The organism is Dehalococcoidales bacterium (genome assembly GCA_028717385.1).
Lineage (GTDB): Bacteria > Chloroflexota > Dehalococcoidia > Dehalococcoidales > CSSed11-197 > CSSed11-197.
The window spans coordinates 1-45,468 of sequence record JAQUNW010000008.1; the positions used below are offsets into that span (position 1 = coordinate 1).

Here is a 45,468-nt window from a genome sequence, read left to right on the forward strand (position 1 = left end):
GGAGGGCAGCATAGGTATCGAACTCCTGACCATCATAAGGGCATTTGAACTTGGCAGTAGCGGTAGTAACCGTAACCGTCTTGGTTACTTCTTCTGCGTCTCCCTTGCAGGCTGCCAGAATGAACGAAGAACCGACAGCGGTTCCGCCGACTACGATTCCGGCGTTCTTCAAAAACTGCCTTCTGGAGATTTGTTTGGTCTCCTCTTTTTCGGACATATTTGTCTTAATCGACCTCCTAATAAATTAACCTTTTGGTCTGGAAAAAGAAGCTTTCTTTAAAAGAATCTGTTTTGTTTTTAGCGCCACCTCCTTTAATAATCTGTTTGAAAAACCCTTTGCTATAATATTACAGTAGTGCGGGGTTTACTGTGGTATCATACGTTACCGTTGACAGAGCGAGATCCCGGTTTATTGAAACGGCTACCGTTAACCTCTTCCCAGAGTTCAATCATCTGGCAGATAAATCCATCATAGCACTGTCCGGGAGCGCGATTTTTATCCAGCTTGCTCTTGGTACTGAGTTTAATGCCGAGGGTAGCCCTGTTAGGCATGCGTTTAGCCTTCTCGTTTGATTCTGTATTCATGCGGAATAATCCCAATAGTTATAACGTTGTATAAAATGGTTTCGTTAACTATATAACATTTTTGCTTGTGTATGCAAACTCAATATTCCGGTGGTAAATCGGTTGCTCCGCCAGGTGGATAAATTACTCTCAACCAGCAATCTTCAATGATAAGGTATGTCCACTGCATTCCCGATAAAGTTCCAGTGGCCTCTACTACGTACCCCTCTCCTTCTCTGATGTTATTGAGCTGAGAATGGTATTTTACCCGGAATTTAACATTTCCCATTTGGACAAATTTATCAGTGTCTGGTGGTTCACCCAGGAAGCTCATTTTGTGAACTTCTACATATGGGAAAAACAGTTTTTTGCCCCGGTACTTCTCCATGGTTCCGTTGGGATCCGCAACATATTCGTTGTAGAGTTCCAAAGGATCAACCTCGATGGGTACTTCGGCAATTGAAGAAGCTGGTGGAGGGGTTAGCACATTGTGGTTGCACCCCGAAGCTGATACGGAAATGAATAAAAGAGTTATGATAACAGCGAGTGTCGATGTAATTTGGAAAGTTTGTTGGTAAGTGTTCCTTTTAATGCGGCCCGGCATTTTATTCATTTTTTCCTCCTATTGGTTCTGTCACAGGACGAACTGGAGGCATCAACCATGGGTAACCCAATAACAGATATAATTAGTCCACAATATCTAAGGTTATCTAAATTATAATGTTATAATACAATGTAGTCAACGTATTAAATTGGAATCAGAAGTATTATTGCGATAAAATAAACCTATGTCATTTCAAGATAGCCTTGCCTGGCTCACAGAATTTAGAGAACGCTTTGATGAAGACGTGAGGCGGTTAACGGCTAAAGAACCATTATGGCAAAAATGCCGGAACTGCCCCGATGGGCATTGTTGCGGCCATGATATTTATCCGGTCACCGTGAGTCGTATCAATCCGTTTCGGCTTGAAGAATGGTGGCTGATGCTCGAATATGTAAAAAATTACTTTTCGGAAAAAGATAAAAAACAGCTGGTGCGTAATATTCTTTCGAAGCGTCCAGATTGCATTTTCCGCTTCGGTAACCGTTGCAGCGTACATCCGGCTCGTGCCTGGGCGTGCCGCGTCCATCCCTATACTATTTCGTTTCATGCTAATCCAGATTTTTTTCCAATTGGTCAACTTGCGCTTCCTTCATGTCCTGCGCTTGCTTCTTCTTTTGGCATAAAGAAAGAAGAAGTGGTAATTCAAACTCCCAACGTGCTGGCGAGAGAGCCAGAAAGCCGGTTGGTTCAAGTGAAGCTTAAAAAGAGAAGGCCGGTGTGGTTGCTTGATGCTACTGATTATGTGGTTGAATTTGAAAGACATGCACCCGGAGCAGAAAGACCAGGTGAATATTGGGAAGCCTTACTTGCACTTGCTGGAGAAGCCGGGAGTAAAGGCGGCGTAGCATTGCAGCTATATCTGGAGAACACTCAGGGTGTGATACGCTTGCCAAATGGCAATGTAAGATTCTGATTGTTTACCTGACTCTTGTTAAAAAGTGGTTGAATTTAATAGTTATATTAATTGGAAAGAATTGTTTGGTAGTAAAGTTCTGCCGCCCTGTATGAACTCCTTACCAGTGGGGCTGAAGCAATTCCAGAAAAGCCCATTTCTAATGCAGGTTTAGTATAGCTGGAGAACTCTTCAGGCGCTATGTAGTTTATTACCGGATGGTGCTGGCTTGATGGGGACAGGTATTGCCCGAGTGTAATTAGATTGCATTCTGATTCTCGCATTTTTTGCATTGTTGCAAGCACTTCTTCCCTTGTTTCTCCCAGCCCGAGCATTAATCCGGATTTTGTGATAATCTCAGGATTGATAGATTTAATATTGCGAAGTAGTTCAAGTGAGCGTTGGTAATTGGCAAGAGGTCTCACTGTTGAATATAACCTGGGCACTGTTTCAATATTATGATTAACCACAGCTGGTTTGGCATTTACCACTGTTTCCAGAGCGGAAGTGAGACCTTGAAAATCCGGGATGAGTACTTCAATTTTGACATCTGGGGAAGCAAATCGTACTGCTTGGATGGTTTGCGCAAAATGAGATGCTCCGCCATCGGCAAGATCATCGCGTGTGACCGATGTAATCACCACATATTCAAGGCCGAGCCTGTTTACCGCTGCGGCAATTCTTTCCGGCTCATCAGTAGACAATGGAGCCGGCTTTTCCTTTTTGATGGCACAAAACGTGCAGTTCCGGGTGCAAATATCCCCCATTATCATAAAAGTCGCAGTTTTTTTGGCAAAGCATTGGCACATGTTGGGGCAAAGTGCGCTCTGGCACACAGTATTCAGCTTCAATTCTGCCAACACTGACGAAACATCAGCCATTTCATCGATTCTGGGGATTCTTTGTTTGAACCAGTCTGGGAGTCTTTTACCCAAGTATACCTCCCCTGATTTGCGTGTTCGTCAACTTCTCTAGCTTAATACAAAGAATACGCGAGAGATTATCCAAAAAAAGTGGTTTAACGTCGTTCGTATCAATGTTCCTGTTAAGAAGATGGGCTATTGATGTAGCTTCTTTACCTGGTAAACCGCACAGGTTTATAACTTTAAAATCGTCCAGAGGCGGGTTGATGTTAAAAGCAATGCCATGCATGCTGATACCCCTCATGAAATGAAGGCCGATAGCTGCCAGCTGTTTTCCTCCCACCCACACACCGGGATGTTCTTTCCAGGTTTCAGCGGCGATATCAAAATAATTTGCCGTTTCAATGACTGCTTTTTCAAGATCTTGCATAAAGCGGCGAAGCTCTCCTCCTCGGACGCGCATATCCATGATTGGATAAACGACAAGCTGCCCCGGGCAATGATAGCTTACATCACCGCCTCGGTTTGTAAGGCAGACTTCAATTCCCAACCGGGATAGCTCCTCTTCCCCCACGAGGACATTTTGTATTTTACCGAATTTCCCCAATGTTATTGTAGGCGGGTGTTCAAGAACGAGAAGCACATCTTCAATTTCTTTTTTATACCTTAAATCGGCGAGCCTTACTTGAAGATCGTAAGCTTGCTTATATTCTATCAAGCCTAGATTCCATAACCAGCATTTATTCATCTATTTTATAATAGCATTTCAGTTTAAACGTTTGGATTCGTGTTATAAATGGCATAATCAATGCCGCTTATCAGATTATCGAGCTCTTCGGGTTTGGAGAGCTCGATTACGTATATCCAGCCTCGCAGGTAAGGTTCGACCTGCATGATAAGAGAATTAATGTATAAGTCTTCATTCACCTGTACTATAGTACCGCTTACCGGGCTATACATATCGACATTCAATTTTTGCCCTTCGAAGTTACCTAGCCAGCCGTCATAGGCCAGAACGTCCCCTTTTTTCCGAAGGGTCATTTCCCCTCTCTCAACAGCACCAAGCAGTAAGTGCATTTTATCAGTAAGGCCTATCACAGCTAAATCATCTTGAAGTGGCTTTACCCACACATGTTCATAGGAATAGAGCCGGTCAGTAGCAACTTTACTGGTGCAGCCTACTGTATCTTCCAAAGGAGGATTTGTTGTTGGTGGTACGTATACAAATTCACCATTGTTTGTTGTAGTAGTAGGCGGCTTAGTAGTTGGTTTTGAAGTTGTGGGAGAGGTTGATGGTGGCGGAGTTGAGGTTGGTTGTTTGGTTGTTGGTTTTTCCGAATCACAGCCGGTTGAGACAACGATGGATGTCAGTGCCAGGCTGCCGGTAAGAACGCCGGTGCTTTTTAAAAAGGTTCGTCTGGAAATTGAACCAGGATTTTTCCCCCTGGCATTATTTTTTAAATCATCATTTGGGTTTTTCATTGCTTTCCTCCATTCGGTTGTCACGATTTTATATCTGTGTAAGATAAAATATACCAACTCCAATAAATACAATAGCCATGATAATACGCATGATTTTTTCTGCTTTGCCCAGGTTGTTGATCCACCTGGAAACTGCGGTCACTCCAGCTGCGATTAGCACTCCGAAGAAGACCACCGGTAAGCCGGTTCCAATAGCAAACAGTGGCGGCAAGAAAACTCCCCCGGTTGTAGTAAGAGCGATCGGTATAAGAACAGCGAAAAAAAGCAGGGCGCTGTAAGGGCAAAAAGCGAGCGCAAATATAATACCCATTAGCAGTGCGCCAAGCAGTCCCCAGTTGGAGACCTTGTTGCCCAGCGTTGCAATTCTACCGCTCCCTCCGAACGAGAAACGATCAATGACCAACATCAGGATTCCTGCCAGAATAAGCAAAGGACCGAGTACATATGTTCCCACATCCTCCAAGAAGTTGCGTATAGCTGGCGTTTCCAGGCCAATGGTAATTATTAACAAGCCGATAAGAGTGTAGCCGATCATGCGGCCTAAAGAGTATAAAAGGCTGGCCATTATAGCGAATTTGCGATCGGTGATGCGGCGGCTAATATAGGCAACAGATGCTATGTTGGTTGCCATGGTGCAGGGGCCGACAGAAGCCATCAGCCCGAGAAGTATAGCTGCCAGGAAGGTCACTTCTGTATTGAGGAAAAGAGTATGAAAAAAATCAGATAGCCACGCCATCAACTTTCTCCACTGAGAGCTTTATCGATATTTTTCTTTAGCTCGCCAATGAATTTATTCTTGAGCTCCTGGTTGGTTCCGGTTGTATCGGTGTACAGCCATATTTTACCTACTTGCCAGGTAGTACTTTCACCATCTTTAATTGTGGTTATAAAAAAGGCGAACTTGGAAGCGTTAAACTCTTCCATGAGTGGACTGGTGGCAGGATCTCTCGTATCATAACTTTTGTAGGTAATTAATCCGCTTTCTATTTCTTCACCGTAATCTTCATGCATAACCGTATTTACCCATTCCACCGCCAGGTTCAGGCAAAAACAGTTGTCTGATTCGTAGAAAAAGTTTACTTCCACCCCGTCTGTCTCTTCGGTCGTCAGCGGTGGAGTTGTTGTTTGTTCTGAGGGGTTATTGCACCCCGTGAGGCTGAAAACGGTAAGTAAAAAAGCTACGGCCAGCGCCGATACAATTTTGTTTTTGCCCATAATACGCCTCCTTTCAGGCACAAAATTTACGAAGACTTTTATCCAGCTTGTGCTTTAGTTATCATAGCCGCGATTTCTTGTTTGGAGGGTACCTTACCGGCACAAACTACCTCTTCGTTTATTACCAGTCCGGGAGTAGTGAGTATGGGATATTCCAGTATTTTACCCATGTCTTTGACGTACTCTACACTAGCTGGTATACCCATCTCGCTAATCACTTCTTTTACCAACTTCTCTAACTTATGGCACTTGGCGCAGCCAGGTCCTAAAACCTTAATAACCATAGTTTTCTCTCCTAATATTTTTTGCACTTGTTTGTTAAGTAATTGCCCCAAAAATCAATCCCGAAATGGTTGCAAAACCTATCACTAGCCCAACATAGGCCATGGTCTTTTTAGTGCCCATAATAGATCTCAGGGCCAACATGCTTGGCAGAGACAGAGCTGGGCCGGCAAGTAACAGCGCAAGCGATGGACCTTTACCCATGCCGAGATCCATCAGGGATTTGATAATAGGTACCTCTGTCAGTGTGGAAAAATACATGAATGCTCCAAATAAAGAAGCAAAGAAATTGGCGCCCAGACTGTTTCCACCAACAAAACGACCGACTAAAGATTCCGGAAGAATTACAGTTAAAATACCAGCTATAAAAATCCCCGCCAGTAACCAGGGTGTTATCAACCGCACAAAGCGCCAGGTTTCTTTCATCCATACACCAAATTCTTCCCGGGTAAACCATTTCCAGATTATTATCGCCAGGATTGCCAGGCTGATCCCCAACATTATCCAATTGGAGGAAGCGGCAAATAGAAGAACCCCTACCAGTACCAGGAATAGAATTACCTGCTGCCACCATTTTTTTTCGTTCGGATCATCACAGAGACTGGCAAATGCCCCGTCATTTATTTTGTGTTTTCCTTCATCGCGGAACAAAAATGCCATTACAAGGCCAATTACCACTGAAAAGAGTATTGCGCCGATTGCTCTGCCCAACCCCAGATCGAAACCCAGGAGCCTTGCTGAATAGGTAATCGCCAGTACGTTAATAGCGGGGCCGGAGTAAAGGAAGGCAATAGCGGGTCCAATTCCAGCGCCTCTCTTGTATATTCCGCCAAACAGGGGAAGAACCGTACAGGAACATACTGCCAGAATTGTTCCAGAAACAGATGCGACGCCATATGAAAGAAAGCGATTGGCGCCAGGGCCGAAATATTTGAGTACCGATTTCTGGGAAACAAAAACCGATATCGCGCCAGCTATAAAAAAGGCGGGAACAAGGCAGGTTATTACATGAGCTGAGAGATATTCCAGCAGTGCATTCCATCCCCCTGCAACCAAATCGGTAATCAGTTCCATTTACCTAATGCTCCTTTGTGAACGGGTACCCTGGATCCGTGGTGAAATCTGCCATGTTGATTCTAATCATTTTTTCAACGGGGATTCGCAGCTACATATTATATAAATGCGTATATGCGCTTATATGAATTATAACTCTCGGTTTAATACCGTGTCAATACGGTGATCCGTATCGCACTTTATACTTATGGAGTGTAATACTCTATCTGCTATAATCAGGTACAAGATGAATGGATCAATTGCCCTTTATGTTCACATCCCTTTTTGCATACAAAAGTGTTCTTATTGCTCTTTCGTCTCTTATGCTGGTCGTCAAAATGATATTGAGCAGTATTGTCAGGTGTTAATCAAAGAAATTCGCAGGCGTGTTGGTAAACGGTTGGTGAAGTGCGTTTATTTTGGGGGCGGTACTCCAAGCTTGATACCCATCAGGTGTATTGAGAATCTGATGGAAAAAATACTCAGCATTTCTCAATCACTCGATATTGAAGTAAGCCTAGAAGCGAACCCCGGAACTATTGGAGTTCAACATCTCAAAGAACTAAGACGTATCGGAGTAAACCGGCTGAGCATTGGCGCGCAAAGCCTCGATAATCGAGACCTGGAATTAATGGGGCGTCTGCATAATTCGGCTGCTGTGATAGAAGCAATGAAAAGTGCTCGTAGTGCCAGATTTGATAATATTAATCTTGATTTAATTTATGGAATCCCCGGGCAGTCAATATCATCATGGAAGCAGACTCTTGAAGGGGCTATTGACCTCGAACCGGAACATTTATCTCTTTATGGCTTAAGCCTTGAGTCTGGCACTGAAATGATGAATTTGATAGAGTGTGGAGCACTGCCTCAGATTAATCCGGATGATAGCGCTGATCAGTACGAGTTTGCGGAAGAAATACTGGCTGGAAAAGGGTATCACCATTACGAGATTTCAAACTGGGCAAAAGCAGGGTATGAGTGTATTCATAATCTGGTTTACTGGAAACATGAGGAATATATTGGCGTGGGCGCCGGAGCCTGTTCGTATCTGGGTGGTCATCGTTTCAGTAATACTCCCAGCCTGGATAAATATTTAACATCGTTTACTGAAGAGGGTGGTGAAGTAACCGAAAGCGATGAACCCATCAATCCCGAATTGGCAGCTGCCGAAGCGGCAATCCTGTCCCTAAGGCTCGACGAAGGTATTAATATCGAAAAATATAACCAGGATTACAATACAAACCTTATATCTGTGTATAATAAGCAGATAGATGAGCTTGAGAGCTACGGATTACTAGAAAACGACGGGGTTAACATAAAGTTAACCCCGAAAGGCAGATTATTGGGCAATGAGGTTTTCTGGAGATTTCTTCCAGAAGCAATAGAATAGATTGACATACGCTTGATAGTGATGGAGCAAAAATGAACCAGGACTCAATTAGAAATTTCTGTATAATCGCACATATTGACCATGGCAAATCAACCTTGGCTGACAGGCTTATTGAGATCGCAGGGGGGATGGGGCGGGCTAAAATCACCGAGCAGGTTATGGATAGTATGGAGCTTGAGCGCGAACGGGGAATTACCATCAAGGCCAAGGCGGTCAGGCTGAATTACAAAAACCGTGCCGGTCATCAATTCCTGCTGAATCTTATCGATACCCCGGGCCACGTTGACTTTTCTTATGAAGTTTCGCGTACTCTGGTTGCTTGTGAAGGGGCAGTGTTGGTTATAGATGCAACCCAGGGAATACAGGCTCAGACCTTAGCTAATATCTATATTGCCATGGAGCACAACCTGGTTGTGATTCCGGTGATAAACAAAATTGATCTTCCTGGTAGCGAGCCTGAGCGTGTTATGGAAGAAATTGAAAGCGTTTTGGGGTACAAGCCTAGCGAAACCTTTTTAATCAGCGCAAAAACCGGTCAAGGGGTATCTGAACTGGTGGAGGCAATTGTAGAACGGATTCCTCCTCCAGCAGGGGATTTGAACCTTCCTCTCAGAGCTCTCATTTTCGATTCCCGCTACGATGATTATAAGGGAGTAATTGCCTATGTGCGGGTCGTTGACGGCAGGCTGCAAAAAGGCAGCAAGGTTCGGCTGATTGGAGAAGGCACCCAAATGGAAGTACTGGAGCTGGGTTACTTTTCTCCTGGACCCACTCCGGCCGACTCTTTGCAGGCGGGTGAAGTTGGTTATATAGCTACCGGTTTGAAAAGCGTTGCAGAATGCCGGGTTGGTGATACGGTAACCGTTACTCCAGGCGGAGCCCGGGAACCGCTTATAGGTTATGAGTTACCCAAGCCAATGGTGTATGCCGGTGTATATCCCACCCAGGCTGATGACTATGCAGACCTCAGAGAGGCAATTGAGAAGCTGCATTTAAATGATGCCTCACTGACCTTCGAGCCAGAATCAAGCCCCATTTTAGGGCAGGGTTTTCGTTGTGGATTCCTGGGTCTGTTACATCTTGACATTGTTGTTGAGCGGTTAGAAAGAGAATTTTATCTTTCCCTGGTGGTAACTGTTCCGGGAGTAAAGTTTCTGGTCACTATGACGAGCGGTGAAATATTAGATATAACCAGTCCGGTAGATTTCCCTGATCCATCCGAAATTGCAAAAATCGAAGAGCCCTGGGTAAAGATTTCTGTGGTTACCCCTTCCAATTTTATTGGAGCATTAATGGAAGTCATGCAGGAATACGAAGGAGTTTACAAGCATACTGAATATCTTGGCCAGTTTACCGCTTTGGGCGAGACTGGGCAAAGAGTGCGGCTTGAGTATGAGATGCCGCTGAGAAGCATGCTTACTACTTTTTATGATCAGCTTAAAAGCCGCAGCCGTGGATATGCATCTCTAGACCATGAATTATTAGGTTACAGGGAGGCACGTCTGGTAAAACTGGATGTTTTGGTTAATGATATGAAGGTGGATGCTTTCAGTCGGATAATTCCGCCAGAAAAAGCTCATGAAATTGGAAAGGCTGTAGTAGCCAAGCTGAAAGAGGTGATTCCGCGCCAGCTTTTTAAAGTTCCTCTTCAAGCTGCTATCGGCGGCCGTATTGTGGCCAGAGAGGATATTTCTGCCCGGCGCAAAGATGTTCTTGCCAAGTGTTATGGTGGTGATATTACCCGTAAAAGAAAACTTCTGGAAAAACAGAAGGAAGGCAAGAAAAAGATGAAAATGATAGGGCAGGTTGAAGTACCAAAAGAGGCTTTCCTGAGTATTATGAAGTTGGGGTAAACTCTCGTCTTTTCTTCTTTACCCCTGCTCAGTTTCAGGTTTTGTGCCGATTACATTATTTCTACAAGTGTCAAATCAAAGGTAAGGTCTTTGCCAGCCAGCGGGTGGTTAGCATCGATGGTGATAGTGCTGCCGTCAATTTTTATTATGGTGACTACTACACCTGCCCCATCAGGTTGGCTGGCACTTAGCTGCTGGCCGACTCTGGGCTCTAGTTCCGGAGGCAACACTGACCGGTCAACAATAGCGACAGCATTTTCATCACGCTCCCCGTAAGCCTCGGTAAAGGGAATGGTGACCGTTTTATTCTCTCCGACTTTCATTCCATTTATAGCTGCATCAAAGCCAGCTATAACAGACCCCTCTCCCAGGGTGAACTCCAGGGGCTCTCGATTGACGGACGAATCAAATACCCTGCCATCGCTGAACATGCCTGTGTAGTGTACTCTTACGGTGTTACCATTCTGTGCGGTTAGCATTCCTTCTCCTTAAAAACATATACCTAGCTTAAGAGCCAGTTATAGATGCGTATTTTTAAACCTGTTTCTGGATTCTTCAATGATCTTGATAGCAGCGTCCTGATCTTCCCAGCCATAAATACCGGTCTTCTTGGCTTCAAGCTCCTTGTAAACTGTAAAAAAATGTTCGATCTCCTTTAGCATATGCGGGGGAACATCCCCCAGGCTTTTGATATGGTTCCACATAGGATCATTTACCGGTACGCAAAGAATCTTTTCATCCGGACCTTTTTCGTCTCTCATTTTGAAAAGACCAACTGGATATGCATCTATTACACATCCGGGGAAAGTTGGTTCCCACACCATCACCAATGCATCCAGGGCATCGCCATCACCAGCCAAAGTGTCCAGGATAAATCCATAATCACTGGGGTAGTGAACTGCTGAAAAAAGCATACGGTTTAATTTTATAGCCTTGAGGTCAGGGTCATATTCATATTTATTTCGACTTCCCTTGGGGATTTCAATCATTACAGTTACCAGCATTTATCGTCTACTTCCTTCTCTCTTCTTTATCTGCTAACAAGCCTGGATTCCAGGCAAAATAAAATACTAAGGAGCAAATATCGTCACAGTTTAATTCTTCAGGGAAACAAAACACAAACAGCTTTAAGTCTTTGGTGCAAGTTTACCCGGTTATTATATTACTTGGGGAGTTGGCGTACAAATTACCGCCTGATTGGGGAGCGATGTAATATTTACCAGGTACGCTCAGATTCAGGCAGCTTGTCAAAAATCAACTCGTTTCCTAAAATATAAACAAGCTGTTTAAGGGAGGTTTAAAATAATGGCAGAAGAACTTGGCAGGATAATCAAACCTGAAGCAGAGCAATTCAAAGATGGCAGGCGCCTTTTCCTTGTTCCTCTAATTTTCACGCCTTTTTCGCCTCCCGGGGAACTGCAGGCGATTGTTGAACGGTATTGGCAGGAAGCACTAAGCCAGATAAAAGGGTTGGAGTCACGCATTGGCCGTGTAAAGCGCGTATATCATGAGATGGTTGCGCTCGATGAGGAAAGCGGACTTTCGACTTTGGAATCGTTAAATACAGGCAGCCATAATCTGGTAAAAAGCATAATTGAGCGCGGAGGTAGCCTTACTTCTATCGAAGATAGCGATCTACTAAATGAATTTATGGATTGGGGGCGTTGTCTGTCAACCGGGCTCTATAGCCATAAAGTTCTCACAACTGTATTGCAATCCTATCAGGAAACCCAGGAATGTCGAAACAAAGAGATGGCATCACGGCTCGATAAAAGCCTTGGCGTCGATGAAATAGGCCTTTTAATTGTCACGGAAAACCATCGTATACAGTTTCCTCCAGATATAGAAGTCTTTTACGTAGCTCCACCTGCATTAGATGAATATAAACGGTGGCTCAGGCGGCAGGAAGAATCCCCTAAGAAGGAAAAACCAGCTAGCCAGGAAAAGCCGGAGAAAGGCGAATCCGCGAAGGCAGAAAAAAGCCCAGAGGCTGAGCCGAAAACTGGCGAGAATAAAAGCGAAACTTCGAAACCGGCCAAGAGAACACGAAAGAAGAAGTCTTCCTAAACTATGGATCGCCCCCATCTGCTGTAACGTCCTTGATGAGCGCTCCATATTCTCTCTGTCTTCCTTGAGGAGGGCAGTAGCCCTGCGAAGGATCTTCCCCGTAATAGTGCCCGTTGTTACATACGCAGATCTCCCGCGGACAGTCTTCCTGGTCACATGGCAGCGTTTGCGTATGTACGGGCGCAACCCGTGTGAGATTCTTCGCTTTGACCAGAATTGCACTGTATAAAGCCCTGGCTCCGAAGGCAGATAAATCCTTCCTAGGCGGAGGCGATTTTTGATACCAGTAAGGGAAGATCGGACATCGAGCTTATCCGATAACCTTCAGGTAGATCTTCATCAACGAGTTGGTCGCGATCGACCAATATTCCGGTCATGCCCGCTCTATTAGCCCCAACGACATCAATCTGGTACTGATCGCCCACGTAGATTGCCTGATCAAGGTTGACATCGACCGTCTGACACGCCAACTGGAAAATTTCAGGGGATGGTTTATAAAGACCTGTTTGGTGTGAGGTGAGAATTATTTCAAGGTAGGGTGAAAAACCCATTTCTTTGCACATCGGATTGATATCACGGTCTATATTGGAGATAATCCCCAGTTTATATTTCCAAAGTTTTAAATTTTCGAGTACGGGAAGCACATCATTAAAAGGCGCCATTTTGTATTTTACTTGGCCAAGATCTTGCAACACCTTATTGACAAGATCTGGTTCAGGTTCAATGCCAGCCTGATTCAGGACTGCCACTTCATAATCGTACCAGAATTGTTTTTGCTCTTCAGGAGCTCGATTTTTAACAAGGGATTGAGAATTTTCACGGTAAAAATACTCGTCCCCAGCTTTAATGGCTGGAGAGATTGCTTTTTTTGTTAAATTAATTCCATGTTTTTTCAATAAATTGATATGTGTTTCTTCCCGCGGGGGATCGTAGGTGACCAGGGTATTATACAGGTCAAAGAAAATAGCCTTTATCAATGTGTTTTGCCTCCATGAACGATTTTCTGGGAAAAAACCTTATCAACTTTGGCTGATTGTATATTAAAAAAGAAAGTGTGTAAAGCTAATAAACAGAATTTAGAAATGTGCTCGGGAGAGAAGGAGTGAATATTTGTATGCAGAAAAGGACGAGTCTGTTAAATTGACTATCTCAACTGCCTGCTTTATCATCTTAACATTATGAGCATAGATAATATATCACTATTTCCACAAAGTACGACTGTTAGCCCTGATGGCCATCTTGTAATTGGAAGATGTGATGCAGTCTCTCTTGCATCACGTTACGGAACACCTTTGTATGTTTTGGATGAAGACCATATTCGCAGCAAATGCAGGGAATTCAAAACTGCATTTACCAGGTTGTACCAAAATACGAATGTTGCTTATGCTTCAAAAGCTTGCCTCAATAAAGCTATAACAAAGATTATGGCTCAAGAAGGAATGGAATTGGATGTGGTTAGCGGGGGAGAGCTGGCAATCGCACTATCCGCTCGTTTTCCGGCTGAGAAGATTTATTTTCATGGCAATAACAAGTCTGAAGAAGAACTCATATACGCCCTTGAGAATAAAATCGGTCATATCGTGGCTGACAATGTTACTGAATTGGAAATTATTGACCGGCTCGCACGACAGATTGGCCACTATCCAGATGTATTTATCAGGATTACTCCAGGAGTACAAGCGCATACGCATCACCACATTACTACCGGTCATTCGGGAAGCAAGTTTGGGGTTTATCTCGATGATGCTCCAGAAACTATTCGGCTGGCTGGGAAACTGAATGGAATTAATCTGGTGGGATTGCATTGCCATCTTGGTTCGCAGCTTCATGAGACTATACCCTATACCGATGCGCTTGAAGTATTGCTAAAATTGGGTAAAAAGATGCACGATGAACAAGGATTTAACCTTAAGGAGCTTAGTTTGGGAGGCGGCTTCGGAGTAAGTTATACTCTGGAAGATAATGCACTGCCAGTAGAAAATTACGCAGTTGCCATTACCGGTTTAATGGTTTCCATGTGCGAAAGATTGGAGATACCTCTCCCCAGACTTATTATTGAACCTGGCAGATCTATCGTTGGACCAGCCGGAGTAACTCTTTACCGTGTCGGCATGCAAAAACAAGCTAAGGGATATGAAAAATATATAGCAATTGATGGCGGAATGGCGGATAACATTCGTCCAGCTCTCTATGATGCTAAATATGTGGTAGCAGCTGCGGGTAAAATGCTAGATACCTGCACGGAGAAGGTGACCATAGCTGGAAAGTATTGTGAATCTGGGGACATATTGGCCAAAGATGTGATGCTGCCTTCGGTTAAGGCTGGGGATATTCTGGCAGTTCCGGTAACCGGTGCATATTGTATTCCCATGGCTTCAAACTATAACGGCGCGCTTAAACCAGCTGTAGTTATGGTTGGCAGCGGAAGAAGCCGCCTGGTGCGCCGGAGGGAAGAGTACGCAGATTTGATACGTCTGGATCAGGATGAAGGAGTATAGCCAGTGTGGAACGTTTTTGGACAGGATGCTGCCCTAACCCATCTTGCCACCGCGGTTAAAAAAGGTACTCTTCATCATGCTTACTTGTTTACTGGTCCTGATAAATCCGGCAAAAAATTAATGGCAATGGATTTGGCAAGAGCCGTCAATTGTGAATCAGAAAACCCCCCATGTGGGTGCTGTGATTCATGTAATCGTATCACTGTCTTGATCCATGCCGATGTCTGGCTGATTGATTTAGAAAACCGGGGTGATGAGCCAGATAACAGAAAAGAAATTAAAACCGAAGAAATAGAGGATCTACAGCATTCGGCTAATCTTCCACCCTTCGAAGGAAAAGCACGAGTTTTTATTATTGACGGCGCGGAAGCTTTATCATCTTATGCAGCTAATCGTCTTTTAAAAATCCTGGAAGAACCACCACCCAGAGTAATATTTATCTTGCTTTCAAAAGCGCTGGAAAGCGTTTTACCTACTATAGTGTCAAGATGTCAGCACCTTGCCTTTAGAAACGTTGCATACGGTGAATTGGAGGCATATCTTACAGAAAGATTCGGAGTGGACGCCTTAAAAGCAAAGCTTGTTGCTCGGCTAAGCGGCGGTCGCCCCGGATGGGCAATATTAGCTTTGAACGACGAAAAATTCCTATCCGACTTTTTAGAAAACAGAAACAAGCTGCTGGAGTTGTATAAGGCCAGCCGGACTGAACGGTTTGACTATGCTGAAAAAATTGCTTCTCAGTTTGCCGGCAACCGTTTGTCTGTAATGGATGAGCTAAAGTACTGGCAAGTTTTGGCTCGGGATGTTTTGTTTATGCAATTTGGCCTTGAGGGCAATATAATAAATTGTGACGCGCTGGAGCAGTTGCGGGTGCTGGCCGGTAGATATAAACCATCCGACGTTCGAAATATAATAGGTGCCATCAGCCAAACCAGAGAGCAGTTGCAACGTAATATTAACCCCAGGCTGGCACTGGAGACTATGGTGCTGGCTTTGGAATGCCCCGAGAGGGTTCCGGCAAAAATATAAAAAACTTGGGAGAACATCAAATGCCTTTAGTTATAGGAGTACGTTTTCGGCCTGTTGGCAAGATATATCACTTTGATCCAGCTGGTCTTGAGCTTAAGGACGGTGACCAGGTAGTCGTAGAAACTGCCAGAGGACAAGAACTAGGCAGAGTGATAGGCGCGCTCAAGGAAATATCAGAAGAAGAAGTCCCTGAAGGGCTGAAACCTGTTTTGAGGCTAGCTGATGATTCCGATATAGAGCAGGCACGTAATATGGAAAAGAGAGAATCAGAGGCTATAAGCGAATGCGAGCAGCTGGTGAGGCAGCTGAACCTGCCGATGAAACTTTTACGTGCTGAATATAGCCTTGATGGAAGCCTGGTAACAATATTCTTTGGGGCTGAAGGTCGGGTAGATTTCAGAGAGCTTGTACGTGATTTGAGCCGAAAGTTGAAGGCTCGTGTAGAATTGAGGCAGGTAGGCCCGCGGGATGAAACTCGTTTGCTGGGCGGATTTGGGCGTTGTGGCAGGTCACTCTGCTGCGCTACTTTTTTATCTGATTTTTCTCCGGTATCGATCAAAATGGCTAAAGAGCAGGATTTGCCTTTGAACCCGATGAAAATATCCGGTTTATGCGGAAGGCTGCTTTGCTGTCTTGGCTACGAATTTGAACAGTATCGTGAGATGAAAAAAACCATGCCAAAAGAGGGCGAGAGGGTCATGCTTCCTGGTGGAGAAGCAGTGATTATTTCAAGCCGGCCCCTGGAAAACAAAGTTGTTGTTGAACTTGGGGATGGTTCCCGAAGTGAATTAGATATATCTACATTGCCGAAGCGCGACGAGAACTCCGGAAAGCGCGATTAACTTGGGTAGAAAACGCACTCCTTCGCTAGTTATTGCTTGAAAGGTACTTGCCCCAGGAAGGGATTCCTATTGTATAGCGATGCGGCAGATAGAAGCCGGCGTACGCAGTGGGTTTAAACGGTTTGCGCATTAACTTCATGCTGGCTTCTTCAGGGGTGCGGCCAGCCTTGCGGTGGTTACATTTAGGGCAAGCGCTTGTAACGTTTGTCCATTTGTGTTCACCCCCGCGGTGGCGGGGTACGATATGGTCTATAGTGAGCAGGGTGCTCTGCTTTCCGCAATATTGGCAGGTATAGTTGTCACGGCGAAATACGCCTATCCGTGTGAGTTTGTTTTGATGGCAAGGGGGGCGAACCATATAATCCAGTCGGATAACTGTGGGTAGGGGAATTTCCCGTGAAATGGTATGGATAAAGCCCATGCCGTTTTCTACCATCTCTGCCTTCCCTTCGTGTATTAGCACTATGGCACGCCTCACCTGGCAGATGCTAAGAGGTTGAAAGCAACTATTAAGCACCAACACCGGCAATCTTTCTTTCATATGCTGGGTAGACATTTGCTTAAATATTAGCCCCGTTGTTTTCCAAATTCAACTTTTGGAATTATATCGTCGGCTCTGCGAGCGTTGTGATTTCCCGCGGGAGGTGTGGGAAGCTATATCGGCTCGGTAGTCGGGCACTGTAAGGGCGAAGGGAGTGCTGATTTTTGGATCAAGAAACCTTGAACGTATCCGGCTATCCAGTTCCTCCAGCGAACGAGTGGTAGTAATCACAGTTGCCAGACGAGCGTTGTAACGATAGTTGATAACCTGATACAGCTTTTCTTGTGCCCATGGTGTTGCAGTTTGCTCTCCAAAATCATCAAGTACAAGGAATGGTGCTATTTTGACTCTTTCGAACATCCGATCGTAAGAAACCCTGGAATCCGGGCTAAATGTTGAACGAAGATGATCAATGAATTCTGGCACTACTATAAACAGTGCCTGCTTGCCTGATTGGAAAAGATAATTCACAATAGCTGAAGCCAGATGAGTTTTTCCGCTGCCGGTCACTCCCTGCCATACTAACCAACCATCAGGAGAACGAGCATAGTCAACTGCGAGACGATAAGCTTTTTCAAGGTTTTCCCGCTGTTGGAGCGGCAGGTTAACTCTTTTCCAGTCAAAGGTTTCAAACGTCATTTGCTTTTGCAGCTCAAGGCCAGGTTCCCAGCTATAACCGGAGCCGACATCATCTTCTGTTTCCAGATAAAATATCCGGCTGACGACTGGGTCGTTGATTCGAGTTAGAACGCGCTGGTCTAGTTCGCTTAACGAGAGCAGTGTTATTAGTGTTGGTAATTCACGGTTAAAGCGGTAACTGAGCAGCTGGTCCAATTTTTCCTTCGACCATGGGCTTCCGGCATGTACTCCGAGGTCATCCAATAAAAGCATGGGCGCATTGCGAACTTCATCCAGCAGGTTATCAAAAGAGGTTTCGTTCGTAGGATTGTAACTTGCGCGCATGTGTTCCAGTAAATCTGGAACAGTGATATACAGCACTGACCTTTGCCTGTTTAATTGTTCAACGGCAACTGCAGCGGCAATATGGGTTTTGCCTGAACCACTGGGGCCAATAAGCACAAACCAGCCGGAAGGATTTTCGGCAAAATCTTTAGCAGCTTGATACGCTGCCTTGAAAAGAACCTGGTTTGTTTTATAACCACTGCGGCCTTCGGGCAGAAGGTTGTCAAAAGTCAGTCGGCTGAGTGGGCCAAGGTTGCTCGATTCAAATAACATTGCCTGTTTTTGTTCTCCGCTTGTGCGGTTGAGGCAACTGCAACTTACTACCCTGGCGTAGTCGATCTGTCCATTGGCCAGCTTTGGATGGTAGAATCCCACTCCGCCGCACCTGCTGCAGGCTGGTTGGTTATTTGTATTGGGTTTAATGTTGGACAAATCGCTGATACTTGCCGGTGGTATATTTTGACGGGTCGTCTGCCGGATTATTTTGCCGATGTGCTCCATTGACCTTTCCTTCGGTTAACCATCTTTCCAGTATTCGTGATATATAACGCCAGTTGCGTTTATTATTCATTGCTGCTTCCCCAATAGCCTCGATAATCCAATCTACAGGATAATTCTGTTCCGCCAGGCGCAGCTCATCCGAGATTAAAGGTGTAAGCATTCCGATATTCTCTTCATAACAGGTAAATATATTGGGCATTTGTTCAATCGGGGTGGCGGGATTACGAGGTATTGTTGCGTTGCCTGTGGTTATTTTGCCGGAGTCTGCAGCCTCTCTGTTTGCCGGAGTATTCAAAAAATAGACAGACTGGCGGGAGTTATTGTCCCCCACTTCGACCGTTAGTACGATCCCTCTTGCAAGCACTTTGGATATGGTGGCATCGAGGACTTCTTCAAAGGGGCGATTGTTTGTTTTGAGGCATTCGATGATTGCTGGATCGGCAATCAGTTCGCCCCGGCTGATATATTGCACACTACCCTTTTTCCGGCTAATTAATCGGAATATTTGCAGGCTGAGTTTCAGCTCTTCAAGGCTGTCAACCCAGGGCATAACCACATTTAGATAGTAGCTGGGTACGGCGCAGTAGTCCATCCTGGCGGGAAGCCCTGGCAACTCTCTGGTCACAGTACTTCGCTTCCCTTTAATTCAACGCTATCAGCAGCCAGATTTTCAAAATTGGTAAGCCGGCTGTTGAAGCGGAGTTTCACCTGGCCGATTGGACCATTACGATGTTTGGCAACGATAATATCGGCAAGCTCTCGCGGATATTCCTGATTTTCGTGTGTGCGATACCATTCTTCTTCGGTAAAGTAAACTTCTTCCCGATATACAAAAGCTACTACGTCAGCGTCTTGCTCGATAGAACCACTTTCACGTAGGTCAGAAAGTTGGGGTACATGTGACTGCCTCCATTCAACTGCCCTGCTAAGCTGGGAAACGGCGATAACCGGAACGTTGAGTTCCCGTGCAAGACCTTTAAGGGCTCTGGATATGTAGCCGATTTCCTGAACGCGGTTATCAGTTCTCGTATCTCCCTGAAGGAGTTGCAGATAGTCGACAATAATCAGGTCGAGACCATGTTCATAATGCAAGCGCCTTGCCTTGCTTCTCATCTCTACCATGCGTAACTGGGGCGAATCATCCAGGTAAATGGGTGCTTCGCTCAGTGTTCCAATTGCATCCATGATACGTCCTTCGTGCTCATCGTGAATATTATGATACAATCCCAGCCGGATGCGCTTGGCGCTGACGCCGCTTTCCGCCGAGAGTAACCGGCTTACCAGTGATTCCTGGCTCATCTCCAGACTAAAGATAGCAGTACAGGCTCTTTCTAAAACAGCAGCGTTACGGGCAATATTTAATGCAAAACTGGTTTTACCCATACTGGGGCGTCCTGCCACTATTACCAGATCAGAGCGTTGGAAGCCCCCAAGCAACTCGTCCAATCCGGTAAAACCAGAATGAACGCTTGTTTTAGGCTGCAGTGCTCCTGGTTCCAGTTCAGGCGGAGCTTCAAAGTATTGTTCAAGCAATTCCCTGATATGTACAAAATCGGCGTCGCCCCGTTTGTTACGGAGGCGGAAGAGCACATCTTCGGCTTTGTTCAAGGCTGTTACCGCGTCGGCTTCTCCTCCATAACCTATGTCGGCAATTTTCTCCGAGGCCAGAATCAATTGCCGCATTACCGACAACCGCTGCACAATGCGTGCAAAGTGCAGAATTTCAAGGGAGGTAGGAACGATTGATGCAAGGTGACTCAGGTAGGCAAGATTGCCGCTCTTTTCCAGATTGCCTAAACGACTTAGTTCTTGAGAAACTGTAATTTTATTAATTGCCTCATCCCTTTGGTACAGATTGAGGCAGGACTGATATATCGATCGGTTGGCAGGACTAAAGAAATCTTCCGGTCTCAGAAAAGTAGCAATCTCGTAAATAGCCTTACCATCGATTAACAGGGAGCCGTTAACCGCTTCTTCTGCGTCCAGGTCATGGGGTGGGAGCCTGGTTTCAGCCACGGTTAATCCTCCTCCTGGGGTACTACTTTGACAATTAATTTGGGCATATGGTTTCTTGCCAATTTAACAATCACTTCAAAAGTACCCAGTTCATGGAGTGGCTCTGATAGTTCAATTTTACGCTTATCCAGTTCCAGGCCATGCGCTTTTTTAAGTTCAGTGGCGATATCGTTACTGGTTATCGAACCATAAAGCTTTCCCCTGGTGCCGACTTTAGCCTTTAACGTAATTGTTTTACCGTTAAGAGCTTTGGATTGGTTCGCAAGATCAGCTTCTATTTCTGCTTTTTTCTTTTCTTCTGCTTTTTTCCGGGCTTTAAGCTGGGCAAGTGTTTGATCGGTAGCTGGCATCACCAGGTTTTGGGGAATAAGGAAGTTGATAGCATAACCATCAGCAACCTCTTTAATATCGCCCTGCGATCCAGAGCCTGGTACATCTTTAAGAAAAATCACTTTCATAACATCTCTCCCCTAAATATTATACCTTACTATTGACAGTGCTTGGAAACTACGATTCCAGATATTCCCTGATATGAAAAGCCGCATGAGCCCCATCTCCGGCTGCGGTGACGACCTGGCGAATTGAATTGATACGTACGTCACCAGCAGCAAAAATTCCCGATACCGAGGTTTCCAATCTTTCATCTACTTCAATGCTGCCCTGTCGGTTCATATCAACCAGACCTTTCACAAATTCAGTGTTGGGGGAGAGCCCTACAGCTACAAATATTCCATCTATTTTCAGGTTTGAATTCGAGTTATCACTGACGTTTTTAATTTCGATATTATTAACCCGGGATTCGCCGGATATTTTGGTTACAACGCTGTTTAAAACCGGTTCAATTTTGGGATTTGCATTTATTTTTTCAACCACAGCCATGGTTGCCCTGTAAGCATCGCGGCGATGGATTAAATATACCTTTTCGGCAAATTTGGCTAGGTGAATTGCTTCGTAAAGCGCAGCGTTACCCCCACCGACTACCGCAACGGTTTTATTTTTGAAAAAAGGCCCATCGCAGGTTGCACAATATGATACCCCGCGGCCGGTCAGTTCTTTTTCTCCCGGCACATTGAGCTTAACCCGTTCTGTTCCGCTAGCAATTACCAGGGCTCTGGCGAAAAAATCTCCTTCAGAAGAATGGACGATTTTTTTTGAACCAGACACGTCTACAGTATTGACGTTCGCATTAATTGTTTCTGCGCCGTGTTTTGTGGCTTGTTCATGCATTTTTGCGGTCAGTTCAAAGCCGGTGATTCCCTCCGGAAAACCCGGATAATTTTCAACATCGTCGGTGGTGGTAATGTTTCCGCCGATCAGAGCTCTTTCTATGATCAGGGTACTGAACCGATCCCTGGCAGTATAGATACCAGCAGCGAGGCCGGCTGGCCCACCTCCGATGATTATAACGTCATATTCTTTTTTCATTTTACATCTCCTGTTATCTGTTGAGTGAAAGGCAATTGAATCCCTTGAAACGGCTTTCTCCCGGATTTTTTTCTGCCAGGCAGAGTAGGGCTGCTCCAACCGCTCCAGTTAATTCCGGGTGGTCAGGAATAAGTAAATCTATACCAAGTTCTTCTCGAAACGCCCGCTGTATTCCCTTGTTGCGGGCTACTCCTCCCTGGAATACAACCGGCTCGCGAACCATTCGTGACTGTATCACCGAACGGCGGAAATTGGCAACAAGAGCTTTACATAACCCATATACAATATCTTCGCAGCCAAATCCTGTTTGCTGGTGAGTTATCATGTCTGACTCGGCAAAAACTGTACAGGTTGCGTTTATGGTTACCGGGTTGAGGCTTTTTTCAGCCAGCTGACTCATATCTTCGAGAGAAATCCCTAATCTGGATGCCTGATGGTCAAGAAAACTGCCAGTGCCAGCAGCGCATACTGTGTTCATGCCGAAATCCGCCACCAGTCCATTACGAATTATAATTAGTTTAGAGTCTTGGCCGCCGATCTCTACCACTGTTTGTACGTTCCTGTCAGTACGCAATGCGGCTATCGCCTGACAGGTAATTTCGTTTTTGATGATATCTGCTCCAAGCAATTCACTGGCCAGTTTACGTCCGCTACCGGTAACCGCGACGCCAGCTAGCTTATCTGAAGGAAGCACCGTCCTTATTTGGTCCAGGGCTTCCTTCAGGGCTTTTGTGGGATTTCCTGCAGTTGGTAGGCAGCATCCGGCTTTCATGTGCCCCTGGTTATCAACAATAGCCAGTTTGGTGCTTACGGAGCCGATATCAACTCCCATATAAGTAATGTTATCGGTTACGTTCATTTTTTACTGTGGAAATCTGTATGAATATCGGATATTACATTTGGATGACCGAGGATATCAGTAATGGTAAGTGCCATAGCCAGCATGCCATCCATCATTCCTTTTATTCCTTCATCAGAAGCAGCAGCGTTTAAAAAATCTATCGAGTGTAAAGAAGTACCAGCTGGTGCGATGGCTATGACTGGATGAATTGAAGGTACTATTTGGCTAACGTTACCCATGTCTGTAGAGGCGAAATCCACTTCTTTTGTTTCCATGACCCGGCCTGTAGTTGCCATGTTCTTGTTAAAAATTTCTGCCAGCGTCCGGTTGTTTTTCATTGGTTTGCAGTAAACATTTGCCCATCGGTATTCAAGTTTTGCACCTGTAGCCAGAGATGCGCCCTTAAAACAATTTATTACTTTGCGTTGCAGTTGTTCAAGATACTCCATGGTGGTTGCTCTTACCATAAACATTGCCCCTGAATGAGCAGGTACGATGTTGGCGGCTTGACCCCCATCTGTAATAATACCATGTATTCGGGCTGATTCAGGGATATGTTGCCGAAGTGAATTGACAGCGTTAAAGCTGAGGAGCATTGCCTCAAGTGCATTAACGCCTTCTTCCGGATTAGCAGATGCATGGGCTTCCTGGCCAGTAAATTCTATTTCAAGGTTTACACATGCGAGGGTGGATATGACGGATGCATTCTGGCTGCCCGGGTGGATCATCATTGCTATATCAATGTCCGAAAAAATCCCTTTTCGAATAAGTAATTCCTTGCCGCAATGGAATTCTTCTGATGGTGAGCCGATAACTGTTATCATTCCTCCATAACTATCAATGGCGTGTTTGGCAACGACTGCTGCTCCTGCTGCGGCTGTGCCAATGATATTGTGTCCGCAGGCATGGCCAAGCTCGGGGAGTGCATCGTATTCAGCCAGAAGGGCAATATGCGGTTTTCCTTTACCATAATTTGCCAGAAAGGCGGTAGGAAGTCCTTCGATTCCACGGTTTATCACAAAGCCGTGGCTTTCAAGGAATTCTGTAATCCATGTTGAAGCATTGAATTCCGCCATGCCCGTTTCAGGAGACGCATGAATCTTGAGACACAAAGCCATCAGATCTTTCTTGCAGGTTTTGACATCATGAAGTATTCGTTTTATTAATTCTTGTTTGTTATTCATCTGTATGTTGCATTATAGCTTAAGATGGTTAAGGTGACTACAGCCGGCTGTATCTGGTGCAGTCATCCAGTTTGTTAATAGGTTGGGGCTGGGGTAAAATAAAAGTTTGGAAGGAGTCCGTTACTTGCCACAACAATATATCACAGTTAAAGGTGCACGAGAGCACAATCTCAAGAATGTTGACGTAACAATCCCGCGCGATAAACTGGTTGTAATAACCGGAGTTTCCGGCTCTGGAAAAAGCTCGCTGGCTTTCGATACCATTTACGCAGAGGGGCAACGCCGTTATATGGAGTCCCTGTCCGCCTATGCCAGGCAATTCCTCGGCCGCATGGAAAAACCGGATGTAGACTATATTGAAGGCTTGAGCCCTGCGATATCGATAGATCAGAAGGGTGTCAGCAACAATCCCAGATCAACCGTAGGAACAGTTACCGAAATATATGACTATCTCCGCCTATTGTTTGCCCGGGCTGGACATCCTTATTGCCCACAGTGCGGGCAGGAAATAACTGCCCAGACTGTCGAGCAAATTGTTGATTCTCTCTTGCAGTTGCCAGAGTTTACAAAAATCATGCTGATGGCTCCGTTGATAAAAGGGCGCAAGGGTGAATATGTACAATTGTTTGCTGATTTACGTCTCTCTGGCTATTCCAGGGTCAGAGTGGACAGTAAAATCATTGATTTGTCAGAAGATATTTCACTGGATAAGAATAAGAAACATACAATTGAAGTTGTTGTTGACCGTCTGGTGGTTGACAGGGAAGGGAATCCCAGCCGAATGGCTGGATCAGTTGAAACTGCACTCAAGCTTGGCGGTGGATTACTGCTTGTTTCTATCGTAGATGGTGAGGAATTGCTTTTCTCGGAGCACTATAGCTGTGCCCATTGCGGTACAAGCTTGGGCGAAATCGAGCCCCGAACATTCAGCTTCAACAGTCCCCATGGTGCCTGTACTGCCTGTACTGGCCTGGGATTTAAACAGGAATTTGATCCCGACTTGATCTTTCCCGATAAAGAACTATCAATTGCGGAAGGGGCGATCCACCCTTACCAATCTCAAAACTGGTATTTGCATCAACTGTCAGATGTAGTGAGCCGTTATGGTTTTTCCACGCATGAACCTGTCAAAGATTTTACCCGGGAGCAGCTTGACCTGATACTTTACGGCGAAGGAGAGGAGCCGAAACATTACCGCAACCAATTTGGAAAGATAAGAGATTATTATAACGGTTTCGAAGGTGTTATCCCACGTATGAAGCGTTTGTATCGAGATACGGAATCGGAGCAATCGCGCCAGTTTATGGAGCGCTATATGATAAATCTCCCTTGTCCAGGATGTGAGGGCAAGCGGCTCAAGCCAGAAGCACTCGCGGTCAGGGTTGCCGGTATAAACATTGCCGAAGCCACTTCCATGCAAGTCAGTGCTCTTCTGGACTGGGTGCAGATATTAAGAAGTGAAAATGGATCGCTAACCTCAAGGGAAAAACTAATTGCCAGGGAAATTCTCAAGGAAATAGAGTCCAGGCTTAATTTTTTGGTTAATGTGGGGCTCGATTACCTTACACTTGATCGGGTTTCATCTACCCTGTCAGGCGGTGAGGGGCAACGCATACGCCTGGCAACCCAGGTGGGGAGTGGATTGATGGGGGTATTATATGTGTGTGATGAACCGACTGTTGGATTGCATCCTGCCGATGACGAGCGCCTGATAGCTACACTCACTCGCCTGCGCGACCTTGGCAATACTGTGCTCGTAGTTGAGCATGATGAGTCTATGATGCTCACTGCAGATTATATTATAGACATGGGCCCGGGTGCCGGTGAGCATGGCGGACAGCTGATAGCCTGTGGAACCCTGGAAGAAATTAAAAGATCTCCGCATTCACTCACCGGGCAGTATCTGAGTGGTAAAAAGACTATACCGATACCAACTAAACGCCGGCCGGGTAATGGCAAGAGTATTACTATCCGTGGTGCAAGGGAGAATAACCTTAAGGACATTGATGTCAGGATACCTTTGGGATGCTTCGTAAGCGTAACTGGTGTGTCGGGGTCAGGTAAGAGTACCCTGATGCATGAAGTCCTTTATAAAAAACTCGCTCAAAAGCTGTACCGCTCTCGCGAAAAACCTGGATTATGCAAAGATATCGAAGGTATTGAACACATCGATAAGCTGATTCATATCGACCAGGCTCCGATTGGAAGAACACCTCGAAGCAATCCTGCTACTTATACCGGAACATTTACCCTGATTCGTGAGCTGTTTGCAACTTCTCCGGAAGCTAAAGTCAGGGGGTATGGACCCGGTCGGTTTTCTTTCAATGTCAAGGGTGGCCGGTGTGAAGCCTGTGCTGGTGATGGCTATACACGAATCGAAATGCAATTTCTGCCTGATGTAACCGTACCCTGTGATGTTTGCCGTGGAAAGCGGTACACACGTGAAGTCTTGACGGTAAGGTTCAAAGGTAAAAATATTGCCGAAGTACTGGATATGACCGTGACCGAAGCATTAATTTTCTTCGAAAACTTTCCAAGGATAAAACGTAAACTGGAAACTTTACATGATGTCGGCTTGGGTTATATTCGTTTAGGGCAGCCGGCAACTACGCTATCCGGTGGTGAAGCACAGCGGGTTAAACTGGCTACAGAACTTGCCAGAAGGCCGCTTGGGCATACCTTGTATATGCTTGATGAGCCTACAACCGGGTTGGCTTTTGAGGACGTATCTCTTTTACTTAAGGTTCTCCAAAGGTTAACTGACGCTGGTAATACAGTACTGATTATTGAGCACCATATGGATGTAATAAAAAACTCGGATTGGATTATTGATCTGGGGCCAGGCGCTGGAGACAAGGGCGGGGAGCTTGTGGCTGCCGGGCGTCCCGAAGAAGTTGCGGCTAATCCCTCTTCGGTTACCGGGAGATTTTTAAGTAAGCTGTCCAGTATTGAAAGCACTGTTGCGGAAACAGCCTGAGCCTATTCCTGGAGGATATTAAATTGGATAGAGAAAAAGCATTCTTGAAAGTACAAGAGAACGTTGGTAGTCAAAACCTTATCAAGCATATGCTAGCTACCGAAGCAATCATGCGAGCGCTGGCGAATCGCATTGGGGAGGACGAAGCCCTCTGGGGGCTAACCGGACTTTTACACGATATTGATATGGAAATTTGCGATGGTGACATGCAATCTCATTCAAAAATTGGAGCTCAGATGATTCATGATATGGATGTTGGGGTAGAGGTTGTCAATGCAGTGTTACGCCATAACGAAGCTCATGGCTATGAAGTTCAAACCCGTCTGGATAGAGCATTATTCTGCTCAGATGCCTTGACCGGATTGATCACCACCACCGCACTGGTAAGGCCAGATAAAAAAATCTCCTCCGTAGAACTTAAATCGATTAAAAAGAAGTACAAAGAAAAAGGTTTCGCAGCCGGGGTGAGTCGTGAGCAGATTGAAACCTGCAGAAATCTTGGTCTTGAGCTGGATGAGTTTATAGAGCTAGGATTAAAAGCCATGCAGGCGATTTCGGACGAATTGGGTCTTTAATAAACCGATTGGTTTATATTATATTAACAACCGAACCTTCTGACGTTTTTGTTACCTCTATACGATTATTGAAAGCGTTTTTCAACTCATCAATATGAGTAATCACCAGGATAACCTCAAAATCGTCTTGAATTGAGTTAATAGCCTCCTTTACCTTTTCCAGTCCGATATTATCTTGAGTGCCAAATCCTTCATCGATAATAAGGGTTGGCAGGGGGGCTCCGCTTCGATTGGCAAGTAATTTGGACAGGGCTATTCTAAGGGCAAAATCAATCCGAAAAGCCTCACCGCCACTGTACATTTCATAGTCACGCGTACCTTCTTCATCTGAGATATGTATATCAAGCGTTTCCGCTTTGCCCCCAGTTTTTTTCTCCCTTTGTGATTCCAGTTTCATATGCATTCGGTTGTCTGTCATTTTACCAAGGATGCGGTTCGCTTCGTTTTCAATTTCTGGGATAGCCATGTCAATCAACATGCCCTGAATTCCATTTTTACCAAAAGCCCGGGCAAGATGCTTAAATATACTTTCTTCGCTGCCAACGGTTTTTAGTTTAATCTTATTTTCAGCCAATTTGCTTTCCAGTTCCGTAAAGGCTTCCAGTTTGGCTTGCAGTTTATAAACCATCTCCCGGTTATTGTTAAGCGAATGCTCAGATTCTTTTAGAAGCGTTTCTGCTGTCGTGAGTTTGCTGGTCACCAAAGGGAGTTCTTTTAACTCTTGTTCCATCTTGTTTATCGCAGCCATATCAAGATCTATTCTGTCCTGGAGGTTTTTGATTGCTCCTTCAGCTTGGGAAAGTTTTTCTTTTTCTATGTCGATCTGGTTTCTGGCTTCGGCTAGCTTAAGGTGCTGTTCTCGATAAGATTCAGTTGCAGAAAGGATTTTTCTGGCTTCTCTGTAAGTATCTTCGTTGTAGTCGATATCGGCAATCAGCTGGTTGACCTTGGCCAATTCAGCCTGTTCGTTTTTTGCATAATCGCCAGACGTCAAACAGTTCTCAAGTTGTTGGAGGATTGTTTTTTCGGTTGCGAGCTTGTCTGATGCCTGGTTGCATTCGCTGATGCGATGGTTTAAGACGCTTATATTCTGCTGATTCTGCAGTATCTTCTTTTGCAGATCTGACTGTTTGAGTTTTTGCCCTGCCAATTCTGCATTCAATGTTTTTACGATTTCAGATTGCCTGACCGATGCTTCTTTTATTGCAATGGCTAAACTGTTTTTTTCTTGCACGTATTTTTCTATAATAAAGTTTCGTTCTTCATCGTTTAGGGGTTTTTCACATAGAGGGCACTGTGGTTCGACATTATCGGAAACCAGTTTTATCCTGCTGTCGATATCACGTATTCTCTCAGCGGATTGTGCTGATTGGAACCTGGTTTCCCTGAGTTGTTCCTCCAGGGATTTTAGCTGATTTTCCTCAGTTGAGATTGCATCCTGCTGTTTTTTTAAATCTGTTTGTTCTGCCCTGGCTTTTTCCAGAGCGGATTCTAATCGAGTCAGTTCGGAAATTTTCTTGTCCAATTCAGATACATTTCGTTTGGTAACCTCAACCTGGCTATTTAGCCGGGCTCGTTCTGATTGTATAGACTTTTCCCAGGTGTTTTTTTGTACCGAAAGGCGGTTCAACTGATTTAGCTGCAGGCTCATTCTTTCGAGGTTTTTTTCTGCATCTTTGTGAAGCTGGTATCCTTCCTCGATGGTTCGGGCTTGTTGCAGTATTATTTCGTAGTTTGTAATCAGCAGGCGGATTGATTCAGCGCTTTTCCTCCATTCAGTGAGCTGTCTTTTGCGTTCGTCAGAATCATATCTAAGCTGGATTGACTGTTCCTGTCGGTCCTGGAGAGAGCGAGCTTGTTGCCGGAGTGTTTCATGGAGGCTTTTTGCCTTCTCATATTCCTCTTCTGTATTTTTAAGACCAGTTGTTGCGTTCTCCAGTTCGGTTGATACCTCTTCACGTGCTGCAAGTTCGTTTTTTATTTCTTCTATTGCACGTTCAAGAGTTTCTTTTTCGGCTTGTCTTTCTCTGGTTTTTTGCCTGGCTATGTCAGCCAGTTCATTATACACTTCCAGCTTTAAAATGCTGGCGAGTACTTCTTTCCTTTTGGCGGGTGTCTGCCGGCTGAACTCGTCAGCATGTCCCTGGCGCAGGTATGCGCTGTTGATAAAGGTATCATAATCCATGCGAAGAAGGTTTTTAATCGACTCCTGGGTTTTGGTTAAGGTGTCACCAGTAATGGAATTAAATCCTTCATCAGAATAAATCAGCAAATCAAGACCGGGGAGTCCTGCTGATCCGGCTTTTTTGGCTTTACTGCGTTTGCGTATAATTCGATACAGGTTTCCTGAGGCATTAAAATCAAACTCAACCTCCACCTCATCAGCTCCGATGGATATCAGTTCGTCGTCGCTGGTTGCCCGTGTCTTGCCCCATAACGCCCAAGTCATAGCGTCAATCAGGGAGGACTTACCGGCACCATTGTCGCCTGAGATGCAAGCGGTATGAATACCAGAAAAAGAAAAAGCCGGCAAGTCTCCTTTGTAGGACATAAAGTTACGTAGCTTAAGCCGTACGGGGATCATTTCTATTCAAGATAGTCCTTTAATTTTCGGCTCCGGCTGGGATGGCGTAATTTGCGCAGGGCTTTTGCTTCAATTTGCCTGATGCGTTCACGAGTGACGTTGAATTCCTTGCCTACTTCTTCAAGAGTTCTGGAGCGACCATCCTCAAGGCCAAATCTAAGCTGTAAAACTCTACGTTCCCGGTGCGTCAAACTGGAAAGCACTTCACCAATTTGCTCTTTTAACAGTTGCCGGGACGCCGCATCCGGAGGAGGTACAATGTTTTGGTCTTCTATGAAGTCTCCCAGATGACTGTCTTCTTCTTCGCCAATTGGTGCCTCCAGCGATACGGGAAGTTGACTAACTTTAATAATCTCTCTGACCTTATCCGGTGGAAGTTCCATTTCTGCGCCGATTTCTTTGGGGGTTGGTTCTCGTCCATATTCCTGCGAAAGCTGCCTGCTTACTGATAGCAATTTATGAATGGTTTCTACCATGTGAACAGGTATTCGAATTGTGCGTGCCTGATCGGCAATAGCACGAGTAATAGCCTGGCGAATCCACCACGTGGCGTATGTGGAGAATTTGAATCCGCGATGATAATCAAATTTTTCAACTGCTCTTATCAGGCCGATGTTGCCTTCTTGCAGTAAGTCAAGCAAGGGCATGCCCCGACCAATGTGCTTTTTAGCCACACTAACCACCAGTCTGAGATTAGCTTCTGTAAGGTGTTTCTCTGCTCTTTCAGCTTCAAGTTCGAGGTTTTTCAGGTAAGTTTTAAGCTTGGCATCTTTTAATTCGACCGAGTCGATAAAAGTTTTATCGTGAGTCAGCCATTCGATGTTTTCCAGAGTGGCATCTTCGGGTATTGCTATTAATAGCTCCTCCGGCATCAGCCGTATGTTCAAAGAAATGTTGATAAGCTCCTGTTGTACTTCTGCCAGGCTTTTCCCGGTCTTGTTGGCGATATTTTGGGTAATAGTCTGGTCGATTTCATTAATCAGGTTTTGCTGTATAGCTGGTTCGGTAATGGCTTTCTTGAAATTAGCAGTTTTTTCGAGCCCCAATTCCTCCTGAAATAAATAGAAGGTCTCCCGGGCTTTACCCAAATCGATGAGCATGTTCAATACCAGTTGGATTGGTGTTGGGGCAATGCCGTAGGTATCTATGTAGCCTTCACGAATCTCACGAATGCGCTTCCCGGCTTCCATTTTTTTTGCCAGTACTTTTTCATCATCCGCGCTAAGCAGGGGGACTCGCCCGATTTCGTGCAGGTACATTCTTACCGGATCATCGACAACTCCATGATCGTCGATCTGATCCAGGGGTATTGTGAGATCCTCTTCCTCTGCTTCAAGGTCGTCTTCAATCTCATCATCGGGATTTAATTCATCTTCGAGTAAGCTTTCTTCAGTAGGTATGTCTTCGTCTGAAGGCTCTTCTTCGGCTTCTTCTTCTACCTCGACGGTAGCAATATCATCCGATTCATCCTTGATATCAATATCCTTCTTTTTCTTCTTCTTTTTTTCTGGTGCCATCAGTGCTTTTCTCCCTTTTCATTCTTTCCAGGCCCTTGGATTTTTCATAAAACAATTCTTTTAATTCATGGTTGACGTCGAAACCTTGCCGGATCAGGGCATCCTTTTCTTCCTGGGTAAGATCGGTCGAGCCTAATATAGCTTCCTGGTTTTGCAGGACGCGTCTCAGGTAGCTTTCTTTCAGCAACAAGATGCATTCCTTGAGCTTGATTTCCAGTCCCTGGGGGGCAACTGTCTGGTTAGCCAGCCGGTCATAATGCTCCACAGTTGCTCCATCGAGTCCGTCTCTCACTGACGCCGAATCGCTGCTTGCTAACAGCGCAGAAAACACTTCTGCATTCTCGCTGTTAGAAAAATATTCAAGTTTCAATCCAGCTGTTTTATCTTTCAGCTGGGGGTATTGTATCAGCATAGCAAGACAGAATTCTTCACGCGGGCTGGAAAACAACTTGTTTCCGGATTTTTTCCTGGTGACAGGCGCCTGATATGAACCTGATGGCCGACGCCTTCCGAGCTCATTGAGAGAAGACTCCAGCCTTTGCTGATCTACTTTTATCATGCCTGAGAGTTTTTGCAGATAGTGTGCTTGGCGTATAGGGTTTTGAATTTGGGCTATTGTTGGTAAAAGTATTTCTGCCAGGCGAGACTTCCCAGCAGCGCTATCCAGGTCAACTTCTCTAGCTGCTGTAGAAAATGAAAAATCAAGCAATGGTTCAGCCTTCTCCAGCAATTGCTGCCAGGTCTTGGGTGAGCGGTTGATAACTTCATCTGGATCCAATCCGTTGGGGATAGTAACAACTTTAATTTCATGATTGAGAGTATTTTCGTAATCAATCAACCTTATCATGGCTTTTTCGCCAGCTTCATCGGCATCCATAGCCAGGAAAAGATTTCTGGTTATCTTCTTTATCGCATCTATTTGACGATCACCTATAGACGTTCCCATCGAGGCCATGGTATATTTAAAACCGTATTGATGCGAGATAATGGCATCCATATAGCCTTCTACCATTACTATCATATCCTGTTTCCTCGCTTCTTCACGTGCAAGGTCAAAGCCATATAGTAAGCCGCTCTTATCGAATATCGGAGTTTCCGGCGAGTTGAGATATTTAGGTTGGGAACCGTCCATTTCTCGCCCGCCGAAACCCGCAGTTTTACCTTCAGCATTAGAAATCGGGAACATTAACCGGTTGTGGAAACGGTCAATAATACCGGATTCAACTTCTATTAACAATCCGGCTTCTAACATTTCCTCAACAGAGAACCCACGCTCAAGCAGGTGTTTTCGCAGGTTATCCCGGCCAGTTAGACTATAGCCAAGCTTGAAATCTGACAGAGAACGAGCGTTGATACCGCGTTTGTTTACATAATTTCGTGCTTTTTCGGCTTCGACAGAATTTTTTAATTGCTCATGATAGTAATCTCTGGCAGCATCATTGATTTGAAATAGACGGTCGTGTTTGTTTTTATCTTCTTTAAGCCTGGCGGGAGAGGGTAACACAACCCCCGCTCTAGATGCCAACAGTTTAAGTGCGTCACCAAAATCCATGCCTTCCTTTTTCATTACCAGGGAGAATATATCACCACCGGTAGAACAGGCTCCGAAACAGTGCCAGCTCTGCCGGTCAGGAAAAACAAAAAAGGACCCATGCTTTTCCTGGTGGAAGGGGCATATACCCTTAAAATTCTTGCCTGATTTGGCGAGTTGGGTATACTGTCCGGCTATTTCGACGATGTCCAGTTTTTGCTTGATTTCTTCGATAGCACTCATTAATAGCCCTATTATACAATATTATGGAGTTTACATAAAAAATAAAGAAGGTAATTAAAGGTTGAGCTTTTCTGCCAGCCGGGAAGCATATTGATCTGTCATGCCGGCAATGTAATCCACAACAGCTCTGGTTGTGTCACCTCGGCAGATTACCGGATAATCTTTAGGCAGTAGTTCCGGATGGCAACAAAGATGTTCAAACAGGTTTGCAACTATTTGTCTGGCAGGTTCCGTTGCGTCGAGCATAGACCTAATTTTATATACTCGGGTAAAAAGAAAATCCTTCAATTCGCTAGCGGCTTCTCTCATTGTAGGGCTCATGCCTATCGATGGTGCCGGAGAATCAACCTGGCCGGTAACCGACCAGGAAGTCATAATAATGTCAGTGATCATATTGTTGATACGTTCACGGTGAGTGTTGCCCATGATTTTCCTTGACGATTCCGGAAGATCGGTGGCAACTATCATGCCTGCGCGGATGGCATCCTCAACGTCGTGATTGATATAAGCGACCAGGTCAGACAGTTTCACCACATCTGCTTCAAGGGAACCGGTTTCCCCCCAGCCTTCCCCCAAAATTTCTTCCATTGATTTGGAGTGGTTTAGAATACCGTCCCTAACTTCCCAGGTAAGGTTCAACCCATTTCCATCATTTTCAAGAATATCCGCTACCCTTAGGCTCTGCTGGTTATGTCTGAATCCGGGTTTATAAAGCTGGTTCAATACTTCTTCTCCGGTGTGGCCAAAAGGTGTATGCCCCAAATCATGACCTAGCCCAATTGCCTCGGCCAGGTCTTCGTTAAGGTTTAAAGCTCTTGCAATAGTGCGAGCTATCTGAGTCACCTCGAGTGTGTGAGTTAGCCGCGTAACATAGTGGTCTCCCGTTGGGGCAATAAATACCTGGGTTTTATGTTTTAGCCTACGGAAAGCCTTGCAATGGATAATGCGATCCCTGTCGCGCTGGAATTCAGTGCGTAGATCACAGAGTTCTTCGGGCTTATCCCGGCCACGGCTTAACCTGCTTTTACATGCGTATGGCGAAAGGAGTGTCAGTTCTCTTTCTTCTGCTCGAAGGCGGACTTGGCTCCAGCTTGGCATTATTTTTTTAGCTTTGCTTCTGCCTTGGCAATTATTTCCCGGGTGACACCTATCATATCCGGGCTTACCGAAACGGAGGTAATGCCCCAGCTTACTAATTTTTCTGTAAGTTCCGGGTGGACCGATGGTGCCTGGCCGCAGATAGAAGAGGTTACGCCCATTTCTTTCGATATGGTTATGGCCCTCTCCAGTGCCATAAGTACAGCTTCATTGCGCTCGTCGAATGTTTTTGCCAGGCGATCGGAATCACGGTCGATACCCAAAATAAGCTGGGTAAGATCGTTCGAGCCGATGGATATACCATCTACGCCCACACTTAAAAACTTGTCGATAAGGAAAATATTGGCCGGTACTTCAACCATCATCCATAAACGAAAATCCCTCGAGCGCTTAAGACCTTCAGACTCAAGCAGATCTTTAGTAGCCTGAAGCTCCCCAATAGTGCGAACGAATGGTATCATTACCCAGAGATTGGGGTAATCCTTGCGCACTCTTCTGATGGCCTCTATTTCAAGCTTGAATGATTCAATATCAGTGATATAACGAGAAGCGCCACGATATCCAAGCATGGGATTCTCTTCAATTTCTTCGAATTCCCTCCCACCGATAAGATCGCGATATTCATTGGTTTTAAAGTCAGTAGTTCTATAGACAACCGGCCTGGGATAGAAAGCCTTGGCAAACGTTAGTATGTTATTATAAAGTTTATCAACAAATTCATGCTCGCGTTTGTGTTTTAGCATGTATTTAGGATGTTCGCCAATCTGAGCGACCATAAATTCCGCTCTCAGAAGGCCGACACCATCTACATTTCTCCCTGCTACCATTTCTGCCAGTTCAGGCTGGGCGAGGTTGACATATACTCTTGTTTTGGTTTCAATTGCTTCTCTTAATACATTGGCGGCAAACGAAGAGGCAGAATCAGCACCCACCTTACCTTCGTATACTTTGCCGTGGCTGCCATCTACGGTGATTATCTGATCATTAGCCAGCTTGCCGGTTGCCTGGCTGGCGCCGACAACACAGGGTATGCCCAATTCGCGGCTGACGATGGCAGCGTGAGCAGTTCGTCCGCCACGGTCGGTTAAAATAGCCGCCGCTCTTTTCATGGCTGGTACAAAGTCGGGAGTCGTCATTTCGGCAACCAGAATGTCTCCTTCTCCTACCTGGTCAAGTTGGGTGGGGTCAAGGATAATTCGTACTGGTCCGGATGCCAAACCAGGAGAAGCAGCATCTCCGGTAAGGAGCACCGGTGCATCTATCTCTATCTCTTCCTCCATACTTTCTTTAAGTGCGGTTACCGGCCGCGATTGAACTATGTAAAAGGTGTTGTTCTCTCTTGCCCACTCGATGTCTTGAGGTTGGCCGTAGTGGTCTTCAATCAACCTGCCCATATTAGCCAGCTGGAGAATTTCGGCATCAGTGAGCTTTTGCTGTTTTTGAATTCTTGCTGGAAGCTGCAACCATATGTTAGGCTCCTTCTCTCCTGGTGCAGGATTACGGGTGAGTTGTTGTTCTTGCCGACTGATTTTCTTTGAGACGGTCTTCATCTCTTTCTTGTCGATAATATAAAGGTCTGGGCTCACTTCTCCGGAGACCAGACCTTCACCAAGGCCGTATATGGCTTCAATTACCATTTTCTGAGTATCACTTGTAACTGGTTCTACGGTAAACATTACTCCTGAAGTACGGGAGTTAACCATTCTCTGAACTGGTACAGCTATACCAACCTTGAGATGCTCATACCCCTGCTGCTCACGATAGTAAATGGCACGTGATTCAAAAAGTGACGCCCAGCAGTGTTGCACCGCCTGGATTACATTGTCCTCTCCTTCTATATTCAAATAGGTACTTTGCTGGCCGGCGAAGGAGGCTTCTGGGAGATCTTCAGCGGTTGCTGATGACCTTACGGCTACGAGGCCTTGACCTAACTTAATGTAAGCTTTTTTGATAGCTGTTTTTATTTCCTCAGGCATTGCAGCCGATGATATTACCTGTTTAATTTTTCTGCTGGTTTCTTGTAACTGGCGGGAATTGTTGGCATCGAGGTTTTTTAACAGGGTTTGAATTTTTGCGGTTAACTTTGATTCTTCCAAGAAACTGTAATAGGCCTGTGAGGTGACTATAAAGCCCGGGGGTACTGGTATATTGGCTTGGGTCATCTCTCCAAGGTTGGCGCCTTTTCCGCCGACCGTGGCGATATCACCCTTGCCGACTTCTTTGAACCACACTACGGCCTTTTCCATACGTAATTATCTCCTTAGGGAATTTAAAGTGCCATTATTATAACAATAGTGGGGTACTTGAATAAAGTAATGTCGACAACAGCTTGAAAAAGCAAGGATTCCCACAGCTCGGTTACTGTATAATGTTCCTGTTGTATTTTATGCCGGTATTTGACAGTATAATTTACCCAGAGTAGAATTTCCCTGCGAAAGCAGTCTGTAGCCAAGATGCCTAGGAGGTGCCATATATGATTGAGGTTACTATTGATAGTGTTCGTATCGGACTGATGAACCGAAAGCCGGAGTATCAGTATGTTGTTCTTTTAAGAGAGCGGTCGAGTAAAAGGTACCTTCCAATATTTATTGGCCAGGCAGAAGCCCGCGCGATACTTATCAAACTGAAGAATGAAACCGTCCCGCGGCCTATGACCCATGATCTTCTGCAAAAAATGATAGATGCGTTAGGCGCTTCAGTAGATTCTATTATTGTAAATTCGCTTGAAAATGATATCTTTTATGCAAAAATTATTCTTAACCTAAATGGGCGTCAATATGAAATTGATGCTCGGCCAAGCGATGCGCTTGCATTGGCAATCAGGGCGGACTCACCTATTTTTATTGATGAAAGTGTGCTTGATAAAGCAGGGATATCTCTTGACAGGGATAAAGAAACCGATGATTTGATCCTGGATAGCACTGATGGTCTGGAAGCGGAAGGAAAGGGTGGTAAAGTGAGCGAAGAGGAAATGAGACGGCTCGGCGCTTTTCGTGAATTTATCGATACCCTTGATTTAGATGACTTCGATAAAAACAAATCCTGAAAAAGTCTGGTTTTGGGGTCAAGAATTCTTGTTAACATAATATTTATTCCAGCTTTTGACTTGCTTTAAGTGGTTTTGTTATGCTATCCTCTTGGAAATAAAAATTGCAGGTTTCACCTTATCAAGCGCAATATGTATATGCAGGTCCGGCTGGTAAATTTAAATTGATGTCTCTTAATTTTTGTACCCATAAAGCTTGGTTTAGTAATTCTGCGTTTTTGTAACCAAGCTTTTTTTATGGATTTTTATAAACGAATTTAGGCTATGCAGGATGCACTTGCATTCTTTGCGAAAATAATTCAGGTAAGGGGGATAGCTAGTGGCTAAGAAGAAGGGCTGCCTTGGCTGTTCACTACCGGTAGCCATTGTGCTCGTGGTTCTGGTTTTGGCAATAGTCATTTTAGGACTTCTTGCGGGGCCCCTGGGCAGAGCGTTTGGTGTTGAAGGGCTTCCTTCGTGGATGACCCTGGACACGCCTCATATTAAATTACCGGCAGATGCCATCTTTAATCTTTTTGGTATTCCGGTTACCAACACGCTAATTGCTACTTGGGTCACTATAATTGTATTGAGCCTTGTTTTTTGGGCTGGTTTTAAAAAGCCTAAAATGGTTCCCGGGAAACTGCAGAGCGCTTTGGAAGCAGCTCTCGGCTGGATTTACGATCTCTGCGTCTCTACAGCTGGTGAAAAGGACGGAAGGCGGTTCTTTCCGTTTATAACTACGCTGTTTCTTTTTATTATTACTTCTGCCTGGCTTGCACTCATTCCCGGGTTTGGTTCCATTCTGGTGCATTTTAGTGGTGGCGAACATGTGGAATTACTGCGGAGCACCGGCACCGATCTGAGTACTACCCTGGCTTTAGCCCTTATTACCTTCTTTACGGTTGAAATTATCGGCTTTAAGCGACTCGGCTTCGGGTACCTCAAGAAATTTTTCGTATTTGGCGGATTAGCACGCGGTTTCAAGATGCTTTTCTCAAAAGAAACTCGTGGTAAAGCCGCTATGGAAATAGTAACTGGCTTTATGACTGCATTTGCCGGTCTTCTGGAATTGATAAGTGAGATGGTTAGGATTTTAAGCCTCAGTTTCCGGTTGTTTGGTAATATGCTGGCAGGAGAAATCTTGCTGCTTATGATGGCATTCCTGATTCCTTACTTGTTGCCATTACCGTTCTATGGTCTTGAATTGCTGGTTGGTTTCATTCAGGCCCTGGTGTTTGCCAGTTTGGCGATCGTATACCTCTCAGTGGCAGTGACTCCTCATGCTGAGGAACACTAGACAGTAGATAACATAAATTTAAATAAGTAAATAATTGAAGGGGGATTATACACATGGAATTGGAAGCCGCTAAATTACTTGGTGCAGGCCTGTCCACTGGCCTGGGTATGCTCGGGCCTGGTATCGGTTTGGGTTTGATTGGTGCTAATATGCTCCAGGGTATTGCCCGCAATCCGGACGCCAGGGGTGCCATGTTTACCAACATGATCCTTATGGCCGGCCTGACAGAAGCAGTTGCTATTTATGCTCTGATTGTTTCAATCCTGCTTATCTTTGTGGCCTAGTATTTTTAATTTAATGATGGATCTTCATTTAAATCCCAGGGAGTAGGAATAATGGAATTAGAAGGTATGGGTATCAACATTCCCCTGCTTATTTCGCAGGCTGTAAGTTTCGGTATCCTGTTTTTTATCCTTTATAAAGTCGGTTTCAAAAAATTTCTGAAAACCATGGACGAACGTTCCATGCGCATAAAAGAGAGCCTTGAAGCCGGTGAGAAAGCCAAGCTGGAAGCTGCTCAGGCTGAAGAAGAAGTTGCCAAACGTATAGAAGCTGCAAATCTTGAAGGGCAAAAAATTGTTGACCGAGCTGTTCAGACAGCTGAAGAGATTCGCAAAAAAGCGGAGCAGGATGCCAGAAAACAGGCCGATGCTATTATTGTAAAAGCCCAGGCTGAAATAGCTCGCGAAAAAGAAGCTGCCCTGGTGGAGCTTCGTAAAGAGGTTGCAGACTTAGCCGTTGTTGTAGCCGGCAAGGCGATTAGCAAATCTCTCGACGAAAAGGCTCATCAGGACCTGATCAATTCCGTGCTTAAAGAAGCAGCCGTTTTATAGTGTTGAAAGATAGAGCAAGGCCTCTTAAAAGAGGGGAAAGATATGGCTAATAATATATATTCAAAAGAATTAGCAAAAGGGCTGTTTGAAGCCGCCGGAAAAGAAGGGCGAACAGTAAAGTGGCTCGGCGAACTCAGGCTACTTGCTGACCTCCTGCAAGACAAGGCACTTTTAGAAAAGATCGCAAATAAAAATATTGCGATGGAAAAAAAGACAGTGCTGCTTGCTGAAAGAGGCAGCGAGCTTAGCCCTGAAATGACAAGCTTGCTTAACTTGCTTGTCGAGAAGCAAAAGGTTGACTATATTAACGCGATTTCTATCGAATATCAAAGGCTTATTGATCAACAGCATGGTATTGAAGGGACTCGCATAGCCAATGTTGTTACGGCTGTTGAGTTGGATGAGGCAGCCAGGCTTGATATCGGCAAACAGCTTACAAAAATGTTTGAAAAGCCGGTTGTAGTTGAAAGCCGGGTAGACCCCGAGATACTGGGAGGAATGATAATCCGTATTGGAGATAAATTGATTGACGGCAGTGTAAGAACCAAGCTGCAAACTATAAGCAAGGAGCTGGTCTAATGGCAAAATCAGCCGAAAAAGATATAATCGCTGTTTTAAAACAGCGCGTCGAAAAGTACGAGGATAAGATCAACGTAGTCGATGTCGGTACCGTTGCCGAAGTTGGTGATGGTATAGCCCGTATCCACGGGCTTAGCTCCGTTGGTTCAAATGAACTTTTACGGTTTCCCGGAGATGTCATGGGTATTGCCATGAACCTCGAAGAAGATTACGTTTCTGCAATTATTCTTGGTGAAGATGCCGGCATTAAAGAAGGGGATGAAGTTAAGGCTACCGGCCGTGTTGCAGAAGTTCCGGTTGGCTCTGCAATGATAGGCAGGGTTATTGATGCTCTTGGCCGCCCCATCGACGGCAAGGGAGATATCAAGACCAGCAGCACTCGCCCCTTGGAAAGAATTGCCCCCAACGTTGTTGCCCGCAAATCAGTTGATACGCCGGTTCAAACTGGTATTAAAGCAGTAGATAGCATGTTCCCTATTGGGCGAGGGCAGAGGCAGCTAATCATTGGTGACCGTTCCACCGGCAAAACCGCTGTAACCATTGATACTATTATCAATCAACAGGGCGGAGATCTTACCTGTATATACGTTGCTATTGGCCAAAAAGCATCCAAGGTGGCTCAGGTTGTTGCACAACTTGAGGCCAACGGCGCCATGGAACACACCATTGTAGTAGCTGCCAACGCATCTGATTCAGTTGCAATGCAATATCTGGCTCCTTATGCCGGATGCGCAATTGGTGAAGAGTTTATGGAACAGGGCAAGGAAGCTCTGATTGTCTACGATGATCTGTCAAAACATGCCTGGGCATACCGCCAGATGTCGCTTCTTCTGAGGCGCCCTCCGGGGCGAGAAGCCTATCCGGGTGATCTTTTCTATCTCCACAGCAGATTACTGGAAAGAGCGGCAAAGCTTGATGAAGCACATGGCGGAGGATCGCTGACGGCGTTACCTATTATTGAAACCCAAGCCGGTGATGTATCGGCTTATGTTCCTACCAATGTAATTTCAATTACTGACGGGCAGATTTATATGGAGCCCGATCTGTTTAACGCCGGTATACGGCCTGCTATTAACGTTGGTCTTTCTGTATCCCGCGTTGGTAGTGCAGCCCAGATTAAAGCCATGAAACAGGTAGCTGGTAAATTGAAGCTGGAAATGGCTCAGTACCGCGAGCTGGCAGCTTTTGCCCAGTTTGGGGCTTCGGACCTCGATCGAGCTACCAAGAACCAGCTGGAGCGCGGCAAGCGGATTACAGAAATCTTGAAACAGCCGCAGTTCGCACCAGTGTCGGTCGACAAACAGGTTATGATGTTTTATGCCATTACCAATAATTATCTTGATGACGTTAGTGTAGAAGATGTCAGGGATTTTGAAACTTCATTCTACAGTTATATGGAGAGAGGGTATTCAAAAATCGGCGAAATCATAGTAAAAGAGAAAAAGCTATCACCCGAACTTGAAAAAGAGCTAAAAGAAGCTATCGAATCTTTTAAATCAACCTTCATGGCTGGTAAGAAGAAATAAGGAAGAGCTTTTGGCAAACATTCGTTTAATTAAAAGGCGCATACGCAGTATCCAGAATACAGCCAAGATAACCCGTGCCATGGAAATGGTGGCTGCTTCAAAGATGCGCAGAGCCCAGGAACGGGGTCTGGCAGGCCGCCCGTATTCTAAAAAGATGATTGAAGTCATTAGTGATTTAACCAGGGCAACCAGGGCAAGCGGTGGAAGCGCACCTCATCCCCTTCTGGATACCCGGGGTGAGGTAAAGAATATAGCCCTGGTTTTTATTTCGACAGACAGGGGAATGTGTGGGGGCCTGGTAAGCAATCTTAATCGTAAAGTCGGCCATTTTTACATGGATAAAGCAATATCGGTTAATTCAATTGCAGTCGGGCGTAAAAGCGTAGACTTTTTGAGGCGCACCGGGCGCAATGTTATGGCAGAATTTACTAACTTGGGGGACCGGCCTTCATTTGTAGAAACCCTTCCGATTTCACGCATTGTTCTCGATGAGTATTCCAGAGGTGCAGTGGACGAGGTATATATTGCCTATAGCAGTTTTGTATCAACCGTTTCACAGTTGCCAATTATAGAAAAACTGTTGCCGGTGGATACCGAACAATTTAAGTCTAGTGAAAGTGATAAATCTGATGCCAAGGCGGTTGAACATATCTATGAACCAGATATTGCCGGTGTATTGAACGAACTGCTGCCACGTTATGTGGAAATGCGGATTTATCAGGTAATTCTGGAATCAATTGCCAGTGAACAGTCAGCGCGCATGGTAGCCATGCGTAATGCAACCAGTAATGCCAAGGATTTGGTTGAAGACCTTACCCTTCAATTTAATAAGGCTCGCCAGGATGTGATCACCAGGGAGCTTCTGGATATTACCGCCGGTAAAATGGCTTTAGAGCAGGAGAAATAATTTATGGCAAAAGAAAATACTGAAGCTGTAAAAGGCAAAGTTGTACAGGTAATCGGTTCGGTTGTCGATGTCGAATTCCCAACTGAAAAGATGCCGGCACTCTATAATGCGTTGAAAATAGACTCCGGTGATTTGAAACTGACCCTCGAAGTTCAAAGCCACATTGGCAATGACTGGGTAAGGTGTCTTTCTCTTGATCCAACCGATGGTCTGGCACGCGGAATTGAGGTAGTTGATACTGGTGCGCCTATCAGTGTACCGGTTGGTGAAGCTGCACTGGGCAGGATTTTCAACGTGACCGGCACTCCGCTGGATGACCGTGGAGAGGTTAAAGCCAAGGATTACTGGCCGATCCACCAAGACGCTCCCACCTTTGACGAACAGCAGTCGACGGTTCAAATGTTTGAAACCGGTATCAAGGTAATTGACCTTATTACCCCCTTTGCTAAAGGCGGTAAAGCTGGACTCCTGGGGGGCGCCGGTGTTGGTAAAACAGTTATTATCCAGGAACTCATTCGCAACATTGCCACCGAGCATGGTGGCTATTCTGTTTTTGCTGGTGTAGGGGAACGTTCCCGTGAAGGTAACGATCTCTGGCACGAAATGCAGGATTCTGGCGTCATTGAAAAAACCTGCCTGGTATTCGGGCAGATGAACGAACTTCCGGCAGTGCGTCTCAGGGTAGCCCTCACCGGGCTGACCATGGCTGAATATTTCCGCGAAGTAGGACGTCAGGACGTACTCCTTTTCATTGACAATATTTATCGTTATACTTTGGCTGGAATGGAGGTATCAGCCCTACTCGGGCGCATGCCTTCTGCTGTAGGTTATCAGCCAACACTGGCGACTGAAATGGGCGAATTACAGGAACGTATCACTTCAACCAAGAATGGTTCGATTACTTCTTTCCAGGCGATTTATGTTCCTGCTGACGACTATACTGATCCTGGTGTTGTGGCTACCTTTGGGCATCTTGATTCAGTTATTGCATTGGAAAGGGCATTAGCCGAGCAAGCACTTTACCCAGCGGTTGATCCGCTCGCTTCCACTTCTCGAATTCTTTCACCGGATAACGTGGGCGAAGAGCATTACCAGGTTGCCCGTGAGGTGCAGAAAGTGCTTCAGCGTTATAAAGACCTTCAGGATGTTATTGCTATACTTGGTATTGAAGAACTGAGTGAAGAAGATAAGCTGATCGTTGCCCGTGCTCGTAAAATCCAACGATTCCTGACACAGCCATTCTTTGTAGGTGAGGTATTTACAGGACGTCCGGGTAAATACGTGCCGATATCCGAAACAGTGCGCGGATTTAAAGAAATCCTGGAAGGCAGGCACGATGATCTTCCTGAGCAGGCTTTCTATATGGTTGGCTCCATAGATGAAGCAGTAGAGGCGGCCAGAAAGCTGGCTGAATAGAGCACAAGCGATGTCAAAAATTAAACTGGATATAGTTACTCCGGAAGAGGCAGTGTTCTCTGATGAAGTAGATATGCTGGTAGCACCGGGAATTGAAGGTGAGCTGGGCATACTCCCTCATCACGCTCCGCTGATGACAGTTCTCGGGATTGGGGAATTGATAATCCGCAAAGGCAATAATGAGCAATATCTGGCGATTGGCGGCGGATACCTTGAAGTTCAACCGGATAGAGTTATTGTGCTGGCTGATGTAGCTGAGAGAGCTGAAGATATTGATGTTGCCCGCGCGGAAGCTGCTAAAGAAGCCGCTCAGCGCAGCATGGCTGAACGACCTTCGGGGATGAATGCTGCACAGGCTGAAGCCGCTCTCAAGCGTTCGCTGGTAAGATTGAAAGTGGCCACCAGGCGAAGGAAAAGGCATCAGGAGATGTAAGAAAAAGCCCGGTTTTACCGGGCTTTTTAGTGCCTTTGTATTCATTATAAATAATCTTTAGAAAGCAAAAACCCTCCCTAAAACTCATCTTTTGAGCCTTAAAAAGGGGGATTTGCTTGGTTGTTCGGGTCTGGGTAATTTTTAGATGATTTCCAGAGAGGCCTTGGTTCCAGCCTTGGCTGCTTTAACCCGGATGAGTGTACGCATAGCCTGGGCGATGCGCCCTTGTTTGCCAATTATGCGCCCTTTATCTTCATCGGCGACCTGGAGTTTAAGAACAATGCCGTTCTCCTCACTTGCTTCCTCAGTAACCACCACGTCATCGGGTGCATTTACCAGTGATTTTGCGATGAATTCAACCAGTTCCTTCATGGTTACTCCTTTGCTGACTTGATCTTATCCATTATGCCGGCCTTGGTCAGCAACCTGGCGGCGGTAGCAGTTGGTTGCGCCCCTTCCTTCAACCACTTGATGGCAGCCTCTTCCTGTATTTCGACAGTTTCTGGCTGAGTAAGGGGATTATAGAAACCAATTATTTGAATAAAGGCACCGTTCCGGGGTGACTGGCTGTCAGTCACTACCAGCCGGTAACTTGGTTTTTTGGGTGCACCAATACGTCTTAACCTGATTTTAACCACATTTCCTCCTTATCAGGTGCTAATTATGACGCATTACGCAGGTGCTGTCAATACTGTGTAAGGGTCCAGCACATATTGGACTTTTCAGGGTTAGCGATAAATTTATCCAGATAATAACGCAGGGGAGCCTTTTTGCCAATACCCCGGTGAACCTTTTCGGTGTTGTACCATATAAGGTATT

At 45.3% G+C, this 45,468-nt stretch carries 44 protein-coding genes and 2 pseudogenes; 18 read left to right on the forward strand and 28 right to left on the reverse strand.

Going from position 1 to position 45,468, the window contains the following annotated elements:
• Positions 1 to 375: 375 nt before the first annotated feature.
• On the reverse strand, positions 376 to 585 hold the full coding sequence (locus PHX29_03195) for a hypothetical protein (protein MDD5604902.1): 210 nt from the start codon (positions 583 to 585) through the stop codon (positions 376 to 378).
• A 79-nt stretch (positions 586 to 664) separates the two neighbouring features.
• Entirely contained in the window at positions 665 to 1,177 is a 513-nt protein-coding gene (locus PHX29_03200; protein ID MDD5604903.1) for a hypothetical protein, read from the reverse strand.
• Positions 1,178 to 1,352: 175 nt separating this feature from the next.
• On the opposite strand from PHX29_03200, the gene PHX29_03205 reads away from it, so the two are divergent.
• Positions 1,353 to 2,081, forward strand: a complete 729-nt coding sequence (locus PHX29_03205) for a hypothetical protein (GenBank protein MDD5604904.1) — start codon at positions 1,353 to 1,355, stop codon at positions 2,079 to 2,081.
• A 47-nt stretch (positions 2,082 to 2,128) separates the two neighbouring features.
• Here PHX29_03205 and lipA read toward each other — a convergent pair whose 3' ends face one another.
• Genes lipA through PHX29_03240 form a run of 7 tightly spaced genes read right to left on the reverse strand, consistent with a single transcriptional unit; the run spans position 2,129 to position 6,976 of the window.
• Positions 2,129 to 2,995: a lipoyl synthase gene (gene lipA, locus PHX29_03210; GenBank protein MDD5604905.1), complete on the reverse strand. Its 867-nt coding sequence runs from the start codon at positions 2,993 to 2,995 to the stop codon at positions 2,129 to 2,131.
• Positions 2,988 to 3,641, reverse strand: a complete 654-nt coding sequence (gene lipB / locus PHX29_03215; GenBank protein MDD5604906.1) for a lipoyl(octanoyl) transferase LipB — start codon at positions 3,639 to 3,641, stop codon at positions 2,988 to 2,990. Before lipB ends, lipA begins: the two co-directional genes overlap by 8 nt.
• Before the next feature lie 53 nt (positions 3,642 to 3,694).
• Positions 3,695 to 4,405 (reverse strand): twin-arginine translocation signal domain-containing protein, encoded by a 711-nt coding sequence (locus tag PHX29_03220; GenBank protein MDD5604907.1) that lies wholly within the window; start codon positions 4,403 to 4,405, stop codon positions 3,695 to 3,697.
• 28 nt (positions 4,406 to 4,433) lie between these two features.
• Positions 4,434 to 5,141: an aromatic aminobenezylarsenical efflux permease ArsG family transporter gene (locus PHX29_03225; protein MDD5604908.1), complete on the reverse strand. Its 708-nt coding sequence runs from the start codon at positions 5,139 to 5,141 to the stop codon at positions 4,434 to 4,436.
• Positions 5,141 to 5,620: a hypothetical protein gene (locus tag PHX29_03230; protein ID MDD5604909.1), complete on the reverse strand. Its 480-nt coding sequence runs from the start codon at positions 5,618 to 5,620 to the stop codon at positions 5,141 to 5,143. The genes PHX29_03225 and PHX29_03230 overlap by 1 nt, the downstream gene beginning before the upstream one ends.
• 38 nt (positions 5,621 to 5,658) lie before the next feature.
• Positions 5,659 to 5,904: a thioredoxin family protein gene (locus tag PHX29_03235; GenBank protein ID MDD5604910.1), complete on the reverse strand. Its 246-nt coding sequence runs from the start codon at positions 5,902 to 5,904 to the stop codon at positions 5,659 to 5,661.
• A gap of 34 nt (positions 5,905 to 5,938) precedes the next feature.
• Positions 5,939 to 6,976, reverse strand: a complete 1,038-nt coding sequence (locus PHX29_03240) for a permease (GenBank protein ID MDD5604911.1) — start codon at positions 6,974 to 6,976, stop codon at positions 5,939 to 5,941.
• Positions 6,977 to 7,202: 226 nt separating this feature from the next.
• Here PHX29_03240 and hemW point away from each other — a divergent pair, with 226 nt between their 5' ends.
• Positions 7,203 to 8,345, forward strand: a complete 1,143-nt coding sequence (gene hemW / locus PHX29_03245; protein MDD5604912.1) for a radical SAM family heme chaperone HemW — start codon at positions 7,203 to 7,205, stop codon at positions 8,343 to 8,345.
• Between the two features lie 32 nt (positions 8,346 to 8,377).
• On the forward strand, positions 8,378 to 10,198 hold the full coding sequence (gene lepA / locus PHX29_03250; GenBank protein ID MDD5604913.1) for a translation elongation factor 4: 1,821 nt from the start codon (positions 8,378 to 8,380) through the stop codon (positions 10,196 to 10,198).
• A gap of 50 nt (positions 10,199 to 10,248) precedes the next feature.
• Here lepA and PHX29_03255 read toward each other — a convergent pair whose 3' ends face one another.
• Together PHX29_03255 and PHX29_03260 are read right to left on the reverse strand one after the other, a co-directional pair.
• On the reverse strand, positions 10,249 to 10,677 hold the full coding sequence (locus PHX29_03255; GenBank protein ID MDD5604914.1) for a peptidylprolyl isomerase: 429 nt from the start codon (positions 10,675 to 10,677) through the stop codon (positions 10,249 to 10,251).
• 39 nt (positions 10,678 to 10,716) lie between these two features.
• Positions 10,717 to 11,202 (reverse strand): inorganic diphosphatase, encoded by a 486-nt coding sequence (locus PHX29_03260; GenBank protein ID MDD5604915.1) that lies wholly within the window; start codon positions 11,200 to 11,202, stop codon positions 10,717 to 10,719.
• A 301-nt stretch (positions 11,203 to 11,503) separates the two neighbouring features.
• On the opposite strand from PHX29_03260, the gene PHX29_03265 reads away from it, so the two are divergent.
• Entirely contained in the window at positions 11,504 to 12,265 is a 762-nt protein-coding gene (locus tag PHX29_03265) for a hypothetical protein (GenBank protein ID MDD5604916.1), read from the forward strand.
• Positions 12,266 to 12,525: 260 nt separating this feature from the next.
• On the opposite strand, the gene PHX29_03270 is transcribed toward PHX29_03265, so the two are convergent.
• Positions 12,526 to 13,242: an HAD family hydrolase gene (locus tag PHX29_03270; GenBank protein MDD5604917.1), complete on the reverse strand. Its 717-nt coding sequence runs from the start codon at positions 13,240 to 13,242 to the stop codon at positions 12,526 to 12,528.
• Between the two features lie 201 nt (positions 13,243 to 13,443).
• On the opposite strand from PHX29_03270, the gene lysA reads away from it, so the two are divergent.
• The 3 genes from lysA to PHX29_03285 are packed head-to-tail and all read left to right on the forward strand — an operon-like array spanning position 13,444 to position 16,634.
• Positions 13,444 to 14,763: a diaminopimelate decarboxylase gene (gene lysA, locus PHX29_03275; GenBank protein ID MDD5604918.1), complete on the forward strand. Its 1,320-nt coding sequence runs from the start codon at positions 13,444 to 13,446 to the stop codon at positions 14,761 to 14,763.
• Positions 14,764 to 14,766: 3 nt separating this feature from the next.
• Positions 14,767 to 15,792 (forward strand): DNA polymerase III subunit, encoded by a 1,026-nt coding sequence (locus PHX29_03280; GenBank protein MDD5604919.1) that lies wholly within the window; start codon positions 14,767 to 14,769, stop codon positions 15,790 to 15,792.
• 20 nt (positions 15,793 to 15,812) lie between these two features.
• On the forward strand, positions 15,813 to 16,634 hold the full coding sequence (locus tag PHX29_03285) for a stage 0 sporulation family protein (protein ID MDD5604920.1): 822 nt from the start codon (positions 15,813 to 15,815) through the stop codon (positions 16,632 to 16,634).
• Positions 16,635 to 16,659: 25 nt separating this feature from the next.
• On the opposite strand, the gene PHX29_03290 is transcribed toward PHX29_03285, so the two are convergent.
• Genes PHX29_03290 through PHX29_03325 form a run of 8 tightly spaced genes read right to left on the reverse strand, consistent with a single transcriptional unit; the run spans position 16,660 to position 24,105 of the window.
• Positions 16,660 to 17,175 (reverse strand): HNH endonuclease, encoded by a 516-nt coding sequence (locus PHX29_03290; protein ID MDD5604921.1) that lies wholly within the window; start codon positions 17,173 to 17,175, stop codon positions 16,660 to 16,662.
• 48 nt (positions 17,176 to 17,223) lie between these two features.
• The gene (locus PHX29_03295) at positions 17,224 to 18,639 is read right to left on the reverse strand and encodes an ATP-binding protein (protein MDD5604922.1); all 1,416 of its coding nucleotides are present in this window, start codon (positions 18,637 to 18,639) and stop codon (positions 17,224 to 17,226) included.
• Entirely contained in the window at positions 18,557 to 19,264 is a 708-nt protein-coding gene (locus PHX29_03300; GenBank protein ID MDD5604923.1) for a DnaD domain protein, read from the reverse strand. The genes PHX29_03295 and PHX29_03300 overlap by 83 nt, the downstream gene beginning before the upstream one ends.
• Positions 19,261 to 20,655 carry a replicative DNA helicase gene (dnaB, locus tag PHX29_03305; GenBank protein MDD5604924.1) on the reverse strand — a complete coding sequence of 465 codons (1,395 nt, stop codon included), beginning with the start codon at positions 20,653 to 20,655 and terminating at the stop codon, positions 19,261 to 19,263. Before dnaB ends, PHX29_03300 begins: the two co-directional genes overlap by 4 nt.
• Positions 20,656 to 20,657: 2 nt before the next feature.
• On the reverse strand, positions 20,658 to 21,113 hold the full coding sequence (gene rplI, locus PHX29_03310; protein ID MDD5604925.1) for a 50S ribosomal protein L9: 456 nt from the start codon (positions 21,111 to 21,113) through the stop codon (positions 20,658 to 20,660).
• 49 nt (positions 21,114 to 21,162) lie between these two features.
• Positions 21,163 to 22,080 (reverse strand): thioredoxin-disulfide reductase, encoded by a 918-nt coding sequence (gene trxB, locus PHX29_03315; protein MDD5604926.1) that lies wholly within the window; start codon positions 22,078 to 22,080, stop codon positions 21,163 to 21,165.
• 13 nt (positions 22,081 to 22,093) lie between these two features.
• The gene (locus PHX29_03320; protein ID MDD5604927.1) at positions 22,094 to 22,939 is read right to left on the reverse strand and encodes an acyl-CoA dehydratase activase; all 846 of its coding nucleotides are present in this window, start codon (positions 22,937 to 22,939) and stop codon (positions 22,094 to 22,096) included.
• Complete coding sequence (locus tag PHX29_03325; protein ID MDD5604928.1) at positions 22,936 to 24,105, reverse strand: M20 family metallopeptidase; 1,170 nt, start codon at positions 24,103 to 24,105, stop codon at positions 22,936 to 22,938. The genes PHX29_03320 and PHX29_03325 overlap by 4 nt, the downstream gene beginning before the upstream one ends.
• A 124-nt stretch (positions 24,106 to 24,229) precedes the next feature.
• Between PHX29_03325 and uvrA the strand changes: the two genes are divergently transcribed.
• Both uvrA and PHX29_03335 read left to right on the forward strand, forming a co-directional pair.
• On the forward strand, positions 24,230 to 27,082 hold the full coding sequence (gene uvrA / locus PHX29_03330; GenBank protein MDD5604929.1) for an excinuclease ABC subunit UvrA: 2,853 nt from the start codon (positions 24,230 to 24,232) through the stop codon (positions 27,080 to 27,082).
• Between the two features lie 23 nt (positions 27,083 to 27,105).
• The gene (locus tag PHX29_03335; GenBank protein ID MDD5604930.1) at positions 27,106 to 27,657 is read left to right on the forward strand and encodes an HDIG domain-containing protein; all 552 of its coding nucleotides are present in this window, start codon (positions 27,106 to 27,108) and stop codon (positions 27,655 to 27,657) included.
• Between the two features lie 13 nt (positions 27,658 to 27,670).
• Here PHX29_03335 and PHX29_03340 read toward each other — a convergent pair whose 3' ends face one another.
• The 6 genes and pseudogenes from PHX29_03340 to ppsA all read right to left on the reverse strand — a co-directional run bounded on the left by PHX29_03340 (position 27,671) and on the right by ppsA (position 36,876).
• Positions 27,671 to 30,241, reverse strand: coding sequence for an SMC family ATPase (locus PHX29_03340; GenBank protein MDD5604931.1), 2,571 nt, complete (start codon positions 30,239 to 30,241; stop codon positions 27,671 to 27,673).
• A 2-nt stretch (positions 30,242 to 30,243) separates the two neighbouring features.
• Positions 30,244 to 30,960 (reverse strand): annotated as a pseudogene (rpoD, locus tag PHX29_03345) (RNA polymerase sigma factor RpoD).
• Positions 30,961 to 31,428: 468 nt separating this feature from the next.
• Positions 31,429 to 31,500, reverse strand: a pseudogene (locus tag PHX29_03350) (sigma-70 factor domain-containing protein).
• Between the two features lie 217 nt (positions 31,501 to 31,717).
• Entirely contained in the window at positions 31,718 to 33,532 is a 1,815-nt protein-coding gene (gene dnaG, locus PHX29_03355; GenBank protein MDD5604932.1) for a DNA primase, read from the reverse strand.
• A 54-nt stretch (positions 33,533 to 33,586) separates the two neighbouring features.
• Complete coding sequence (locus tag PHX29_03360) at positions 33,587 to 34,630, reverse strand: deoxyguanosinetriphosphate triphosphohydrolase (GenBank protein MDD5604933.1); 1,044 nt, start codon at positions 34,628 to 34,630, stop codon at positions 33,587 to 33,589.
• Positions 34,630 to 36,876: a phosphoenolpyruvate synthase gene (ppsA, locus tag PHX29_03365; GenBank protein ID MDD5604934.1), complete on the reverse strand. Its 2,247-nt coding sequence runs from the start codon at positions 36,874 to 36,876 to the stop codon at positions 34,630 to 34,632. Before ppsA ends, PHX29_03360 begins: the two co-directional genes overlap by 1 nt.
• A 227-nt stretch (positions 36,877 to 37,103) precedes the next feature.
• Here ppsA and PHX29_03370 point away from each other — a divergent pair, with 227 nt between their 5' ends.
• The 9 genes from PHX29_03370 to PHX29_03410 all read left to right on the forward strand — a co-directional run bounded on the left by PHX29_03370 (position 37,104) and on the right by PHX29_03410 (position 44,649).
• Complete coding sequence (locus PHX29_03370) at positions 37,104 to 37,676, forward strand: bifunctional nuclease family protein (GenBank protein MDD5604935.1); 573 nt, start codon at positions 37,104 to 37,106, stop codon at positions 37,674 to 37,676.
• 319 nt (positions 37,677 to 37,995) lie between these two features.
• The gene (locus tag PHX29_03375; protein ID MDD5604936.1) at positions 37,996 to 38,955 is read left to right on the forward strand and encodes a F0F1 ATP synthase subunit A; all 960 of its coding nucleotides are present in this window, start codon (positions 37,996 to 37,998) and stop codon (positions 38,953 to 38,955) included.
• A 53-nt stretch (positions 38,956 to 39,008) separates the two neighbouring features.
• Positions 39,009 to 39,239: an ATP synthase F0 subunit C gene (atpE, locus tag PHX29_03380; protein MDD5604937.1), complete on the forward strand. Its 231-nt coding sequence runs from the start codon at positions 39,009 to 39,011 to the stop codon at positions 39,237 to 39,239.
• A 51-nt stretch (positions 39,240 to 39,290) separates the two neighbouring features.
• Entirely contained in the window at positions 39,291 to 39,788 is a 498-nt protein-coding gene (atpF, locus tag PHX29_03385; protein ID MDD5604938.1) for a F0F1 ATP synthase subunit B, read from the forward strand.
• A 42-nt stretch (positions 39,789 to 39,830) separates the two neighbouring features.
• A complete protein-coding gene (atpH, locus tag PHX29_03390; protein MDD5604939.1) occupies positions 39,831 to 40,367 on the forward strand; it encodes an ATP synthase F1 subunit delta in 537 nt (178 codons plus the stop codon).
• Positions 40,367 to 41,893, forward strand: a complete 1,527-nt coding sequence (gene atpA / locus PHX29_03395; protein ID MDD5604940.1) for a F0F1 ATP synthase subunit alpha — start codon at positions 40,367 to 40,369, stop codon at positions 41,891 to 41,893. Before atpH ends, atpA begins: the two co-directional genes overlap by 1 nt.
• 10 nt (positions 41,894 to 41,903) lie before the next feature.
• Positions 41,904 to 42,800 carry an ATP synthase F1 subunit gamma gene (gene atpG, locus PHX29_03400; GenBank protein MDD5604941.1) on the forward strand — a complete coding sequence of 299 codons (897 nt, stop codon included), beginning with the start codon at positions 41,904 to 41,906 and terminating at the stop codon, positions 42,798 to 42,800.
• Positions 42,801 to 42,803: 3 nt separating this feature from the next.
• Positions 42,804 to 44,216, forward strand: a complete 1,413-nt coding sequence (atpD, locus tag PHX29_03405) for a F0F1 ATP synthase subunit beta (GenBank protein ID MDD5604942.1) — start codon at positions 42,804 to 42,806, stop codon at positions 44,214 to 44,216.
• Positions 44,217 to 44,226: 10 nt separating this feature from the next.
• Positions 44,227 to 44,649 (forward strand): F0F1 ATP synthase subunit epsilon, encoded by a 423-nt coding sequence (locus tag PHX29_03410; protein MDD5604943.1) that lies wholly within the window; start codon positions 44,227 to 44,229, stop codon positions 44,647 to 44,649.
• A 141-nt stretch (positions 44,650 to 44,790) separates the two neighbouring features.
• Here the strand turns inward: PHX29_03410 and PHX29_03415 are convergent, their stop codons facing one another.
• Both PHX29_03415 and rpsP read right to left on the reverse strand, forming a co-directional pair.
• Positions 44,791 to 45,021 (reverse strand): KH domain-containing protein, encoded by a 231-nt coding sequence (locus PHX29_03415; GenBank protein MDD5604944.1) that lies wholly within the window; start codon positions 45,019 to 45,021, stop codon positions 44,791 to 44,793.
• 2 nt (positions 45,022 to 45,023) lie between these two features.
• On the reverse strand, positions 45,024 to 45,287 hold the full coding sequence (rpsP, locus tag PHX29_03420) for a 30S ribosomal protein S16 (GenBank protein MDD5604945.1): 264 nt from the start codon (positions 45,285 to 45,287) through the stop codon (positions 45,024 to 45,026).
• Positions 45,288 to 45,468: the final 181 nt, after the last annotated feature.

What these genes read in the sequence shown, in the direction of transcription:
- PHX29_03195 (MDD5604902.1), bottom strand. Translation starts at nt 585, where the DNA reads ATGAATACAGAATCAAACGAGAAGGCTAAACGCATGCCTAACAGGGCT.
- PHX29_03200 (MDD5604903.1), bottom strand. Translation starts at nt 1,177, where the DNA reads ATGAATAAAATGCCGGGCCGCATTAAAAGGAACACTTACCAACAAACT.
- PHX29_03205 (MDD5604904.1), top strand. Translation starts at nt 1,353, where the DNA reads ATGTCATTTCAAGATAGCCTTGCCTGGCTCACAGAATTTAGAGAACGC.
- PHX29_03220 (MDD5604907.1), bottom strand. Translation starts at nt 4,405, where the DNA reads ATGAAAAACCCAAATGATGATTTAAAAAATAATGCCAGGGGGAAAAAT.
- PHX29_03225 (MDD5604908.1), bottom strand. Translation starts at nt 5,141, where the DNA reads ATGGCGTGGCTATCTGATTTTTTTCATACTCTTTTCCTCAATACAGAA.
- PHX29_03230 (MDD5604909.1), bottom strand. Translation starts at nt 5,620, where the DNA reads ATGGGCAAAAACAAAATTGTATCGGCGCTGGCCGTAGCTTTTTTACTT.
- PHX29_03235 (MDD5604910.1), bottom strand. Translation starts at nt 5,904, where the DNA reads ATGGTTATTAAGGTTTTAGGACCTGGCTGCGCCAAGTGCCATAAGTTA.
- PHX29_03240 (MDD5604911.1), bottom strand. Translation starts at nt 6,976, where the DNA reads ATGGAACTGATTACCGATTTGGTTGCAGGGGGATGGAATGCACTGCTG.
- hemW (MDD5604912.1), top strand. Translation starts at nt 7,203, where the DNA reads ATGAATGGATCAATTGCCCTTTATGTTCACATCCCTTTTTGCATACAA.
- lepA (MDD5604913.1), top strand. Translation starts at nt 8,378, where the DNA reads ATGAACCAGGACTCAATTAGAAATTTCTGTATAATCGCACATATTGAC.
- PHX29_03255 (MDD5604914.1), bottom strand. Translation starts at nt 10,677, where the DNA reads ATGCTAACCGCACAGAATGGTAACACCGTAAGAGTACACTACACAGGC.
- PHX29_03260 (MDD5604915.1), bottom strand. Translation starts at nt 11,202, where the DNA reads ATGCTGGTAACTGTAATGATTGAAATCCCCAAGGGAAGTCGAAATAAA.
- PHX29_03265 (MDD5604916.1), top strand. Translation starts at nt 11,504, where the DNA reads ATGGCAGAAGAACTTGGCAGGATAATCAAACCTGAAGCAGAGCAATTC.
- lysA (MDD5604918.1), top strand. Translation starts at nt 13,444, where the DNA reads ATGAGCATAGATAATATATCACTATTTCCACAAAGTACGACTGTTAGC.
- PHX29_03285 (MDD5604920.1), top strand. Translation starts at nt 15,813, where the DNA reads ATGCCTTTAGTTATAGGAGTACGTTTTCGGCCTGTTGGCAAGATATAT.
- PHX29_03290 (MDD5604921.1), bottom strand. Translation starts at nt 17,175, where the DNA reads ATGAAAGAAAGATTGCCGGTGTTGGTGCTTAATAGTTGCTTTCAACCT.
- PHX29_03295 (MDD5604922.1), bottom strand. Translation starts at nt 18,639, where the DNA reads ATGGAGCACATCGGCAAAATAATCCGGCAGACGACCCGTCAAAATATA.
- rplI (MDD5604925.1), bottom strand. Translation starts at nt 21,113, where the DNA reads ATGAAAGTGATTTTTCTTAAAGATGTACCAGGCTCTGGATCGCAGGGC.
- trxB (MDD5604926.1), bottom strand. Translation starts at nt 22,080, where the DNA reads ATGAAAAAAGAATATGACGTTATAATCATCGGAGGTGGGCCAGCCGGC.
- PHX29_03320 (MDD5604927.1), bottom strand. Translation starts at nt 22,939, where the DNA reads ATGAACGTAACCGATAACATTACTTATATGGGAGTTGATATCGGCTCC.
- PHX29_03325 (MDD5604928.1), bottom strand. Translation starts at nt 24,105, where the DNA reads ATGAATAACAAACAAGAATTAATAAAACGAATACTTCATGATGTCAAA.
- PHX29_03340 (MDD5604931.1), bottom strand. Translation starts at nt 30,241, where the DNA reads ATGATCCCCGTACGGCTTAAGCTACGTAACTTTATGTCCTACAAAGGA.
- dnaG (MDD5604932.1), bottom strand. Translation starts at nt 33,532, where the DNA reads ATGAGTGCTATCGAAGAAATCAAGCAAAAACTGGACATCGTCGAAATA.
- PHX29_03360 (MDD5604933.1), bottom strand. Translation starts at nt 34,630, where the DNA reads ATGCCAAGCTGGAGCCAAGTCCGCCTTCGAGCAGAAGAAAGAGAACTG.
- ppsA (MDD5604934.1), bottom strand. Translation starts at nt 36,876, where the DNA reads ATGGAAAAGGCCGTAGTGTGGTTCAAAGAAGTCGGCAAGGGTGATATC.
- PHX29_03370 (MDD5604935.1), top strand. Translation starts at nt 37,104, where the DNA reads ATGATTGAGGTTACTATTGATAGTGTTCGTATCGGACTGATGAACCGA.
- atpE (MDD5604937.1), top strand. Translation starts at nt 39,009, where the DNA reads ATGGAATTGGAAGCCGCTAAATTACTTGGTGCAGGCCTGTCCACTGGC.
- atpF (MDD5604938.1), top strand. Translation starts at nt 39,291, where the DNA reads ATGGAATTAGAAGGTATGGGTATCAACATTCCCCTGCTTATTTCGCAG.
- atpH (MDD5604939.1), top strand. Translation starts at nt 39,831, where the DNA reads ATGGCTAATAATATATATTCAAAAGAATTAGCAAAAGGGCTGTTTGAA.
- atpA (MDD5604940.1), top strand. Translation starts at nt 40,367, where the DNA reads ATGGCAAAATCAGCCGAAAAAGATATAATCGCTGTTTTAAAACAGCGC.
- atpD (MDD5604942.1), top strand. Translation starts at nt 42,804, where the DNA reads ATGGCAAAAGAAAATACTGAAGCTGTAAAAGGCAAAGTTGTACAGGTA.
- PHX29_03410 (MDD5604943.1), top strand. Translation starts at nt 44,227, where the DNA reads ATGTCAAAAATTAAACTGGATATAGTTACTCCGGAAGAGGCAGTGTTC.
- PHX29_03415 (MDD5604944.1), bottom strand. Translation starts at nt 45,021, where the DNA reads ATGAAGGAACTGGTTGAATTCATCGCAAAATCACTGGTAAATGCACCC.